The 56,309-nt window shown below is 72.5% G+C and carries 54 protein-coding genes and 1 tRNA gene (2 of these 55 cut by a window edge); 19 read left to right on the forward strand and 36 right to left on the reverse strand.

Translation table 11 applies throughout. From position 1 onward, the window contains the following. From V2J52_RS11600 to V2J52_RS11610, 3 genes are all read right to left on the reverse strand, one after another. Positions 1-282, reverse strand: partial view of a Pvc16 family protein gene (locus V2J52_RS11600; protein ID WP_331227873.1) — the 5' end (the start) only. Its footprint begins 540 nt before the window's first position; 282 of the gene's 822 nt are visible here — the first part of the coding sequence; its start codon is at positions 280-282; the stop codon falls past the left edge of the window. Positions 283-289: 7 nt separating this feature from the next. Next, the gene (locus tag V2J52_RS11605) at positions 290-8,146 is read right to left on the reverse strand and encodes a hypothetical protein (protein ID WP_331227874.1); all 7,857 of its coding nucleotides are present in this window, start codon (positions 8,144-8,146) and stop codon (positions 290-292) included. Between the two features lie 177 nt (positions 8,147-8,323). Beyond that, positions 8,324-8,947: a LuxR C-terminal-related transcriptional regulator gene (locus V2J52_RS11610; RefSeq protein WP_491062123.1), complete on the reverse strand. Its 624-nt coding sequence runs from the start codon at positions 8,945-8,947 to the stop codon at positions 8,324-8,326. Between the two features lie 167 nt (positions 8,948-9,114). On the opposite strand from V2J52_RS11610, the gene V2J52_RS11615 reads away from it, so the two are divergent. The 4 genes from V2J52_RS11615 (at position 9,115) to V2J52_RS11630 (ending at position 13,376) form a co-directional block, all read left to right on the forward strand. Then, positions 9,115-10,437 (forward strand): COG1470 family protein, encoded by a 1,323-nt coding sequence (locus V2J52_RS11615; RefSeq protein ID WP_331227876.1) that lies wholly within the window; start codon positions 9,115-9,117, stop codon positions 10,435-10,437. Next, positions 10,437-10,754, forward strand: coding sequence for a PAAR domain-containing protein (locus V2J52_RS11620; protein ID WP_331227877.1), 318 nt, complete (start codon positions 10,437-10,439; stop codon positions 10,752-10,754). The genes V2J52_RS11615 and V2J52_RS11620 overlap by 1 nt, the downstream gene beginning before the upstream one ends. Before the next feature lie 81 nt (positions 10,755-10,835). Further along, entirely contained in the window at positions 10,836-12,575 is a 1,740-nt protein-coding gene (locus V2J52_RS11625) for a pyruvate dehydrogenase (protein ID WP_331227878.1), read from the forward strand. Between the two features lie 180 nt (positions 12,576-12,755). Beyond that, positions 12,756-13,376: a hypothetical protein gene (locus V2J52_RS11630; protein WP_331227879.1), complete on the forward strand. Its 621-nt coding sequence runs from the start codon at positions 12,756-12,758 to the stop codon at positions 13,374-13,376. Positions 13,377-13,428: 52 nt separating this feature from the next. On the opposite strand, the gene V2J52_RS11635 is transcribed toward V2J52_RS11630, so the two are convergent. The 8 genes from V2J52_RS11635 to V2J52_RS11670 form a co-directional block, all read right to left on the reverse strand. After that, positions 13,429-14,484, reverse strand: a complete 1,056-nt coding sequence (locus V2J52_RS11635) for an alcohol dehydrogenase catalytic domain-containing protein (protein ID WP_331227880.1) — start codon at positions 14,482-14,484, stop codon at positions 13,429-13,431. A 132-nt stretch (positions 14,485-14,616) separates the two neighbouring features. Next, positions 14,617-15,858 carry an MFS transporter gene (locus tag V2J52_RS11640; RefSeq protein ID WP_331227881.1) on the reverse strand — a complete coding sequence of 414 codons (1,242 nt, stop codon included), beginning with the start codon at positions 15,856-15,858 and terminating at the stop codon, positions 14,617-14,619. Between the two features lie 60 nt (positions 15,859-15,918). Then, entirely contained in the window at positions 15,919-16,959 is a 1,041-nt protein-coding gene (locus tag V2J52_RS11645; RefSeq protein WP_331227882.1) for a metal ABC transporter permease, read from the reverse strand. Continuing rightward, a complete protein-coding gene (locus V2J52_RS11650; protein ID WP_331227883.1) occupies positions 16,956-17,822 on the reverse strand; it encodes a metal ABC transporter permease in 867 nt (288 codons plus the stop codon). Before V2J52_RS11650 ends, V2J52_RS11645 begins: the two co-directional genes overlap by 4 nt. Then, positions 17,815-18,534 (reverse strand): metal ABC transporter ATP-binding protein, encoded by a 720-nt coding sequence (locus V2J52_RS11655; RefSeq protein WP_331227884.1) that lies wholly within the window; start codon positions 18,532-18,534, stop codon positions 17,815-17,817. The genes V2J52_RS11650 and V2J52_RS11655 overlap by 8 nt, the downstream gene beginning before the upstream one ends. Positions 18,535-18,725: 191 nt before the next feature. After that, a complete protein-coding gene (locus V2J52_RS11660) occupies positions 18,726-19,682 on the reverse strand; it encodes a metal ABC transporter solute-binding protein, Zn/Mn family (RefSeq protein ID WP_331227885.1) in 957 nt (318 codons plus the stop codon). Positions 19,683-19,753: 71 nt separating this feature from the next. Next, positions 19,754-20,554: a fructosamine kinase family protein gene (locus tag V2J52_RS11665; protein WP_331227886.1), complete on the reverse strand. Its 801-nt coding sequence runs from the start codon at positions 20,552-20,554 to the stop codon at positions 19,754-19,756. A 28-nt stretch (positions 20,555-20,582) separates the two neighbouring features. Next, positions 20,583-21,530 carry a LysR family transcriptional regulator gene (locus tag V2J52_RS11670; RefSeq protein ID WP_331227887.1) on the reverse strand — a complete coding sequence of 316 codons (948 nt, stop codon included), beginning with the start codon at positions 21,528-21,530 and terminating at the stop codon, positions 20,583-20,585. 145 nt (positions 21,531-21,675) lie between these two features. Here V2J52_RS11670 and V2J52_RS11675 point away from each other — a divergent pair, with 145 nt between their 5' ends. Next, positions 21,676-22,995, forward strand: coding sequence for a Glu/Leu/Phe/Val dehydrogenase dimerization domain-containing protein (locus V2J52_RS11675; RefSeq protein WP_331227888.1), 1,320 nt, complete (start codon positions 21,676-21,678; stop codon positions 22,993-22,995). A gap of 74 nt (positions 22,996-23,069) precedes the next feature. Continuing rightward, positions 23,070-23,486, forward strand: coding sequence for a VOC family protein (locus V2J52_RS11680; protein ID WP_331227889.1), 417 nt, complete (start codon positions 23,070-23,072; stop codon positions 23,484-23,486). Positions 23,487-23,499: 13 nt separating this feature from the next. Here the strand turns inward: V2J52_RS11680 and V2J52_RS11685 are convergent, their stop codons facing one another. Further along, positions 23,500-24,192 (reverse strand): NAD-dependent deacylase, encoded by a 693-nt coding sequence (locus tag V2J52_RS11685; protein ID WP_331227890.1) that lies wholly within the window; start codon positions 24,190-24,192, stop codon positions 23,500-23,502. A gap of 69 nt (positions 24,193-24,261) precedes the next feature. Between V2J52_RS11685 and V2J52_RS11690 the strand changes: the two genes are divergently transcribed. Further along, complete coding sequence (locus V2J52_RS11690) at positions 24,262-24,618, forward strand: ArsR/SmtB family transcription factor (RefSeq protein WP_331227891.1); 357 nt, start codon at positions 24,262-24,264, stop codon at positions 24,616-24,618. Next, a complete protein-coding gene (locus V2J52_RS11695; protein WP_331227892.1) occupies positions 24,615-25,271 on the forward strand; it encodes an SRPBCC domain-containing protein in 657 nt (218 codons plus the stop codon). The genes V2J52_RS11690 and V2J52_RS11695 overlap by 4 nt, the downstream gene beginning before the upstream one ends. A 43-nt stretch (positions 25,272-25,314) precedes the next feature. On the opposite strand, the gene V2J52_RS11700 is transcribed toward V2J52_RS11695, so the two are convergent. Next, entirely contained in the window at positions 25,315-26,292 is a 978-nt protein-coding gene (locus V2J52_RS11700; RefSeq protein WP_331227893.1) for an SRPBCC family protein, read from the reverse strand. 17 nt (positions 26,293-26,309) lie between these two features. Beyond that, a complete protein-coding gene (locus tag V2J52_RS11705) occupies positions 26,310-26,657 on the reverse strand; it encodes an ArsR/SmtB family transcription factor (protein WP_331227894.1) in 348 nt (115 codons plus the stop codon). A 66-nt stretch (positions 26,658-26,723) separates the two neighbouring features. On the opposite strand from V2J52_RS11705, the gene V2J52_RS11710 reads away from it, so the two are divergent. Next, positions 26,724-27,404, forward strand: a complete 681-nt coding sequence (locus V2J52_RS11710) for a Crp/Fnr family transcriptional regulator (RefSeq protein WP_331227895.1) — start codon at positions 26,724-26,726, stop codon at positions 27,402-27,404. Between the two features lie 150 nt (positions 27,405-27,554). Next, positions 27,555-29,123: an HNH endonuclease gene (locus V2J52_RS11715; protein WP_331227896.1), complete on the forward strand. Its 1,569-nt coding sequence runs from the start codon at positions 27,555-27,557 to the stop codon at positions 29,121-29,123. Between the two features lie 158 nt (positions 29,124-29,281). On the opposite strand, the gene V2J52_RS11720 is transcribed toward V2J52_RS11715, so the two are convergent. Further along, on the reverse strand, positions 29,282-30,235 hold the full coding sequence (locus tag V2J52_RS11720; protein WP_331227897.1) for an NAD(P)/FAD-dependent oxidoreductase: 954 nt from the start codon (positions 30,233-30,235) through the stop codon (positions 29,282-29,284). 97 nt (positions 30,236-30,332) lie between these two features. Between V2J52_RS11720 and V2J52_RS11725 the strand changes: the two genes are divergently transcribed. Beyond that, positions 30,333-30,977 (forward strand): helix-turn-helix domain-containing protein, encoded by a 645-nt coding sequence (locus V2J52_RS11725; protein ID WP_331227898.1) that lies wholly within the window; start codon positions 30,333-30,335, stop codon positions 30,975-30,977. A 39-nt stretch (positions 30,978-31,016) separates the two neighbouring features. Here the strand turns inward: V2J52_RS11725 and dinB are convergent, their stop codons facing one another. The 8 genes from dinB to V2J52_RS11765 form a co-directional block, all read right to left on the reverse strand. After that, positions 31,017-32,276 carry a DNA polymerase IV gene (gene dinB, locus V2J52_RS11730; protein WP_331227899.1) on the reverse strand — a complete coding sequence of 420 codons (1,260 nt, stop codon included), beginning with the start codon at positions 32,274-32,276 and terminating at the stop codon, positions 31,017-31,019. Positions 32,277-32,360: 84 nt separating this feature from the next. Continuing rightward, on the reverse strand, positions 32,361-32,768 hold the full coding sequence (locus V2J52_RS11735) for a RidA family protein (RefSeq protein WP_331227900.1): 408 nt from the start codon (positions 32,766-32,768) through the stop codon (positions 32,361-32,363). 22 nt (positions 32,769-32,790) lie between these two features. Continuing rightward, positions 32,791-33,594 carry an isocitrate lyase/PEP mutase family protein gene (locus tag V2J52_RS11740; RefSeq protein WP_331227901.1) on the reverse strand — a complete coding sequence of 268 codons (804 nt, stop codon included), beginning with the start codon at positions 33,592-33,594 and terminating at the stop codon, positions 32,791-32,793. A gap of 80 nt (positions 33,595-33,674) precedes the next feature. Then, positions 33,675-34,361 carry a ribonuclease H family protein gene (locus tag V2J52_RS11745; RefSeq protein ID WP_331227902.1) on the reverse strand — a complete coding sequence of 229 codons (687 nt, stop codon included), beginning with the start codon at positions 34,359-34,361 and terminating at the stop codon, positions 33,675-33,677. Between the two features lie 127 nt (positions 34,362-34,488). Next, positions 34,489-35,325 carry an MBL fold metallo-hydrolase gene (locus V2J52_RS11750; RefSeq protein WP_331227903.1) on the reverse strand — a complete coding sequence of 279 codons (837 nt, stop codon included), beginning with the start codon at positions 35,323-35,325 and terminating at the stop codon, positions 34,489-34,491. Between the two features lie 26 nt (positions 35,326-35,351). Continuing rightward, a complete protein-coding gene (locus V2J52_RS11755; protein WP_331227904.1) occupies positions 35,352-35,681 on the reverse strand; it encodes a hypothetical protein in 330 nt (109 codons plus the stop codon). Positions 35,682-35,777: 96 nt separating this feature from the next. After that, positions 35,778-36,197, reverse strand: coding sequence for a nuclear transport factor 2 family protein (locus V2J52_RS11760; RefSeq protein WP_331227905.1), 420 nt, complete (start codon positions 36,195-36,197; stop codon positions 35,778-35,780). Beyond that, the gene (locus V2J52_RS11765; RefSeq protein ID WP_331227906.1) at positions 36,194-37,660 is read right to left on the reverse strand and encodes a glucose-6-phosphate dehydrogenase; all 1,467 of its coding nucleotides are present in this window, start codon (positions 37,658-37,660) and stop codon (positions 36,194-36,196) included. The genes V2J52_RS11760 and V2J52_RS11765 overlap by 4 nt, the downstream gene beginning before the upstream one ends. Here V2J52_RS11765 and V2J52_RS11770 point away from each other — a divergent pair. Genes V2J52_RS11770 through V2J52_RS11780 form a run of 3 tightly spaced genes read left to right on the forward strand, consistent with a single transcriptional unit; the run spans position 37,659 to position 39,944 of the window. After that, positions 37,659-37,799 (forward strand): hypothetical protein, encoded by a 141-nt coding sequence (locus V2J52_RS11770; protein WP_331227907.1) that lies wholly within the window; start codon positions 37,659-37,661, stop codon positions 37,797-37,799. The two genes, V2J52_RS11765 and V2J52_RS11770, sit on opposite strands and share 2 nt — an antisense overlap. Positions 37,800-37,808: 9 nt before the next feature. Next, on the forward strand, positions 37,809-38,378 hold the full coding sequence (gene mug / locus V2J52_RS11775; protein ID WP_331227908.1) for a G/U mismatch-specific DNA glycosylase: 570 nt from the start codon (positions 37,809-37,811) through the stop codon (positions 38,376-38,378). A gap of 51 nt (positions 38,379-38,429) precedes the next feature. Then, positions 38,430-39,944 carry an SIR2 family protein gene (locus V2J52_RS11780; RefSeq protein ID WP_331227909.1) on the forward strand — a complete coding sequence of 505 codons (1,515 nt, stop codon included), beginning with the start codon at positions 38,430-38,432 and terminating at the stop codon, positions 39,942-39,944. Positions 39,945-40,000: 56 nt separating this feature from the next. On the opposite strand, the gene V2J52_RS11785 is transcribed toward V2J52_RS11780, so the two are convergent. Continuing rightward, a complete protein-coding gene (locus V2J52_RS11785; RefSeq protein WP_331227910.1) occupies positions 40,001-40,831 on the reverse strand; it encodes an LLM class flavin-dependent oxidoreductase in 831 nt (276 codons plus the stop codon). Between the two features lie 166 nt (positions 40,832-40,997). Here V2J52_RS11785 and V2J52_RS11790 point away from each other — a divergent pair, with 166 nt between their 5' ends. Further along, positions 40,998-42,095 (forward strand): flavin-containing monooxygenase, encoded by a 1,098-nt coding sequence (locus V2J52_RS11790; protein WP_331227911.1) that lies wholly within the window; start codon positions 40,998-41,000, stop codon positions 42,093-42,095. Positions 42,096-42,128: 33 nt separating this feature from the next. Beyond that, a complete protein-coding gene (locus tag V2J52_RS11795) occupies positions 42,129-43,745 on the forward strand; it encodes a LuxR C-terminal-related transcriptional regulator (RefSeq protein WP_331227912.1) in 1,617 nt (538 codons plus the stop codon). A gap of 33 nt (positions 43,746-43,778) precedes the next feature. Here the strand turns inward: V2J52_RS11795 and V2J52_RS11800 are convergent, their stop codons facing one another. After that, the gene (locus V2J52_RS11800; protein WP_331227913.1) at positions 43,779-44,813 is read right to left on the reverse strand and encodes an NAD(P)-dependent alcohol dehydrogenase; all 1,035 of its coding nucleotides are present in this window, start codon (positions 44,811-44,813) and stop codon (positions 43,779-43,781) included. Positions 44,814-45,021: 208 nt separating this feature from the next. Between V2J52_RS11800 and V2J52_RS11805 the strand changes: the two genes are divergently transcribed. Beyond that, positions 45,022-45,465, forward strand: a complete 444-nt coding sequence (locus V2J52_RS11805) for an RpiB/LacA/LacB family sugar-phosphate isomerase (protein ID WP_331227914.1) — start codon at positions 45,022-45,024, stop codon at positions 45,463-45,465. Positions 45,466-45,542: 77 nt separating this feature from the next. On the opposite strand, the gene focA is transcribed toward V2J52_RS11805, so the two are convergent. The 3 genes from focA to V2J52_RS11820 are packed head-to-tail and all read right to left on the reverse strand — an operon-like array spanning position 45,543 to position 48,241. After that, positions 45,543-46,436 (reverse strand): formate transporter FocA, encoded by an 894-nt coding sequence (gene focA, locus V2J52_RS11810; protein WP_331227915.1) that lies wholly within the window; start codon positions 46,434-46,436, stop codon positions 45,543-45,545. Between the two features lie 46 nt (positions 46,437-46,482). Beyond that, on the reverse strand, positions 46,483-46,713 hold the full coding sequence (locus tag V2J52_RS11815; protein WP_331227916.1) for a hypothetical protein: 231 nt from the start codon (positions 46,711-46,713) through the stop codon (positions 46,483-46,485). Between the two features lie 10 nt (positions 46,714-46,723). Further along, complete coding sequence (locus tag V2J52_RS11820) at positions 46,724-48,241, reverse strand: molybdopterin-dependent oxidoreductase (protein WP_331227917.1); 1,518 nt, start codon at positions 48,239-48,241, stop codon at positions 46,724-46,726. 168 nt (positions 48,242-48,409) lie between these two features. Between V2J52_RS11820 and V2J52_RS11825 the strand changes: the two genes are divergently transcribed. Beyond that, positions 48,410-49,267 carry a TIGR03620 family F420-dependent LLM class oxidoreductase gene (locus V2J52_RS11825; protein WP_331227918.1) on the forward strand — a complete coding sequence of 286 codons (858 nt, stop codon included), beginning with the start codon at positions 48,410-48,412 and terminating at the stop codon, positions 49,265-49,267. A 50-nt stretch (positions 49,268-49,317) separates the two neighbouring features. Next, on the forward strand, positions 49,318-49,860 hold the full coding sequence (locus V2J52_RS11830) for a nitroreductase family protein (protein WP_331228096.1): 543 nt from the start codon (positions 49,318-49,320) through the stop codon (positions 49,858-49,860). A 44-nt stretch (positions 49,861-49,904) separates the two neighbouring features. On the opposite strand, the gene V2J52_RS11835 is transcribed toward V2J52_RS11830, so the two are convergent. The 8 genes from V2J52_RS11835 to V2J52_RS11870 all read right to left on the reverse strand — a co-directional run. Next, positions 49,905-50,816 carry a universal stress protein gene (locus V2J52_RS11835; protein WP_331227919.1) on the reverse strand — a complete coding sequence of 304 codons (912 nt, stop codon included), beginning with the start codon at positions 50,814-50,816 and terminating at the stop codon, positions 49,905-49,907. Positions 50,817-50,887: 71 nt separating this feature from the next. Then, a complete protein-coding gene (locus V2J52_RS11840) occupies positions 50,888-52,279 on the reverse strand; it encodes a DUF4389 domain-containing protein (protein ID WP_331227920.1) in 1,392 nt (463 codons plus the stop codon). 5 nt (positions 52,280-52,284) lie between these two features. Further along, positions 52,285-53,085, reverse strand: a complete 801-nt coding sequence (locus tag V2J52_RS11845; protein WP_331227921.1) for a type 1 glutamine amidotransferase — start codon at positions 53,083-53,085, stop codon at positions 52,285-52,287. A gap of 100 nt (positions 53,086-53,185) precedes the next feature. After that, positions 53,186-54,022: a hypothetical protein gene (locus V2J52_RS11850; RefSeq protein ID WP_331227922.1), complete on the reverse strand. Its 837-nt coding sequence runs from the start codon at positions 54,020-54,022 to the stop codon at positions 53,186-53,188. Positions 54,023-54,161: 139 nt separating this feature from the next. Beyond that, positions 54,162-54,237, reverse strand: a tRNA-Ala gene (locus V2J52_RS11855). An 85-nt stretch (positions 54,238-54,322) separates the two neighbouring features. Further along, entirely contained in the window at positions 54,323-54,937 is a 615-nt protein-coding gene (locus V2J52_RS11860) for a histidine phosphatase family protein (RefSeq protein WP_331227923.1), read from the reverse strand. Beyond that, a complete protein-coding gene (gene rsfS, locus V2J52_RS11865) occupies positions 54,934-55,374 on the reverse strand; it encodes a ribosome silencing factor (protein WP_331227924.1) in 441 nt (146 codons plus the stop codon). Before rsfS ends, V2J52_RS11860 begins: the two co-directional genes overlap by 4 nt. Then, positions 55,364-56,309, reverse strand: partial view of a hypothetical protein gene (locus tag V2J52_RS11870; protein WP_331227925.1) — the 3' portion only. Its footprint extends 386 nt past the window's final position; only the last 946 of its 1,332 coding nucleotides appear in the window; its start codon lies beyond the right edge, outside the window; the stop codon is at positions 55,364-55,366. Before V2J52_RS11870 ends, rsfS begins: the two co-directional genes overlap by 11 nt.

Here is a 56,309-nt window from a genome sequence, read left to right on the forward strand (position 1 = left end):
CGGGCGGGAGGTCCACGCGGTCACCAGGTAGGACAGCTTGAACAGCCGGGGCGCCGGCACCCGCCCGGCGATGATCCCGTCGTCGCCGGCGCGCGGCGCCCAGCCGCGCTCGCGCCACCGGGTGTCCTCGCGGATGTCGTAGAGGAATATGTTGACCGTCGGGGCGTTGCGGCGCGCCGCCCAGTCCGTCGTCGGCGCGTCGAAGACGACGTCGACGTCGGAGTCGGCCAGCGCTTGTGCCCGCACCAGCTCGCGCAGCGCGTCGTCGATCTCCCGGATCATCGTCGGTTCACCCCCTGGTGAGGAAGTTCGGCGGAGAGTAGGTGCGCGGCACGACGAGCATCGGCGGCGCCTCGACGTCACCGAAACCGGGCCCGCCGGCCGCGATCGCGGTGGCGAGCCGTTCGCCGAGCTCGTCGCCGCGCAGGATGAGCAGCGGGGAGCGGACGGTGCCGTCCTCGCGGACCGTCACCGGGCGCACCCACGGGGTGATCCCGCGGCTCCACTCGAGGGTGAGCTCGGCGCCGGGCGGGAAGTCGACGCCGTAGGCGAGGACCGCCTCCCCCGGTGTCGCCACCGACGGCAGCAGCCGGAGCGTGGGCTGGCGGACCTCGAGGTCGGCGGTGGCGGTGTTGTTGCGCGGGTCGACGTCCTGGGTGGCCGTCGTGGCGGCGACGGTCACCGGCCCGTCACCCGCCTCGAGCGGGAGCAGGTCGACCGTGACGGTGCGGCTGGCACCGGCCGCGACGGTGCCGAGCGAGCACGGCGCGGCCTCACTGCAGGTATCCGCGCCGGTGGCGTCGACCGCCGCCGGGTGGCTGAGGGTCACGTTGACGTCGGCGGCGCCCGCCGGACCCTCGGCGGTGACGACGACGGTCGCGGTCACCGGGTCGCCGCCGACCCAGCCGGTCGGCCGGTCCAGCGAGAGGCTCACGACGACGTCGGTGAGCAGCGGCGTCGGCTGCTCCGGCGGCTCGGTCGGTTCGGTCGGGTCCACGACGAAGGCGGCGGTGGCGACGTCGTTGCCCGGTGCCGGGTCGATCATCCGCGAGGTCACCTCGGCGACCGTCTGGTGGTTGCCGGCGGCGCCGGCCTCGACGGTGAAGCTGAACGTCTGCGTGGCGTCGACCGGCATCGCCTCCGGTCCGCGGCAGGTCAGCGCGCCCGCGGCGACGGCGCAGCCTGCCGGCAGCGGGCCGACCCGCTCGACGCCGCCCGGCAGGACGACGTCCACCGCCACCCCCCAGGCGGGCGAGGGCCCGTGGTTCGTCACGGTGACCGTGACGTCGACCGGTTCGCCGACCTCGGCGGTGGGCGCCGAGGTGGTCACCGTAACGCCGACGTCCGCCCACGGCTGGTACACGAGGTCGGCGAACTCGTGCCGGACGCCAGGGCGGACCTCGTCGCGCAGCACCTCAGGGCTGCCGCCGCCGGCAGGGATGGTGGAGATGACGCTCGCGTCCGCCTCACCGCCGCCCTGCCCGACGAACGCCAGGGACGTGCCGTCGAGCGACCACGCGGGACTCCGCAGCGTGGTGAGCTCGTCGAGCGGCTCAGTAGTCGCCGGATCGGGGCCGACGAGCAGCTCGGCGGGACCGGCCTGGTAGGCGCCGGCCTCCGGCGCCGCCGGCAGCGCCACCGTGAACAGGCCGTCCACCCACTCGCCCCCCGCCGTCGGGTACCGGTCGAGGAACGCTACCCGGGCACCGTCCGGCGACCACGACGGCTCGTGGGTCAGGGACGGGCAGTCGCTGACCTCGCACGCCGGCCGGTCGACGACCACCGGGAACACCTCGTCGCCGTCGGGGTCGACGTGCACGACCCACATGCTGCCCTGCCCGTCGGTGGCGTCGACGACGAGACGTTCGCCGTCGGGCGACCATGACGGGTTGTCGATCCAGTACGGGAGCCCCTCGACGTAGCGCACCTCGCCACCGGCGACATCGGCGACCGCGAGCCAGATGTTCTCCCCCGCGCGGCGGACGAAGGCGATCTGCGAGCCGTCGGGAGACCAGACGGGGTCGACGTCGTCGGCGCCCTCGAGCCGCTGGTAGTCGAGCGGCTCGATGTTCACCAGTCCGGTGAGGCCCGGCCGCGTCTCCCCCACCATGAGGGTCGCCTCGCCGAGCCCAGACGCCGTGCCACCGCTGCCACCGTCCTCGACGACGGTCCGTGCCGCGCTGAACACCATCTGTCGCCCGTCGGGCGAGTAGGACGGGTCGGTCTCGGTGACCCAGCGGGTGCGGCCGGTGGGGTCGACGACCCGCTCGTCGGCGATGACCCGGAACTGCTCGCCGTCGGCCCAGAACACGTCGGCGATGTCGGTCGGCACCTCACCCGCGACGTCCGGGCCGTAGCTGAACGCGAGCCGCGGCTCCACGCCCGGGGCCGGCGGCACCGGCGCCACAGCGGTGAAGGCGGCGCTGCCGGTGTCGTTGCCCGGGACCGGGTCGATCATGCTCGACGTGACGCCGGCGGCCGTCGGGTGGCTGCCCGGGGACTCGACGACGACATCCACGGTGAACGTCTCGGCCGCCCCCGCAGGCAGCGCCCCGGCCACGGTGCAGGTCAGCTGCGTGCCGGAGCGCTCGCAGCTGGCCGGCACCGGGCCGGCGAGGCCGGCGCCGGGCGGCAGGTCGATGTCCACGACCACGCCCCACGCGGGCGACGGGCCGTGGTTGGTGACGGTCGCCGTCACCCGGGCCGGTGCCCCCACGACCACCGGGGCCGGCGGCACGCTCACCGTGACACCGAGGTCCGCCCACGGCTGGTAGGCGAGATCGGCGAAGCGGTGGTCGAGCCCCGGCCGGACCGTGTCCCGCAGCACGGCAGGGGTTCCTCCGGTGCGCGGGACGGTGTAGATGACGTCGTCGAACGAGTTCGGGCCGCTGTTGCCGACGAAGGCCACCGAGGTGCTGTCGAGGGACCACGCCGGGTCGGTGATGTCGGTGATGTCGCCGTCGCCGGCCGGTTCGTCGTGGTCCTCGGGCAGCCCGGCGATCAGCTCCGGCGGCGCCGCCGTGCCGACGAGGTCGACGACGTCAGCGGTGAACAGCCCGTCGACGTACTCGTCCGCGGCGTTGAGGTAGCTGGAGACGAAGGCGATGCTGCTACCGTCGGGCGACCACGCCGGCAGCCAGCCGTCGAGCCGGAGCTCGCACTCGGAGTCTCCGCACCCCACCGGCCGCGCGGTGAGTGGGTACGCGAGCAGCTCCGGCCCACCGACGTCGATGAGCCACAGGTCGGACGACTCGCCGCCGGCCTCGACGACGAGGTAGTTCCCGTCCGGCGACCACGACGGGTTTCGCGGCGCGAAGATGCTGACGTCGTTGGCGAAGTCCTCGAGGAAGGTGACGGTGCCGGACGCCGGTTCGACGAGCCCGAGCCGCGATCCTTCGCCCTCGTGGCGGACGAAGGCGATGCTATGCCCGGCCGGTGACCACGCCGGCTCGACGTCGCGCACACCCTCCGGAGGGTCGTAGTCGAGCGGCGCGACGTCCACCAGGCCGGTGGCCCCGGGCCGCGTCTGCCCGACCATGAGGACCGCCTGCCCGTCGAGCTCGTAGACCGGTGCACCGGTGTCGTCCTCGAGCTCGTCGAGCTGCCGCTCGGCGCTGAACACCAGCTGCCGGCCGTCCGGCGAGTAGGACGGATCCTCCTCCCACGCCCGGTGCAGCTGCCCGTTGGGGTCGGTGATCCGCTCGTCGGCGATCACCCGGAAGTCCTCGCCGTCGGCCCAGAACACGTCGGCGACGTCGGAGGGCAGCTCTTGGCGGTTGTCGACGACGTAGCTGAAGGCGAGCCTCGGCTCGGTCCCGGTGGCCGGCGCGAGGGGCTGGACGTCGATCGTCACGACGTCGGAGTTGTCGCCGGTGTCCAGGTCGAACGTCGACGTCGTCACGACGCCGGTGACGTCCTGGGGGCCGGGCCGGCCGAGGGCGACGGTCACCGTGACGTCGACCTCGCCGCCGGGGGGCACGGCGTCGGGCAGGACGCACGTGACGACGTCGCCGTCGTCGGTGCAGCCGGCAGGCAGGTCGACGACGGCGTTCCCGGGCGGCAGCTCGAAGGTCACCGTCACGCCCCACGCGGGGCCCGGGCCGGCGTTGACCACCGTGGCGGTGAGCTCGGTGGGGGCGTCGGTGACGACGACGCCGGGATCGTCGACCGTGATCGCGACGTCGCCCGCCGCGGGATGGTAGGCGGGGTCGGCGTAGTACCCGGGCTGCAGGTCGTTCCACTCCGCGACCCGGACCTCGGGATCGCCCCCGGCAGCCGGGATCACGGAGATGGCGTCGTAGGACTCGCCGGTGGCGCGGCCGACGAAGGAGATCTGTGCGCCGTCGGGCGACCACGCCGGGTGCCAGGCGGCGTACAGCTGGCCGGGCGGGAGGTCGCCGTCCCAGAAGGTCGGGGTGCCCACGAGGATCTCCGAGCCGCCGACGGCGTAGAACCCGTCCGACGGCGCGGCGGGAATGTCGAGGACCTCGATGGCGGAGTAGCCGTCCGGGCCGTTGCCGTACAGCCACCCGTCGCCGGCGGCGAGCTGCCCGCCGTCGGGCGACCACGCCGGCGCGAAGCCCTGCCACGGCGAGAGGCAGTCGAGCGGGCTGCCGGTACAGCTCGGGGCCACGGTGCCGACCGGGTACCAGGTGTCCCCCGCCGGGTCGAGGTGGACGATCCACAGCTCGGTCGACTCGCCGAAGAACCGCATCTCGACGACCAGCCGGTCCCCCTCGGGCGACCAGCTCGGGGTCATCGTCTCCACGCCCTCCATATCGGGCAGGGTGACCTCGCGGACGTCCCCGGACTCGATGTCGAGGACGTGGACGGACTGCCCGTAGTCGAAGCCCGTCACGCGGGTGAACGCGATCCGGCTGCCGTCCGGTGACCAGACGGGCTCCTCGTCGGCCGCGAGCTCATCGACGTCGTACTCGAGGAAGTCGATGTTCGTCAGGGCAGGGTCGCCCCCGGGCACCGGGTCGGGCACGAGGTCACCGACGGCGAGGCGGGTCTGCGGCGACAGGTCCTCCCCGCCGGAGACGGCGACGAGCGGGGCGGCGCTGAAGACCAGCGACCGGCCGTCCGGGGAATAGCTGGGGTGGCTCTCGTCGGGGTAGAGGACCTGACCGTCGACCGTCGTCACCGCCTCGTGCGCGAGCAGCCGCACGACGTCGGCCGGGCCGCCCTGCGCGGGCACATCGGCGACGTCCGCGCTGGTGTCCACCGCGTCTGTGGTCGCCTGCCGGGTGAAGGCGAGGTGCGGCTCGGCCACCGAGTCCGGCAGCGCCGCGACGCCGATGCTCAGCACGTCGGCGTTGTCGGTCTGCGCCGGGTCGGTCGACCGCGTGGTCACGCGGGCCTCGACCGCGTACGTGGCCGGCTCGGTCACCCGTAGGACGACGTCGAGCGTGACCGGCGCGCCGACCGGCAGCGCCTCCGCGTCCAGCGTGCACGTAAGGGTGGCGCCGGTGGGCTCGCAGCTCTCCGGCCACGCCTCGAGGGTGGCGGCGCCCGCGGCCACGGCGGGTACCTCGATGGTGACCGCGGTGCCCCACGCCGGCGACGGGCCCGCGTTCGTCACCGTGGCGCTCACGACGAACGGCCGGTCGACGTACCCCGGCCCCCCGGACAGCTCGACGCCGACGTCTGCCCACGGCTGGTAGACCGGGTCGGTGACGTCGGCCGCCACGCCGGGGAAGGTCTCGCGCAGCACTGTCGGGGCGCCGCCGGTGGCGGGCACGGTGAGCAGGGTGCCGGGCGCCTCCGCGTTGTCGCGCCCGACGAAGGTGATGAAGCCGGAGTCCAGCGACCACGTGGGGTCCTCGACCCGGAGGGGCACGGCACCCGGCTGGGTGACCCGCTGCGGCGCGGGCACGACGTACTCCGCGGCGGCGGCGCCGATCGGCACCGTGTAGACCCCGCCGTCGAGCTCGCCCACCACCTGGGTGAAGGCGATCTGCGTGCCGTCGGGCGACCACGCCGGGTCCTCGCCGGTCAGCGGCACCAGGCACCCGCCGGGCATCGTCCCGCAGTCCGGCTCGTCGACGAGGATGGGGTACGCGACGGCGTCGTCGACGTGCACCACCCAGAGCTCGGAGCCGGTGTCGACGACGAGCCGTTCGCCGTCGGGCGACCACGAGAGCTCGCCGAGGGCGTACTCCTCTCCCCAGGCCTCCGGCGTGATCTCCTGCAGGACCGCGCCGCTGACGTCGACAGCGACGACGGCGAGCACCACCGAGCCGTCGCCGTCGCGGTGCCTGAACGCCACCCGGTCACCGGCCGGCGACCACACCGGGTCGGAGTCGTAGTCGTTCGGCCCGTACGCGTAGTCGAGCGGGCGCACGTTCGTCGCCCGCCCGGGCCCCGGTCCGACGTCCGCCAGCATGAGGGTCCGGCCCGCCTCGAGGCCGCCGCTGCTGCCGTTGGAACCCACGACGTGCGGGTCGCTGTCGAACACGATCCGCCGGCCGTCGGGCGAGTACGACGGCGCGCCCTCCTCCGGGAGGTAGGTCGCGCCGCCGCCGACGACCTCCTCGTCGACGAGGATCCGGAAGTCGGTGGCATCGGCCGCGAGCACGTCGGCGACGTCGTAGCGGCGGTCGGGGGAGGCGCCGTGCTCGTAGCCGAAGGCCAGCCGCGGCTCGATACCGGTCGCGGCCGGGAAGTCCACCTCGAAGAGGACGGTGGCGACGTTGTCCGCGGTGAGCGGGTCCGGCGTGACGGCCGTCGCGCGGGCGTCGGCCGACAACCCGCCGGGCTCGCTGAGCACCACCGAGATCGTCAGCTCCGCGGACTCCCCCGGGGCCAGCGGCTCGGTGAGCTCGCACGTGCGGTAGCCGCCGTCGCCGGCGCACTCCGCGGGCCAGGCGACCGCGAGGTCGAGCCCCTCCGACGCACCGGGCAGCTCGAGCTCGACGCTCGCGCCCCAGGCGGGCGACGGCCCGTTGTTCGTCACGGTCGCGGTGAGGTCGACGACGTCGCCGACCTCGATCTCCGCCGTCGCCGACGCCGTCAGCTCGACCGCGAGGTCGCTCCACGGCTGGTAGTCCGCCGCACCGAGCTCCCCCCACGGCACACCCTGGACCGGCGACGCCACACTGATCGCGCGGAAGTTGCCGGCGGCGACGTCGATCCCGTAGAGCCCGAGCGTGACCTCATTGCCCGCGTAGTTCTCGGCCACGACGGCGATCTCGGTCCCGTCCGGCGACCACGCCGGCTCCTGCATGCCCCACAGCCCGATCCTCGGGTCGTTGGACACCGGTCCATAGACGACGTCGGCATCGATCATCACGGTGCCGGCAGCCGTGTCGGGCTCCCCGAGCGCGCCCGCCACCAGCGGCCCGCCGATGAGACCCTGGTCGAGCAGGGCGAGCCGCGAGCCGTCGGGGGACCACGCCCCACCGTGACCGAGGACGGGCTCACCGTCGGTCCCGACGACGTTGAGGAGCAGCTCCTCCTCGAGATCGAGGATCCACAGCTGGCCGGGTCCTTCGCCGGACACGTCGAAGACGATCCTCGCCCCGTCGGGCGACCATGCCGGCGAGCCGACGGCCAAGGGGCCGAACACCTCGTCGTGCGTGAGGCCCAGCTCGGCGAGCGGGTCGGTGACCTCGCCGGTCACCGCGTCGACCACCCGCAGCTGCACACCGGTTCCCTCGTCGATGATGTCCCGGGTGAAGGCGATCCGGCTGCCGTCGTCGGACCAGGCCGGCTCGTCGTCCGACGTCCCGTCCGTCCACCCCGAGGGCAGCGGCTCGGGCGTCGCCCCGGGATCGCTGAGGTCGACCGTCATGAGCCGCTGCCCGTCCCCGAGCTCGTCGGAGTCGACGACGGTGGCGAACACCGCCCGGCTCCCGTCCGGTGAGTACGAGGGGTCCGTGAAGCCGAACATGCCATCGATAGCGGGGTCCTGGGTATCGACCCGCTTGCGGCTCTCGCCCGACCCGTCCGGCACGGCGTCCCAGATGTCGTCGAGGACGTCCTCGGGCGAGGCGGCCGCCGGCGCGCCGGAGAAGATGACGCGGGGCTCGACCGCGGTCGGTGGGGGCAGCACCGTCGCCACCGTCGGCAGCGGCGTGGCACCCGGCACCACCGCGGGCACGGCGAGGCTGCCCACCACCCCCAGCCCAGCGACCGAGGCCACCCATGCTCTTCTCACGTGTCACCCTCCAGCGCGGAGCGCGGAGCACTCGCGTCACGGTGCCTACGGTGGCAACCGATCGGTGCCGCGTCAGCCGACGCAGGTCAGCAGTTCGGGCAGCCGGTGCCGCACGAACGGGCAAGGCCGGCGCGAGCTACCCGTGCCCCGCGCCGGCCCCTCCTAGATCAGCCCCTCGCGCAGCGCGTAGGCGACGGCGTGGGAGCGGTTGCGCAGGTGCAGCCGGCTCGTGACGTCGTGGAGCACGTTCTTCACGGTGCGCTCGGAGTAGGCGAGCTGCCGGGCGACCTCGCCGGTGTCGTAGCCGTCGGCGATGAGGCGCAGCACCTCGATCTCCCGGGTCGCCAGGCCGGTGAACGTCAGCCCGCGCGGGCCGAGCACCTGCCGCTGCAGCTTGCCGACCTGGTCGAGCAGCTTGCCGAGGAGGTCGGGCGGCACCGTGCCCTCGCCGGCCGCGGCGGCCTGGATGACCGTGATCAGCCGGTCGGGCGTGGCCTCGCCGCGGCGCACCACCCCGACGACGCCCGCCTCGATCGCGGTCACCAGGTCGGCGTCGTCGAGCGCGCCGACGACCAGCACCGTGCGGGTGAAGCCCTTGCGCTGGACCACCCGCAACATCCGCAGCGTGTCCTCGTCGACGGCGTCGGCGATCACCACCGCCACGAGTGCGGAGTCGTGGTCGCTGGGGTCGACGATGCTGATCTCCGGGCGGGGCCGTAGCTGGCTCACCACACCCGCCTCCGATATCGGGTCCCTCGCATTGACCCATACCGACACTCGTTCCATGGCCCCTCCTCCGTCACCGCTGACGGACCGCCCGGTCCGCATGGGGCGGACTCTGGCACGGGGCACTATTCGTGCACTCAACAAGGACTCAACGGGCAGGTCCGCTGCCCCGGAGGACGCCGTTTCGATCGGTCCCCCGGTCGGCGGGCGGCCCTAGCGTCAAGGCCATGAGTACGACTGCCAAGCTCGAGAAGTCCTCTGTCCAGCTCGCTGCGGGCGGTATCGAGACGATCCCGCTGCAGATCCGCAACAACAGCGAGATCGTCGAAGGGTACCGGTTCGAGGTGCTCGGGGTGCCCGGCGCCTGGGCGACCGTCGAGCCGGCGGAGATCACCGGCCTGTTCCCGGGCGCGGAGACCACCGCGACGGTCTCGTTCAACCCGCCGCGGTCGGCGTCGGTGCCGGCCGGGCAGCTGAGCTTCGGCATCCGTGTCATCCCGACCCAGCACCCCGAGCAGGCGGTGGTGCCCGAGGGCATGGTGGAGGTGCTGCCGTTCCTCGAGACCACCGCCGAGCTGGTGCCGCGCACCTCCCGCGGCCGGGGCGGCGCGGTCCACCACGTCGCCGTGGACAACCGGGGCAACGCGCCGATCACGGTCTCCCTCGAGGCCGTCGACGCCGGGGAGATGCTCGAGCTCACCGCCCGGCCGGCCACGCTCACCGTCGAGCCCGGGCACGCCGCGTTCGCCGACCTCAAGGTCAAGCCCCGCAAGCGCATCTGGCGCGGCGAGCCCGTCACCCACCAGTTCACGGTGTCGGTGCTGACCGACCTCACGAGCACCGTCACCCTCGACGGCACGCACCTTCAGGAACGGACGCTGCCCCGATGGCTGCCCAAGGCGCTCCTCGCGCTGCTCGGCCTGCTCGTCCTGCTGGCGCTGGCCTGGTTCCTGCTGTTCAAGCCGACGATCGAGTCCGCCGCGAGGGCCGCGGTCGAGGAACCGGTGGCCGAGGCCGCCCAGCAGGCCGAGGAGGCCGCGGCCCAGGCGCAGCAGGCCGGTGAGCAGGCCGGCCAGGCGTCTAACGCCGCCCAGGCCGCGCAGGGCTCGGCCGCCGCGGCCGGCGACGCCGCCACCCAGGCCACCGACCTCGTCGGCGACCCGTCGCTGACCAACCTCGTGGTGCCGGTGGCCGACCGGCTGGCGGCGACGACGCCGGCCGGCGGGCAGTCCTCCCGGACCTTCATCGTGCCCACCGACGCTACCCTTCGCCTCACCGACTTCGTCATGAGCAACCCGCAGGGCGACTTCGGCCGGGTGGAGGTGACCTTCGGCGACCGCACGCTGTTCGACCTCGCGCTGGAGAACTTCCGCTCGGTCGACTTCCACTTCCAGGAGCCGATCGTCGGCGGTGAGGGGGCCGAGCTGGAGATGACGGTGCGCTGCGACGAGGTCGGCGTCCCGCCGGCGCAGGACCCGGCGCCGACCACCTGCGACACCGCGGTCTTCTACGGCGGCACGCTGCTGCAGCCGCGCGAGGAGTCGGAGTGATGCCGCTCGGACCAGCACTGCGCGCCGGTGACATGGCGCTGTGCCCCCTGTTCGACGGGCCGAAGCCGCACGTGGGTGGCGCCATCACCCCGGCGGCGACCGTACCGACCGTACTCATCGGCAACATGCCGGCGGCCGTGGCCAACGCCATCCCGGGCGGCATCGCGTGCGTCTCGCCGGCGCCCAACGGCATCGCCATGGGAAGCATGACGGTGCTCATCGGCAACTTCCCGGCGGCACGGCTGGGCGACCTGTCGATGCACGGCACACCGATCGCGCCGGGCCCCGGCTGTCCTACCGTGATCATCGGGGGCTGAACCGGCTGCAGTCGTCCGATCTGCGGGGCCGCCCACTCTGGGAGAGGATCGAGGCAGACCGCACCGATCGAAGGAGCAGCCATGGCCGTGACCGTTGCCGAGCACCTCGTCCGTCAGCTCCGGGATGCCGGGGTGAGCCGCATCTACGGGATCGTCGGCGACTCCCTCAACCCGGTGGTCGACGCGGTGCGCCGCACCGACGGCATCGAGTGGGTGCACGTCCGCCACGAGGAGGCCGCCGCGTTCGCCGCCGCCGGGGAGGCCGAGGTCACCGGCCGGCTCGCCGTCTGCGCCGGCTCCTGCGGCCCGGGCAACCTCCACCTCATCAACGGGCTCTACGACGCCAACCGCTCCCGGCTGCCGGTGCTCGCCATCGCCTCGCACATCCCCACCGCCGAGATCGGCACCCAGTTCTTCCAGGAGACCCACCCCGACCGCCTCTTCACCGAGGCCTCGAGCTACTCGGAGATGATCTCCTCCGCCGCGCAGCTGCCGCGGGTCACCCGCACCGCGATCCAGCACGCGCTCGGCACCCCCGGCGTCGCGGTGCTCACCCTGCCCGGCGACGTCGCCGACCTCGAGGTGGACGACGACGCCCCCGCCCTCAACCCCGCCACCCGCCCCGCGGTGCTCACCCCGGCCGTCGAGGACGTCGCCGCGCTGGCCGAGGCCATCAACGATGCCAAGAAGGTCACGCTGTTCGTCGGCGCCGGGGCGGCCGGCGCCCGTGACGAGGTGCTCGGGCTCGCCGAGGTCATCGGCTCGCCGGTGGGCCACTCGCTGCGCGGCAAGGAGATCATCCAGTACGACAACCCGTTCGACGTCGGGATGTCGGGCCTGCTCGGCTACGGCGCGTGCCAGGAGGCGATGGAGTCGGCCGACCTGCTCGTGCTCGTCGGCACCGACTTCCCCTACAACGAGTTCCTGCCCGACGACGTCCGCACCGCCCAGATCGACATCGACGCCCGGCACCTGGGCCGCCGCACCCGCCTCGACGTCCCGGTGCACGGCGACGTCGGCGCCACCGTCCGGATGCTGCTGCCGCAGCTCGCGCCGAAGAAGAGCCGCCGGTTCCTCAAGGACATGGTCAAGAAGCACGACAAGCTCATGACCAAGGTGGTCGGCGCGTACACGACGAAGGTCGACACCATCCGCCCGATCCACCCGGAGTACGCGGCGGTGCTGCTCGACGAGGCAGCCCCAGCGGACACGGTGTTCACCGTCGACACTGGGATGAACAACGTGTGGGCCGCGCGCTACCTCACCCCCAACGGCCGCCGCCGGGTGATCGGCAGCTTCCTGCACGGCTCGATGGCCAACGCGCTGCCGCACGCCATCGGCGCCGCCTTCGCCGACCCGCAACGCCAGGTGGTCGCGCTCGCCGGAGACGGCGGCCTGTCGATGCTCCTCGGGGAGCTCATCACGCTGCATCGCTACGAGCTGCCCGTCGTCGTCGTGGTGTTCAACAACGACTCGCTCGGGATGGTCAAGCTGGAGATGCTCGTCGAGGGCATGCCCCACCACGCCACCGACTCCCCCGCCGTCGACTACCACCAGGTCGCGCTCGCCCTCGGGATCCCGGCGATGCGGGTGGAGGACCCCAAGGAGCTCCCCGACGCGTTCGCCGAGGCCTTCGCCCGGCGCGGGCCGGTGCTCGTCGAGGTGATCACCGACCCGAACGCGCTCTCGCTGCCGCCGTCGATCACTGCCGGCCAGGTGCGCGGCTTCGCGACCGCGATGACCAAGCAGATCTTCGGCGGCGGCTCCGGCGAGGTGATGGCGATGGCCCGGTCGAACCTGCGCAACATCCCCCGGCGCTGAGCCGCTTCGAAGCACCCACCGCCTCGACACGCCGACGCCTGGTCGCTCCCGTTGCGCGCGAACTGTGGTACGGGCCACACTGGGGATCTGCCTACTGTGTGAGGTGAGGTCGTGGAACCCCAGATCCTGCCCCTCCTGTCGCGAGGGAAGCACCGCAGTCCGAGACGAGGCGCCTGCTTCATGGAGCTCGCGTCCTACCTCGCCGGCGAGCGGTGGAGCGACCGGCCGGCGTGCACCCACCCGCTGCTCGCCCACCTGGCGAGGCTGGTGAACGACCTCACCGACGACCAGGACCGCCCCCGGCTCGCGGTGCTCATCCCCTCGGTCATCGGGCTCAGCAGCACCGACCCGCACTGGGACGACGAGCTCACGCTCCTCGCCGCGAGCCGCGCCATCCCGGTGGTGAGCGAGCACCACCAGCGGGCGCTCGCCGTCGGCGTCCTCGCCTGCGAGCGGAGCCGGGCGGCCCGTGCCGGGTCGTCGCAGATCGAGCTGCACCCCGCGAGCCGGCGCGCGTTCGAGCAGGCGCCGCTCGCCGCGGCGTGGGCGCGGGAGTTCGTCGACGCGGTGCACCGGGTGCGGCCCGGCGACGGTGGGCACCCGGGCGACACGATCGTCGAGATCGCCACCGTGGGGCTGGCCCGCGCGTGCATCACCGACCCAGCCGGCGAGCTGCGCCGGCTGCTCACCGACGCGATCACGATCTGCGAGCACCTGGCCCAGCGCGAGGCGGCTGCCACGCCCGCGCTGGCCCCGGAGTCGTGGCAGGAGGTCTGCCGGCCGGCGCCGGTGGCCACCTGACGCTCTGCCGGGACCGGCCTGGGCCGGGCCCGGCAGCGCCTCGTCGCGAGCCTCAGCGGCTGATGGCCAGCTTGAGCGCCTTGGTCTCCGCCGCCCGGGAGAAGGTGTCGTAGGCCGACATGATGTCGTCGAGCTTGAACCGGTGGCTGACGAACTTCTCCGGCGTGAGCTTGCCCTGCGCGACCAGCTTGAGCAGCATCGGCGTCGTCGTGGCCGACACCAGACCGGTGGTGATCGCGATGTCCTTGATCCACAGGTCCTGCAGCTTGAGCTCCACCGACGTGCCGTGCACGCCGGCGTTGGCGACCGTGCCGCCGGGCCGGATGACGCTGACGCACATGTCGAAGGTGGCCGGGATGCCGACCGCCTCGATGGCGGTGTCGACGCCGAGACCGTCGGTCATCGCCATCACCTGCTCGCGCCAGCCGGCGTCGCCGCTGTTGACCGCGTCGGTGGCGCCGAAGGTCTGGGCGACCGCCAGCCGGTTGGCGTCGAGGTCCACCGCGATCACCCGTGAGGCGCCGTAGAGCCCGGCGGTCATGATCACCGACAGCCCGACCGGGCCGGCGCCGACCACCACGACGACGTCGCCGGGCTTCACCCGGCCGTTGCGGACGCCGATCTCGAAGCCCGTCGGCATGATGTCGGAGAGCATGAGGCCGGCCTCGTCGCTCACGCCCTCTGGGAGCTTGTGCAGCGAGTTCTCCGCGAACGGCACGCGCACGTACTCGGCCTGGGTGCCGTCGATGAGGTGGCCGAAGATCCAGCCCACGCCCTCCGCGCCCTCGGCAGCGAGGCAGTGGGAGGGCAGCCGCTGCTGGCAGTACGAGCAGGAGCCGCAGGACGAGACGCAGGAGATGATCACGCGGTCACCGACGGCGAGCCGGCTCACCGCCGAGCCGACCTCGGTGATGGTGCCGACGCCCTCGTGGCCGAGGATGCGGCCGTCGGTCACCGCCGGGACGTCGCCCTTGAGGATGTGAAGATCGGTGCCGCAGATGGTGGTGGTGTCGACCTGCACGATGACGTCGGTGGCGTCGATGATCTGCGGGGCGGGGACCTCCTCCCAGGCCTTGTTGCCTGGGCCGTGGTAGACGAGTGCCTTCATGGTGAGCCTCCTTGGTCGGTACCGCCGTTCGGCGTCCCCCCGGGATCCGGCTCGGGTGCCCCACGCTACTGGCCCCGGCCGGCGCCGTCCTGGGACCAACGGCACAGCTCCGACGACCCTTCGGCCGCCGGGCTACTCCTCCTGCAGCGTGCCCGCCGCCTGCTGGGCCCGTCGCTCCCGGTGCAGCGCGCCCCGCAGCAGCAGCGCGAGCCCGAGCGCGAGGAAGGCGGCGACGATCGTCACCCGGTAGGCGTGGTTGTAGCCGCCGGCGTCGGCGAGCTGGCCGGCGATGCTCGAGCCGAGCGCGTAGCCGAGCGACGTCGCGGCGGCGAGCACCATCATCGCGGCGCCGAGGCGCCGCGGTTCGATGACCCGCTCGCAGGCGGAGAACAGCGTGATCATGTACGGCGCCACCACCACGCCGAGGACGAGGAGGACGACGGCGAGCCCGCCGAGCCCGCCGACCAGCAGCAGCGGCAGGGACAGCAGCGCCAGGCCGCCGGCGAAGACCGGCAGCCGTTCGGCCAGCCGGAAGCGGGACGGCAGCGCGGCCAGCGACAGCCCGGCGACGACGCTGCCGATGCCCAGCAGCCCGTGCATCAGCCCCGCGAGGCCGGGCTCGCCCGCCTCGGTGGCCAGCGCCGTCGTGCCGGTCTGCACCGAGCCGAAGATGACACCGACCATCAGCTGCCCGGCGGCGAGCCCGACGAGCAGCGGGCGCAGCAGCCGGCCCGTGAGCGCGGCCCCCTGGCCGCGGTGGCCCGGGACGGCGTCGGCGCTCGGATGGAGCGCGAACCAGAGGCCGAAGACCGCGAGCATGACGGCGGCGAGCACGATGGCCCCGGCCGGCGAGAGGAGCGCGGCGATGGTCCCGACGATCGCCGGGCCGAGGACGAACGACGCCTCGTCCGCGGAACCCTCGTAGGAGAACGCCGCGGAGACCAGCCGGAAGCGGTCCTTGCCGGAGGTCGCGGCCAGCTCGCGCCACCGCACCCGTGCCAGCGTGCCGACCTGCGGCACGAACATGCCCGCGACACCGCTGACCACGGCGAGCAGCTGCCAGGGCACATCGGCGGCGGAGAGCACGACGAGGGCGCCCAGCGCCAGCGAGCCGACCACGGACTGCACGAGCAGCACCGGCCGCTGGCCGATCCGGTCGGTGAGCGCGCCGGCGATCGGCGAGGCGATCGCGTTGACGACCGCGAACGCGCCGGCGGCCGCGCCACCGGCGCCGAAGCTGCCGGTCACCCCGGCGACGAGCAGCAGGGTGCCCATCTGGCTCATCGCCAGGGGCAGCCGCGCGAGGAACGCGATGACGACATAGGTGGGACCGGTGAGCGAGAACAGGCGCCGGTAGGAGGACAGAGCGGACAATGCATCTCCACGTCGGGGTTGACGAGAAGCGCTCCTCCCACCCCGGAAGCGCTGCCGACCCTAGATTGTCCGCTCATCGTATCGGAGCGGCGGGCCGGTGCCGCCGGAGGTGAGCACCTTCACCACCTCGTGCGTCGGCCAGCACAGCCGGGCTGCGAGAGCTGCGGCGTCGGCGTCCTCGCCGAGCTCGGCGGCCGCGTGCGCGACGAGCGCGAGCCGCAGCCGGTGGTCGCGGCGCCGGCGGCGGACGGCACCGGCGAGCAGCCCGTGGCTGGGCGAGGCGAGCAGCACCAGCAGGAAGATCGCCCCGACGACGGTCGCCATCATCCCGGCGATGGACGCGTTCGTCAGCACCGCGAGCAGGTAGCCGACCACCGCCGCGAGCAGCCCGACGGCCACCGCGATCGCCATCATCCGGCCGAGCCGCTCGGTGAGGAGGTAGGCGGTGGCCGGCGGCCCGGCGAGGAAGGCGACGACGAGGATGGCCCCGACCGAGTCGAACGCGCCGACCACCGTCACCGAGAGCACCGCGGTCAGCAGGTAGTGCACGAGCACCGGTGACAGTCCGATGACCGCGGCGAGCGCCGGGTCGAAGGTCGCCAGCTTGAGCTCCTTGAACAGCAGCAGCACGAAGCCGCCGACGACGACCGTCACCGCGCCCATCGTCCACCAGGACCGGGGGCCGAGAACGGTGTCCCCCACGGCCACCACCTGGAGGGGGGTGAACGCGATCTCGCCGTAGAGGACGTGCTCGAGGTCGAGGTGGACGTTGCCGCCGTACCGCGCGATGAGCAGCACCCCGAGCGCGAACAGCGCGGTGAAGACGATGCCGATCGACGCGTCCGCCCGCACCCGTCCGCTACGCTGCAGCGCCTCGACCGCGGCCACCGTCACCAGCCCGAGCACCGCGGCGCCGGCGATCGCCGACAGCGAGCCGAGCGACCCGGTGAGGAAGAACGCGAGCACGATGCCGGGCAGCGCGGCGTGGGAGATCGCGTCGCCGAGCATGGTCATCTGCCGCAGCACGAGGAAGGACCCGAGCAGCGCGCAGGGCACGACCACGAGCACCGCGGTCACCAGGATCGTCAGGTGCACGCTCATGCCGGGCTCCCGGTGCGGCGCCGGCGGTGGGTGCCCGCGGCCGCCGAGACGAGGAAGATCGCGGTGGCGATGAGCACGATGACCGGGCCGGTCGGGAGGTCGGTCGCGGTGGCGCTCACCAGCGCGCCGCTGACGCCGGCGACGGCGCCGAGGCCGGCGGCGAGCACCATCATCGTCGCCAGCCGCTGGGTCCACTGCCGCGCCGCGGCCGCCGGCGTGATGAGCATCGCCGCCATGAGGACGACACCGACGGTCTGGATCCCGATGACGATCGCCACGACGAGCAGCGCGGTGAGCAGCAGGTCGAGGCGGCGCACCGGGTAGCCGACCGCGCGGGCGAAGCCGGGGTCGAAGGAGACCAGCTTGAGCTCCTTGTAGCAGGCGAGGACGACCGCGAGCGCCGCCGCCGCGACCACCACCATCGCCTGGACATCGGCGGCGACGATGGTGGCGGCCTGGCCGAAGATGAACCGGTCGATGCCCGACTGTCCGGCGGTGCCCGCCGCCGCGAGGTAGGTGAGCAGCACGGTGCCGGCGCCGAAGAACACCGAGAGCGTGATCGCCAGCGCCGCGTCCTGCTTGATACGGGTGCGCCCGACGACCACGAGCACGAGGACGGCGGCGATCGCGGCGGAGACGGCGGCGCCGGCCATGAGCACCGGGGTGCTGCGGGTCTGGGTGAGGAGGAAGGCGAGTGCGACGCCGGGGAGGGTGGCATGGGCGAGCGCGTCGCCGAGCAGGCTCTGGCGGCGCAGCACCGCGAAGCTGCCGAGCGCCCCGCTGAGCACCCCGAGCACCGCGGCGCCCAGCGCCACCGTCCGCAGCGTGTAGTCGCCGAGGAACGACCCGAGCAGCTCAACCATCGTCGTCCGTTGTTTCGTCGGTGGCGCGGCCGTAGGTGCGGGCGGTGTTCTGCGGGGTGAAGGTGGTGGCGGTCGGCCCCGCGGCGACGAGGTGGTGGTTGAGCAGCACGACGCTGTCGAAGTAGTCGGCGACCGAGGCGAGGTCGTGGTGGACGACGACGACGGTCCGGCCCTCGTCGCGCAGCTCGCGCAGCACGTCGATGACGGCGCGCTCGGTGACGTAGTCGACCCCGGCGAACGGCTCGTCGGCGAGGTAGAGCGGGGCGTCCTGGGCCAGCGCGCGGGCGAGGAACACCCGTTGCTGCTGGCCGCCGGAGAGCTGGCCGATCTGCCGGTCGGCGAGGTCCGCGATCCCCACCCGCGCCAGCGCACGCTCGGCGATCCTGCGCTGCTGGGCTCCCGGGCGTCGCAGCCAGCCGAGCCGGCCGTAGGTGCCCATCTCGACGACGTCGCGCGCGTCGGTCGGGAAGTCCCAGTCGACGCTGCTGCGCTGCGGCAGGTAGCCGACCAGGTGGCGGGCTTGGTCGATCGGCCGGCCGAAGACCGTCACCCGGCCGGCGACCGGGGCCAGCTGGCCCATGATCACCTTGAGGAGCGTGGACTTGCCGGCACCGTTGGGTCCGACGATGCCCACGAGCCGGCCACGGGGCACCTCGAGCGAGACGTCCCACAGCGCGGGCGTCTCGCCGTAGGCCGCGGTGACACCGTGCACCAGCAGCGGCTCCCCGTCGTCGGCCGGCGGGGCAGCGGCGTGAGGGCGTCCCCGGAGCCTCCGGCGACGCGTTGACAATCCCGCTGTCGAGGACAATCCCGCTGTCGGCGAAGGGGGTGGGGCGGGGTTGCCCGTGGACAATCCCGCTGTCGGCGAAAGTGATGGCTCTGGAGCGGGGCAGGGGTCGGTGGTCATGGTGCTCCGAGGGCGGTGGCGATGGTGTCGGCGTTGGCGCGGAGCATCCCGGCGTAGGTCTCCGCGGGGGTTCCGGCGGGGCCGAGGGCGTCGGAGTACAGCCCGGCCTCCGGCACGGTCACCTGCCAGCCGCGGTCGGCGGCCGCGGCGCGTACCGCGTCGATGCCGGCCGGCGAGACGCTCGACTCGGTGAACAGCGCCGGGACCTGGCGGCGCACGAGCAGGTCGGCGAGCTCGCGGAGGTCGCCGATGCCCGCCTCGTCCTCGGTCGACAGCCCCTGGACGCCGAGCACCTCGAGGTCGTAGGCACGGCCGAGGTAGCCGAACGCGTCGTGGGAGGTGACGAGCACCCGGGCGTTCGCGGGGACCGGGGAGAGTCGCTCCTCGGCGTACTCGTCGGCGGCGCGCAGGTCCGCGGTGTACCGCGCCGCGCCCTCCTCGAACGCGGTGCGGTGCTCGGGCCGCAGCGCCGCGAGCTCCTCGACGACGGGGTCGACCACCTGCACCCAGAGGTCGGGGTCGAACCACACGTGCGGGTCGGCGTGCTCCCGGCCGTCCTCGGTGGCCGGCTCGCCGGTGGGGTCGAGCAGCTCGGCGGTGGGCAGCACGTCGGTGAGCGCGAGGGTGTGATCCAGCGCCGGCCCCTCGAGGATCTCGGCCATCCGCCCCTCGAGGAACAGCCCGTGGTGCACGACGACGTCCGCCTCCACCAGCGCACGGACGTCCCGCTGCGTGGCGCGGTACAGGTGCGGGTCGATGCCCGGACCCATGAGTGCGGTCACCTCGACGTGCTCACCGCCCACCGACCGTACAAGGTCGGCAGCCTGCGTGGTGGTCACCGTCACGCGCAGCTGGCCCGGCGCGCCGGCCGTTCCGCCGCCGCCGGCACACGCTGCCAGCGCGGCCAGCAGCGCGGCGCTCAGCGCGATGCCCTCGAGTGATGACCGCCGCACCAGACCTCCGGAGTTCGTACGCCCTAACTTTCAGTCGAAGCGTAGCCGAACTCCGCGTCGAGCAGTACCGGTCAGCTGTATTGCTCGGCGACGGCGACCGCCTCCTCGACGTAATGGCCGCCGAAGATGACCACGTGGATCATCAGCAGGGTGAGCTGGTGCAGGCCGACGCGCTCGCGCCAGCCGTCGGCCAACGGGGACACCTCCTGGTAGCCGGCGAGGATGTCGGCCAGCCGCGGCACGCCGAACAGCGCCAGGGCGGCGAGGTCGGTCTCCGCGTGCCCGCCGTGCGCGGCCGGGTCGATGAGCACCCCTCGGGCCCCTTCCGCCCCAGGCGTCCACATGACGTTGCCGCCCCAGAGGTCGCCGTGAAGCCGGGCGGCGCCGTCACCGACGAGCGCCGGCTGCGGGTGGTCGAGGTCGCCCGCGGCCAACCGGTCGGCGACCCGCTCGAGGACGGCAGCACCCTCGGCCGGCAGGACGCCGGAGCGTCGGGCGCGCCGCACGTACGGCCGCAGCTGGTAGCTCGCGTAGAACTCGCCCCACCGGTCGGTGGGCGGCTGCGCGTCGTACGGGTGGTGCGCCATCGGCCCCGAGCTGCGGACCACCTCGCCGCGCCAGCCCGGCGGCGCGCACCCGAGCGACGGCGCCCCGGCAGCGTGGGTGCGGGCCAGCGCCCGGCCGAACGCCGCGGCCGCCGGCGTCGTCGGGGTCGCGGAGGGCAGGTGGGCGAGGTCGAACCAGCCCTCCCCCTCGGCGAGGATCTCGACGACGGCGGCCCCGCCGTCGTCCTGCGCCGCGGCGAGCCAGCGCAGCCCGGCGGCCTCGTGCCGCAGCACAACGGGGTCATCGGTCTTGTGGAAGGTCCTCATCGACCCATGGTCGCAGCGCCGCGGCGCCTCAGCGCGGCGCGGCGTCGTCGGGACCGGGCAGCTCGCCGGCCACCCCGAGGCCCCGGTCCACCGCGGCGGCGCGCACCGCGTCGATGACCAGCTGCACCGCGGGCCGCGGCGGCGTCGTCATCCGGTGGGCGATCGAGACGGTGCGCATCACCGGCTCGGTCAGCGCCACGATGTCCACGCCGGCCGGCGCCGTCGCCGCGCCGAGGTCGGAGACCAGCGTGACCCCGAGGCCGCCGGCGACCATCGCCAACGCGGTGAACTGCTCCCCCACCTCGTGGGCGATACGTGGCTCGAAGCCGCTGCGCTGGGTAGCGATCCGGACCGCACGACCGAAGTGCGAGCGCCGCCCCGCGAGGATCCACGGGTGGTCGGCCAGGTCGTGGAGGGACACGCTGGAGTCCGGCACGACGCCCGCAGGCACCGCCGCGTGGATCCGTTCCACCGCCACCACCGACCGGTCCAGCGCCGGGTCCCACGGCATCGCGTAGTCCGAGTAGTCGATGACGAATGACAGGTCGAGAGCACCGTCACGCACCGCGCCGGCGGTGTCCTCCGGGGCGAGCTCCCTCGTCTGCACCTCGATGCCCGGGTAGTCGACCGCGAGCGCCGCCAGCGCCGACGGCACCAGGGTGGCGGCCACCGAGGCCCACACGCCGGCGGTCAGCCGTGCGGTGACACCCTCCTGGGCCCGCTCGAGGGCGACCGAGGCGCGCTCGACGGAGTCGAGGATCTCCTCGGCGTGCTCGGTGAGGACGAGGCCGAGCTCGGTGAGCTGGACCCGCCGGCCGTGCCGCTCGACCAGCGTCACCCCGACCTCCCGCTCGAGCTGGGCCAGCTGCTGGGACACTGCCGACGCGGTGTAGTGCAGCGCGCTCGCAGCGGCGGTGATCGTGCCGCGCCGGTGCAGCTCGCGCAGCATGCGCAGCCGACGCAACGAGAGCTCCATCTCCACACCTTAGGCAGCGGCGGCCCTCGATGTGCAGGAACTCTGCACGTGACCGTGCAGGAACCCTGTCGAGCCAACGGTGGACCCCCGCTCGGAACTGTCGCACGCTGAGGGAACGACCCCCAGCTCGCCGGAGGTGAGTGCGATGACCACGATTCACGAGTCACGACGCAGCGCGGGTGACGTGCCGGTGCGGCACCAGGCGGCAGCCGCCCCGGAGGTCGATCGGTGGCCGGCCGACGACTGGCCGGCAGAGGTGCGACCGGCCGATGACCAGCCCGCCATCGCCGACATCCGTGGCGGCGAGCCGGCGCTGCGGCTCAGCTGGACCGACCCGGTCACCGGGGCCACCGGCCACCTCGTCGTCCACACCCTGGTGTCCGGCCTGGCGACCGGTGGCACCCGGATGCGCGCCGGCTGCACGCAGCACGAGGTCGAGGACCTCGCCCGGGCGATGTCGGCGAAGATGGCCGCCTTCGAGATCCCGGTCGGCGGCGCCAAGGGCGGCATCGACCTCGATCCGCGCGACCCGCGGGCTACCGGCGTGCTCGAACGGTTCTACGCCGCCATGGCGCCGTGGCCAGACCAGCACTGGGTGACCGCGGAGGACCTCGGTGTCACCCAGGAGATCATCGACGACGTCTTCCTGCGGCTGGGCCTCGACCAGTCCTACCACGCGGCGATCAGCCGGGCACCGGACCCGGCGGCCGCGCTGCGCCGGGTCCGTGCCGGGCTGGCAGCCACCGTGCCCGGTGGCGCGCTGCTCGCCGAGGTGATCGGCGGCTACGGCGTCGCCCAGGCCTGCCTCGGCGTCGCCGACACGTGGTCCTGGGACGTGCCGGCGACCACCGTCGCGGTCCAGGGCGTCGGCACGATGGGTGGTGGCGCGTCCTGGTACCTCCACGAGGCCGGCATGCGCGTCGTCGCGCTCGCCGACGTCGCCGGCACGCTGTACCGCCCCGAGGGCCTCGACGTCCCGTCGCTGCTGGCGCTGCGCGACGACTACGGCGAGATCGACCGCTCGCGGGTGCCCGACGGCGTCCGGCAGCTGCCCCGCGACGCCGTCATGTCACTGCCCGCCGACATCCTGGTGCCTGCCGCGGTCTCCTACGCGATCAACGAGCGCAACGTCGCGGACATCGCCGCGAGCGTCGTCGTCGAGGCGGCCAACGCAGCGACGACGCCAGAGGCGGAGGCAGCGCTGCTCGCACGCGGTGTCCCGGTGGTACCGGACTTCGTCGTCAACGCGGGAGGCGCCGCCTGGGCGTGGTGGCTGCTCCAAGGCCAGGTCGCCACCGACCCGGAGGACACCTTCGGGCGGCTGCGCACCGAGATGCGGCCGAAGATCGTGCACCTCCTCGCCGCGTGGGACACGGCGGGCACCGCCCCGCGGCAGAGCGCCTGGGAGCTGTGCGGCGCCAACCTGCACGCCCTCGCCGGGGCGCCGCGGATCGATATCCCGTAGCACCCGGCCCTTTCCCACGTCGCGCTCGAGGGCCATACTCAGCTGGTCGGAGTCGGTCGCAGAGAGGCGAGATCATGGCGGTGACGCTCAACCCGTACCTGTCCTTCCGGGAGGACGCGCGGCAGGCGCTGGAGTTCTACCACTCGGTGTTCGGCGGGTCGTTGACGATCAGCACCTTCGGTGACGCGATGCCCGGCGGCCCCGCCGCGGAGGCCGGCAAGGTCATGCACGGCCAGCTCGACGGCGAGAGCGGCATCGTCCTCATGGCGTCCGACACGCCCGAGGCGGTGCCGTACCAGACCGGGTCGGACATCTCGATCTCGCTCAGCGGCGACGACGGCGACACGCTGCGCGGCTACTGGGAGGCGCTGATCGACGGCGGCACCGTCGTCGAGCCGCTCGTCGTCGCCCCGTGGGGCGACCACTTCGGGATGTGCACCGACCGGTTCGGCACGCACTGGATGGTGAGCATCGCCGCCGAGGCCGCCTGAGCCGCCGCCGCTGTCACGCCCGGCCGAGCACCTCGTCCACCCACTGCGGCACCAGCACGGACGCCGGGCCGTCACGGACGTCCTCGAACCGGGAGGTCATCTCGCTGGCCGCCAGGTTGAGCTCGACGGTGTGGGCGCCGGCGTTCGTCGCCATCATGACGAAGCCGGCGGCCGGGTAGACCGCTCCGGAGGTGCCGACCGCGACGAAGGTCGTGCACTGCGCCAGCGCGGTGAAGATCTCGTCGAGGTCGTACGGCACCTCGCCGAACCAGACGACGTCCGGGCGCAGCGCCGGTTCGCCGCAGGCCGGGCAGGGCGGCCCCGGCAGCAGGTCCTCGTGCCAGGGGCTGCGCGTGCCGCACGCGACGCACCGGGCGCGCCGGAGCTCGCCGTGCATGTGGAGCACCCGGCGAGACCCGGCGCGCTCGTGGAGGTCGTCAACGTTCTGGGTGACGAGGAGGACGTCGTCGTCGTGCTCCTGCTCGAGCCTCGCGAGCGCGCGGTGGGCAGCGTTGGGCTCGACCGCGGCGAGCGCACGGCGCCGGGCGTCGTAGAACCGCTGCACGAGCTCCGGGTCGGCGGCGAACCCCTCCGGGGTCGCGACGGCGTCGACCGCGTGGCCCTCCCACAGGCCGCCGCTGTCGCGGAAGGTAGCGACCCCGGACTCGGCCGATATCCCGGCTCCGGTGAGGACGACGATGCTCATGGCACCCATTGTGAGCCAGGACAGCATAAGCGTTGACTTATACAAGTGGCGGTTGACACGATGGGTCGCGTGCACGCACTCGACGTCCTCGGCGACCCGGTCCGCCGCCGGCTGCTGGAGCTGCTCGCCACCGGCGAGCGACCGGCGGGCGCGCTCGCCGAGCGGATCGGCGAGGAGTTCGGCATCAGCCAACCGGCGGTCTCGCAGCACCTCAAGGTGCTGCGACGGCACGGCTTCACCACCGTCCGCGCGGACGGACGCCGCCGGCTCTACGCCATCGACGCCGAGCCGCTGCGCGAGTTGGACGACTGGCTCGCCGACTTCCGCAGCTTCTGGGAGCCGCGGCTGGCCGCCCTCGACACCGAGATCGCTCGCGGCAAGCGCGAGCGGCGCACCCGACACACCGAGGAAGAGGAACCACGATGACCGACGACATCACGACCATCGCCAGCGGCCAGGTCGACGCCGTCGAACGCGGCCTGACCATCGACGAGAAGGACGGCGCCGCCACCGTGGTGTCCACCATCAGCCAGGTGTACGCCACGACCGTCGAGGACCTCTGGGGCGCCTGCACCTCCGCCGAGCGCCTCCCCCGGTGGTTCGCGCCGGTCAGCGGCAACCTCGAGCTCGGCGGGCGCTACCAGGTCGAGGGCAACGCCGGCGGCACCATCGAGAGCTGCGAGCCGCCGGCGAGCTTCCGCGCCACCTGGGAGTTCCAGGGCGCGGTGTCGTGGATCGCGGTGCGGGTCGAGCCTGCCGGCGACGACGGCGCCCGCCTCACCCTCGAGCACACCGCGACCGAGGAGTTCCCGAACGACTTCTGGACCACCTACGGACCGGGCGCCACCGGCGTCGGCTGGGACCTGTCTCTCCTCGGTCTCGCGCTGCACCTGGCCACCGGGGCGGACAAGCCGCCGGAGGGCTCGGAGTGGGAGCGGAGCGACTCGGCCCGCGAGTTCATCACCGGCAGCAGCCGGCGCTGGGCGGACGCGTCGGTCTCCGCGGGCACCGACGAGGCCGCTGCCCGCGAGGCCGAGAAGCGCACGACCGCGTTCTACACCGGCCAGCCCGCCGAGTAGTAGGCCAGCCGGCCGAGTAGGCCAGCCGGCCGAGCAGGGCGCCTCAGGCCGGGGTGAGCACCTCCGCCTCGAGCCGGGCGTAGCTGGTCTCCATGCCGTCGGTCATCCCGGTGGCCAGCACGGCGTCGCGGACCTCGGCGTCGGGGTAGGTGATGACGGTCGACAGCAGCGTGCCGTCCTCGACCGGCGTCAGCGTGAGCTCGTTGACCGTCCCGGGGCCGTCCATACCGATCATCTGCTCGGTGGTCACCTCCCGGTGGGGCGGCGCCGACTCGAGGACCTCGCCGGTGAAGCCGAACCGGCCACCGCCGCCGTCCTGCTCCCACTCGAAGCGGTAGCTCTCCCCGACGGCGGTCGCCACCTCGCACACCGGCATCGTCCAGCCGTCGGGCCCGAGCATCCAGCGGCGCACGAGGTCGGGGTCGTGGTGGGCGTCCCACACCCGCTGCACCGAGCCGCGGATGACCCGGCTGATCCGTACCTGGGTGTCGCCCAGGATCTGGCTCTCGACCTCGCGGCCGGCGGCGTAAGAGGTGAGGTCGGCCACGACGTCGTCGATCTGGCTCATCGCCGACCGCGTCCCGTCCTCCATGCCCATCTCGATGAGCTTCTGCAGCTCGTCGAGCGAGTCGAAATACGTGGTGGCGACCAGGCGCGCGCCGTCGCCGGTCTCCTCGAAGGAGTAGACCATCCGCATCGACGGCATCGCGGGGTCCGGGCTGCCATCGGCACCGGCGAAGCCGTCACGCACCTCGAAGGAGCGGCCCGGCTCGACGGCGAGGAACTCCCAGTAGCCGCTCGACCGCTCGCCGTCCGGGCCGGTCATGTAGTAGACGGAGCGGCCGCCCGGGGCCATGTCGTGCCGGGTGAAGGTCGCCGGCCACTCCACCGGCCCCCAGAACTTCTCGATCTGGCGGGGGTCGGCGTAGGCGTCCCACAGCCGGCGGACCGGCACCGAGAAGTCGGCGACGATGGTCATGGTGAGGGCGTCGAGGTCCTTCTCGACGGTGGTGACGGGCATGGCGGGTACCTTTCTGGTCAGTCCTCGGTGAGGAGTGCGTCGAGCCGGTCGATCCGACCGCGCCACATCTGTTCGTACTGCTCCAGCAGCTGTTGCGCCTGCCGGAGCGTCTCGGGGTTCCCACGCACGAGGCGCTCGCGACCGTTCGGTTCTTTCGTCACCAGGCCGGCCCCCTCCAGCACGGCGACGTGCTTCTGCACCGCAGCGAAGGACATGTCGTACGACGCGGCCAGCGCCGAGACCGTCGCCACTCCGGTGAGGGTGCGACGGACGATGTCGCGCCGGGTGGCGTCGGCGAGAGCCCGGAAGATCCGGTCGATCTCGTCGTCACTGAGGGCGGACCGCTGACCAATTCGTGCAACCATTTGGTTGTACGTTATTCCTGACGGCTGCTGGTGTCAAGGGGTTCGTCGAGTGCCTAGGATCGGGCCATGCCCACCCCGCCGCTGTGCGTCTCGCGCGTCCCGATCTTCGCCGGAATCTCACCGTCGGAGCAGGTCGAGGTGCACGCGCTGGCCCGGCCGCGCCGGGTCGCCCGCGGCGAGATCGTCTACCTCGAGGGCGAGCCGGCCGCCAGCCTGATCGTCGTCAACACCGGCCGGCTGCGGCTGACCAAGGCCAACGCCGACGGCGACGAGCAGCTGCTGCGGGTGCTGGAGCCCGGCGACTTCATCGGCGTCGAGTCCTTCCTCACCGGCTCGCACCCGGGCCACACCGCTACCGCGATGGCCGACGCCGTGCTGTGCGAGTTCCGCCACGCCGACCTCGCCGGGCTGCTGGGGACGTACCCGGAGGTCGGCGCCGCGATGCTCGGCTCGCTCGCCGCGCAGCTCTCCCGGACCGAGCAGCGCCTCGCCGCGCAGACCCTCGAGCCGGTCGAGCGGCGGGTGGTGGACTACCTCCTCGATCAGCCCACCCGCCCGCACGACCACGGCCTTCTCGTCGAGCTGCCGCTGACCAAGAAGGACATCGCGTCCTACCTCGGGACCACGCCCGAGTCGCTGTCCCGGTCGCTGCGTGCGCTGACCGACGCTGGCATCATCGAGACGGCGGGCGTCGCCGGGATCGTCGTACGGGACTCCGTCGCGCTGGAGGAGCTGCTGAGCCGATAGTCGGCAGCCGCCAGCGCTCACCAGCCAGGCCGGGTCGCAGCACACCAGGCGGCCAGCGCAAACCGCGTGATTGCAACGGTTCTCGGTCGGTGTCAGTGGGCGCGGCTACGGTGAGAACAGGCCCGAAGGAGGGTCGGCACAGCGCGGGAGGTGATCCAGGCGACCGTCATCGAGGACCGTCGCGCGGACACGCTGGTCACGGCCCAGGACGAGGCAGAGATGGCGTGGCTGGAGGCCATGGGCGACCTCGAGGAGCTGTTCGCCGGTCCCTGCCCCACCCCCGAGGAGCTCGCCGAGCTGCGAGAGCTGGAGATGGCTGCCCTGGGCCCCCAGCGGGTGGACCTGGTGAGCGTCGCCGCCTCGCTGCAGCAGACGCTCGCCGGGGTCGCGCTGGACCCGACCGGCGTCGTGACCGGTCTGACCGAGGCCCAGCACCTCGACGCGGTTCGTGCCCTGGAGGACCTCAAGGCCGCCACCGCCGCCGCCCAAGCGGTGCTCGTCACCAGCTTCGAGCGGGCCCGACGTGACCGAGAGAAGGACGAGGGCGTGCGCGCCGCGCGCCGGGGCAAGGGCGTCAGCGCCGAGATCGCACTCGCCCGGCGCCTGTCCCCCCACAAAGCCGGCCGCGAGCTCGCCCTGGCCAGGAAGATCGTCGCGGGCATGCCCCACACCCTGGCAGCGATGCGCACCGGCGCACTCAGCGAACGACGCGCCGGACTCCTCGCGGCCGAGACCGAGGCAATGGACGCCACCGAGCGGACCACCCTCGACGAGAACGTGTGCACCGACCCGGCACGGTTCGCCACCTGGGGCGACAACCGACTGACCGCCGAGGCCCGGCGCGCGGCCTACGAGCTCTCCCCCGACGCCGCAGCCGAGCGCACCACCAAGGCCGCCAAGGACCGCCGGGTAACACTGCGCCCAGCAGCCCACGGCATGGCCTACCTCAACGCACTACTGCCCGCCGCCCAAGCACTGACCTGCCACTCCACCCTCACCAGGGCCGCCGACTCCGCCATCGCCACCGGCGACCCCCGCGGCCGGGGCCAGCTCATGGCCGACACCCTGATCGGGCACGTCACCGGCCAGCTCGACAGCCCCGCCGTACCAGTCCAGGTCCAGCTCGTGATGACCGACCACGCCCTGCTCAACGCCAGCAACGACCCCGCCGTGCTACCGGGCTACGGCACCGTCCCCGCCCCATGGGCCCGCGACCTCATCGCCCGCGCACTGGCCACCGACCAACCCACCGGCGTCTGGCTCCGACAGCTCTTCACCCACCCCACCACCGGCCAGCTCGTCGCGATGACCTCGCGCGCACGCACCGCACCCGCCGGCCTAGCCACCTTCATCACCCTGCGCGACGGCGCCACCTGCCGCACCGCCTGGTGCGACGCCCCCGTCCGCCACATCGACCACGTCGTACCCCACGCCCGCGGCGGCCCCACCACCGCCCCCAACCTGCAAGGACTCTGCGAACGCTGCAACTACATCAAAGAACTCCCCGGCTGGCAGGCCAGACTCGAAGGCGCCCTCGGCCGCCTCCCCGGCACCGCCCCACCAACACCCAGCCCCATCGGAGCCATCGGAGCCACCGGAGCCACCGGAGCCACCGGAGCCATCGGCACCGGATCCTCAGGCACCTGGCCCGCAGTGATCACCACCACCCCCACCGCCACCAGCTACACCACCCGACCACCACCAACCACCGGCCAGTAAGGCGCCAGGCGCCGCAGGACGACCTGCGGCGCCCCGCTCCCCACCACACATTGGCAGCCCGGTGGCGAAGCCGTCGTGGGGTTGACCCCGCCTGCTGGGCTCGGGCGGGGCCGTCGTCCCACACCAGAACCGACCTGTGACATCCGGCCGCGAGGCCGTCAGTTCGCCGCGCCGACCATCCGCGCCACGGCCCGATCGGCGTCGGCAAAGATGAGGTCGGCGTTGACCTGCGCCGCCACCCGGGCGCCGTCGGCCGCGGCGGCGCCGACCTGCGCGGAGAGGTCCGTGGCGTTGCCGGCGACCCACACGCCGGGCACGGTGGTGCGACCCGTCGGATCGGCGGTGACGTAGGAGCCCATGGGGTGCTCCGTCGGCTCGATCCCGAGGCCCGCGAACGGCTCGATGCGCGCGACCATCCGCGACGCCACCACGACGGCTTCCACCGGGACGACCCGGCCGTCCTCCAGCCGGACACCCCTGAGCTCGTCGCTCTCGACCTCGAGCCGCACGACGTCGCCCTCGATCACCGCGATGCCCAGCGCGTCGAGCTTCAACCGCTCATCCGCACTGATCGCCAGGTCACGGGCGAACAGCCGGACGTCGTCGCTCCACTGCCGGAACAGCAGTGCCTGGTGCACCGACATCGGGCCCGTACCGAGGACGCCGATCGCACGGTCACGCACCTCCCAGCCGTGGCAGTACGGGCAGTGGATCACCTGCTTGCCCCACAGCTCGGCGACGCCGGGGATCTCCGGCAGCTCGTCGAGGAGCCCCGTCGCGATCACCAGGCGCCGCGCACGGATGGTCACGCCGTCGGCGAGGGTGACCGCGAAGCCATCCGCGACGGCGACGGCGTCGACCACCTGGCCCGCGACGATCTCGCCGCCGTAACCGGTGACCTCGTCGCGACCGCGCCGGAGCAGCTCCGCCGGACTGACGCCGTCGAGCCCCAGGAGGGCGTGCACCCCGTCGGCGGGCGCGTTCCGCGGCTGACCGCCGTCGACAACGGTCACCCGGCGCCGCGCCCGTGCCAACGTCAGCGCCGCGCCAAGTCCCGCCGCGCCACCTCCCACGACCACCACGTCCTGCATCGTTCCTGCCGATTCAGTCATCTTGAGCTCCTCCGCGTGCCAGATCATGTACGTCGTCGATGGTGCACGCGGATGCGGCTGATGTGCAAGCACTCTTGCCGAATGGCAAACTAGCTGCATGGACAACGCGATGGACAACGAGAGCAACCGCCTGGACCGCACCCTCGACGCCGTCGGGCCACGACTGAAGCGCCTGCGACAGCGCCGCGAGATCACGCTGACGGACCTCGCGGCACGCACCGGCATCTCCGCGAGCACCCTCTCCCGGCTCGAGGCCGGCCTGCGACGCCCCACCCTCGAGCAGCTGCTGCCGCTCGCCCGGGTCTACGGAGCGACCCTCGACGAGCTGGTCGACGCACCACCCACCGGCGACCCCCGGATCAACCTCCGGCCGGTCACCCTCAAGGGCGGCATGGTGGCACTGCCCCTCACCCGCCGGCCGGGCGGCATCCAGGCGTACAAGTTCATCGTGCCGGCCGGGCGGGACGACCAGGTCCCCGAGCCGCGCACCCACGAGGGGCACGACTGGGTGTACGTCCTCAACGGCACGCTGCGCCTCGTCCTCGGCGAGCACGACCTGCGCCTCGAGCCCGGCGAGGCCGCCGAGTTCGACACCCGCACCCCGCACTGGTTCGGCGCCACCAGCGCCGGACCGGTGGAGTACCTCAGCCTCATCGGCAAGCAGGGCGAGCGAGCACACCTACGAGCCGCGCCGACGGCGGAGGCTTCCCCGGCGGCAGCGGCGGCGACGCCGGAAGACTAGAGACCCTCCGACCACGCGCCGCCGCGAACCCCACCACCGTCACAGCTCCCGCTCGGCGAGCTCCCGGAAGTCGTCCGGCACACCGGCCGCACGGCCGAGCGTCGCCGGCAGGTATCCGACGGCGGAGCGCCCGAACCGGTCACGGATCGCGTCCATCGAGTGGTCCAGCGCCCACCGCGCGGCGCCGGTCTGCGAGCCCGGCCGCCACGGGTCGGGCGGTGGCAGCGGCAGCTCGAGCTGAATCGCCTCCTGGGCCGTCAAGTTGGACACCGAGATGCCCAGCAGGGTCACCTCGACCGGGCCGTCCGGCTCATCGTCGAGCGCCTGCCACACCAGCCGCTCGGAAACCTCGGTGAGCGTGAGAGTCGAGGAGATCGGCGCCGCCAGCGTGTGGGAACGGGTGACGGCGCGCATGGCGAGGAACCGCACCCGAACGGTGACGGTGCGCCCCGCCCGCTCCTTGGCCCGCAGCCGGCCCGCCACCCGCTCGGCGAGATGGCTGAGAACCTCGCGCACCAGCTCGGGCGTCGCCACCCGGCGGCCGGTCGCCGACTGCGCGCCGACCGAGCTGGCCCGGGCCGACGCCGTCACTCGACGTGCGTCCTCGTTGTTCGCGCGGCTGTGGAGCGTGCCGCCAGTGGCCCGGCCCAGCATCCGCTCCACCGTCGACCTGTCAGTCTCCGCGAGGTCGCCGATGGTGTGGATGCCGCGGTCGGCAAGACGCTGCTTGGTCACCGGCCCCACGCCCCAGATGAGACCGACCGACAACGGTGCGAGGAAGCTCCGCTCGTCGGCCGGCTCGACGACGACCAGACCGTCCGGCTTGGCGACCTGCGAGGCGATCTTGGCCAGGTGCTTGGTACGCGCCGCGCCCACCGAGATGGGCAGCCCGACCTCGTCGCGCACCCGGCTGCGGATGAGTGCGGCGATGGTCGCCGGCGGGCCGAACAGGTGCGTGGAGCCGGCGACGTCGAGGAACGCCTCGTCGATGGAGACCCGCTGCACCAGCGGCGTCATGTCGCCCAGGATCGCCATGACGTCGTCGGCGAGCGGCTGGTAGCGCGCGAAGTTCCCGGGGACGAACGTCAGGCCGGGGCACAGCTGCGCCGCACGCCACCCCGCCATGCCCCCGGCAACGCCGTGCGCCTTGGCCTCGTAGGAGGCGGCGAGGACCACTCCCCCACGAGCGCTGCCGCCGACAGCGATCGGCCGCCCACGAAGGGCAGGCTCGAGGAGCTGCTCGACCGAGGCGTAGAACGCGTCGAGGTCGGCGTGGAGGATGGTCGGTCCGGTGGACACAGCCGAAGCATACTCGAACGCGCGTTCGACAGCATCGCTGGCAGGCCAAGGCAATCCCGAGGCCTTCGCCCCGACGTCAGCCGGTCACTCCTCGACGGCGGCGACCGCCTCGATCTCGACGAGCTGATCGTCGTAGCCGAGCACGGTCACCCCCATGAGGGTGCTCGGCACATCGTGCTCGCCAAAAGCATCACGTACGACCTCCCACGCGGCCACCAGGTCCGCTTGCTGCGAGGACGCGACGAGCACGCGGGTGCTGATCACGTCCGTGATCGAGGCGCCGGCATCGTCGAGAGCCGCGCGCAGGTTGGCCACCGCCTGGGCTGCTTGGCCGGCGTAGTCGCCAACGGCGACCGTCCGCCCGTCGGCGTCCAGCGGGCACGAGCCGGCCAGGAAGACGAACCGAGTACCTGCTGGCGCGGTGGCGGCGTACGCGTACTCCGCGACGTCGGAGAGGGTGCGGGACCGGATGAGCTCGACAAGAGATGGCATGGGCCCGGCTCAGTTGAGCGCGTCAGTTGAGCGCGCGCGTCGACGACGGGATCACGCCGTCGGCGTACAGGCTCTGCGCCACGTCCTGGAGTGCGGTGAGAGCGACGCGCTGGGTGGTCGGCCCGTAGGAGATGCGGGCGACACCGAGCGCTTCGTACTCCTCGGCGGTGAGCGCGCCGGGCAGCCCGATCACGCTGACCTTGCGCTCCCCGATACCCTCCACCAGCTGCCGGGTGACGTCGGCGTCGAGCACCCCGGGCACAAAGACGATGTCGGCACCCGCCGCGAGGTACGCCCGGCCGCGCTCGATCGCGTCGGCGATCGAGTCCGCAACCGGCCGGTCGCCCGCGCGGACGAACGCGTCGGTCCGCGCGTTCAGAGCGAACGGCACTCCCTCGGCCGCACCCGCGGCAACGATCGCCTCGACCCGCGCCGCCGCCTCGGCGACCGGACGCAGCCGGTCCTCGACGTTCGCGCCGACGATACCCACGCCGATCGCCCGGCGGGTGGTCTCGCCGGCATCCTCGTAGCCGTCGTCGAGGTCGGCGGACACCGGCACCTCGCCGGCGGCGTCGACGATGCGCCCGACCATGTCGAGCGTGAGGTCGAACGGGATGGTGCCGTCCGGGTACCCGAAGGTGGCGGCGATCGAGTGCCCCGCCGTGGCCAGGGCCCTGGTCTCGGGCAGCGCGAGGATCGCCTTCGCAGACACCACGTCCCACACGTTCACCACCCGGAGGATCTCGGGCTCCGCGTGCAGCGCGGAGAGGGTGCGCGCCCGACCGGCCCGCGACGTCGTGTGCTCGTTCGTTACCTGGGATGTCATGACGTCAGGCTACGGGGTGGTGGGGGACGGGGACAGTGCCCTCAAGCCTGATCGATCCATCCGCCGACGGCGCGATCCGCTCAGGCCACCCCGCGCGCCTGCGCGTTGGCGAGCGCGTCGACGATGTCGTTGAACTCGTCCCCGGAGTGGCCGCGGACCCACTCGAACTCGGTGCGGCCGCGGCGCGACTGCAGGGCGGCGTCGAGGCGCTTGACCAGCTCGAGGTTCTCCGGCGGGTTCCCGTCGCCCTTCTTCCAGCCGCGACGCTTCCAGCCGGGCAGCCACTTGGTGGCCATGTCGATGACGTACTTGGCGTCGGCGCGGATGAGGATGTCGCCGTCCGGACCGGCGTAGTCGAGGGCCTCGATGACGGCGCTCATCTCGCCGATGTTGTTGGTGCCGTGGTCGAAGCGCCCCGCGCCGGTCTGCCGGGTGCGCTGGTCGACCCACGCCCAGCCGGTGGGGCCAGGGTTGCGGATGGCCGACCCGTCGGTGGCGATGATCTTGTCGAACGCCGAGTAGTCGCGGGCGGGCGGGGCGGGCGGCAGCTGCGCGCCGCCGAGCAGCGCGAGCACCTCGGTGGTGCGCCACGTGTAGAACGTCTCCCCGGTGCGCATCTTCGCGGGCTTCGCCAGATCCCGCTCGAGCGCCTGCGCGGTAGCGGCGGCGCCGTCCTTGAGACCGAGCCTGGTCAGCTCGGTGCCGACCTGCCGGGCGGTCATGCCGAGCTGCTTGCCCAGGACGGTCTGGGTCGACCATGCGGCCACGGGGTGCTCCTTGCGTCGTGAGTCGTGTCTGCCACCGTCCTACGCCGAAGACGGCCCCGCGAGCAGGCACCACGCCGGGGCGGCGGCGGGAAGTGGCCGAGGCCACCCCGGGCTCGGCCGGGCAGGGCTATCGCGGCGCTGCGGTAGCCGTTCCGGTCTGGTCGTCGTGGTCGCCCCGCACCCACGCGATGTGCCGTTGCGCGGAGCGCGCGACGGCGTCGCGGGCGCCGGTCTCAATGGTGTTGGCGAAGTTGCCGACGATCCGGTCGAACTCGAGCTCGGCCAGCCGGTCGGCGATGCGGCGGACGACCGCTGCGGAGAGCGGGATCTTGTTCGGGTAGCTGCGCATGAACCCCACCGAGGTGCGGTCCGGGTTCGGGAAGACGGTGTCACCGCTGAGGACGACGCCGCGTCCGCCGGCCCCGTCGCGCCAGTGCGCGATCGCGCTGCCGGCGAAGTGGCCACCGATCCGATGGATGCTCAGCCCGGGAGCGACCGTCCGGGAGTCGCCGAACAGCTCGATGCGCTCCGACCGGCGCCCGAGCCACTGCTCGTCCGCCTGGCAGACGAGCACCGGCGCGTCGAGCGCCTCACCCCATGACAGCTGGGCGCCGAACATGTGCGGATGGCTGGCCGCCACCCCGAGCACCGGGCCACGGGCGCGGACCCGCGCGACCGTCTCGTCGTCGAGGTAGCCCGGCGGGTCCCACAGCAGCGAGCCGGTCGGGGTGGTGACCAGCTGGGCGGTCTGACCGATCCCGACGGACGGCTCGGTGCTGATCGCGGCACGTCCCGGCTCCGGGTCGGACCACCGCAGCCGCTGGCCGGCGGCGCGCAGCGTGGCGAGGTCGGTCCACCGCTGCCCCTCGGCGGGCACCCACTGCCGCTCGTCGGCGCAGATCGGACACACCTCGGGGGTGGGCTCGTCGTACTCGACGGCGCACGTGGCACAGCTGACGGACATCGGTCCACCGGCCAATCCTGCGGGTCTCAGTAGCTCGCGCCGCCGATCGCGAGCAGTCCACCGATGACGACGAAGAACAGGATGATCTGGCCGATACCGAACACGAGGGCGATCCAGCCGAGCACCTTGCCCGCCGTCGCAGGCTTGTTCATCTTCTCTGCCTTGCTGGCCTGCCAGATCGCTAGCGGGCCAAAAACCAGCCCGAAGAAGAACAGCCCGATGATGCCGAAGATGAGGCTCAGCTGCGCGGTCTTCTCGGCGACCATCGACTCGGTGGAGTACGTCGTGTGCGCCGGCGGGCCGTGGTAGACCGGCGGGCCGCTGTACTGCGGCTGATCCTGGGGGAACTGGGACATGGAGGGGTAGTCGCCTTCGTCGTCGGGGCCGATCCATTCCGATCAGCACGACCTTATCGGTCGAGCCGCACTACCGTGATGGAACCGGCGATGCCCTCAGCCGCCGGGAACGGTGTCGGCGGCGGCGTAGTTGGGCGTCAGTGCCGTGAGTCGGCAGCGCCAGCGGCCGTCGCGCCGGACGAAGACGTCCGTGGTCCACTCGTCGACGCTGAACGGCTCGCCCCGCCACTGCCCTCGGTTGGTGCCGTGCGAGACGACGACGGCGAGCGTCCCCTCGCGCCGCACCGAGAGCACCTCGAAGGCCATCTGCGAGTGGGTGAGGCTGCCGTCGCGTACGACGGCGAGGAAGCCGTCGCTCGGCGCGGGGCCGCTGTCGGGACCGATGATCTCCCAGTCCGGCTCGGCGAACTGCTCGATGCGGTCGGCGTCGTCCGCCACGATGGCGTCCGCCCAGTCGTCGAGCAGTGCCTGGAACTCGCGGCGGTCGGGGTCGTCGGTCGGGTGCCTGGCTGTCATGGCTGCCTCGCCGTCGTCAACGTGGTGTGGTGGGTCAGCGGCGTTGGCGTCCCGTCCGAGCCTGCCTCGTACTCCTCCAGCGGCACGCGCCCGTCGCTCCAGGCGTCGAGCACCGGCTCGACGATCCGCCAGCACTCCTCCGCGACGTCGCCGCGTACCGACAGCAACGGGTCCGCCTCGAGGACGCCGGCCAGCACTTCCCCGTAGGCGGGCAGCTCGCCGGCGCCGAAGCCGGTCGAGAGCGTCACCCGGTCGAGCGCCCACGGGTCGTCGGAACCGTTGATGTCGATATCGAGGTCGAGGCACTCGGGACCCAGGCCGATCCGCAGCCGTGTCGGCTGCGACGTGCCGGTGAGCCCGACCGGCAGGTGGGGCACCGGCTTGAAGGTGATGAGCGCCTCCTTCCGGGTGGGCGTGATGCCCTTGGCCGACCGGAGGGTGAAGGGCACGCCCTTCCACCGCCAGTTGTCGATGAAGAACGTCACCTCGGCCAGCGTCTCGGTCTGCCGCGCCGGGTCCACCCCGGGCTCCTCGACGTACGCCGGCAGCTGGCGCCCCTCGACCGCGCCCGCCCCGTAGCGGGCGCGCCGGCTGTACCTCTCCGGTTCACCCGCCCGGGTGGCACGCAGCACCTGGGCGATCCGGTCGCGGACGTCGCGCTCTCCCAGGGTGCTCGGCGGGCCCATGGTGATCAGTGCCAGCACCTGCAGCAGGTGGCTCTGGATCATGTCCCGCAGCGCGCCGGAGCTGTCGTAGTACCGGGCGCGCCCTTCGAGCGCACGGCTCTCGTCGTAGACGATGTCCACCCGCTCGACGTGCGCGGCGTTCCACACCGGTTCGAAGATCCGGTTCGCGAAGCGGAACCCGAGGATGTTCAGCACCGTGCTCTTGCCCAGGAAATGGTCCACCCGGTGAACGTGGTCCTCCGGGACCAGCCGCCCGACGACGTCGTTCAGCCGGCGCGCCGACTCCTGGTCGGTCCCGAACGGCTTCTCGATGATCAGGCGGGTGCCGGCGGGCACGCCGATCTCCTCGAGCGCGTGGCAGGCGCGCTCGGTGACCGCCGGCGGCAGCGCGAAATAGATCCCCAGCGGAGCCTCGCACTCGCGCAGGACGCGACGAAGATCCTCGGCGCGGGTGACATCGGCCTGCCGGTAGACGGACTCGCGCTCGAGGCGCCGCAGCGTGGCCGCACCGGGTTCCTGCTCGAGCGGCGTGAACCGTTCCCACGGTGGCATCTCGATGCTCGGCTCGACCGCGAAGACCTCGCGCAACCTCGCGCGCCACCGCTCGTCGTCCCAGTCCTCCACACCGGCGCCCACCAGGCGCAGGTCCGGGCTCCGCCCGGTGGCCAGCAGCCGCCCCAGACCAGGCAGCAGCAACCGACCAGCAAGATCGCCGCTGCCGCCCAGGACGAGCAGCGTGCGGGTCTCCTCACCGGACCTCTGGGGCACCTCGGTCATGATCTTCCTTCCGACGACGGGTCGCTGGGGCAGCGGTCCCACGCGCACCATCATCCACGGCGACGTCAACTCCTACCCGTCCGGCGTGAGCCGCCCCGCCCGGCGCCGGTTCGTCCGGTGCCTCGACGTCGTGTCGTAGTGTCGCGGCATGGCTCGTGCTGCTGAGCGCCGTCCGACCCGGGCCGAGCTCCAGGCCGCGGCCGACCGCACGCTGCCCGACGTCGTGGGGCCGGGCATGCGGGTGCTGTTCTGCGGCATCAACCCGGGTCTCTACTCCGCGTGGACCGGCTACCACTTCGCCCGACCGGGCAACCGGTTCTGGCCCGCGCTGCACCGGTCCGGGTTCACCCCCCGCCAGCTGGCACCGGCGGAGCAGGAGGAGCTGCTCGGATTCGGGCTGGGCGTGACGAACGTCGTCGCGCGGGCGTCGGCGACGGCGGCCGAGCTGTCCACCGACGAGCTGCGCGCCGGTGGGCAGCGGCTGGCCGCCACCGTGGACCAGTGGCGGCCACCGTGGTTGGCGGTGCTCGGGGTGACCGCGTTCCGCACGGCGTTCGACCGTCCCGGGGCGACGTACGGCGAGCAGGACCTCCGGCTCGGTGCGACGCGGGTGTGGGTGCTGCCCAACCCGAGCGGCCTCAACGCCCACTTCACCCCGGAGAAGCTGGCAGCGGTCTTCGCCCAGCTGCGGCGCCAGGTCGACGAGCGCGCCGGCTGACGCGAGCCCTCGGCGCAGGCGGCCGCGCACCTCAGTCGCTAACGTCAAGCCATGAGCCGCGGCCACGTCTTCGTCGTCCACGCGAGGATCGGACACCTGGACTGCGACGCCATCGTCGTCCCGACGGATCGCTACTTCACGGTCGAGCCGCCGTGGCACGCCGCCCTGGGCAGCGAGCAGCTGTCCAGCTCGGCGATCGACGAGCTCACGCCGCGCAACTGGCCCACGCAGCGGTACGGCCGGGCGAGCGGGCAGACCACGCAGCCCACCTGGTTCGTCGATGTCGCTCGCTACGGCGGCGAGCCGGCCGACGAGCTGAGCGACGTCATGGCACGCCTCCGCGCCACGCTGACCGACATCGCGTCCGCCGGCGTGGCCAACGCCTCGGGGCGGGTCAAGCCGCTCGTGGCGATCCCGACCCTCGGCACCGGGCTGGGCGGCTTCGACGCCGTTCGCGGCGCGGTCATCGAGACCCAGCTCGAGACCTGCCAGCAGGCGGTCGACCGGCTCGATGTCGACGTCGTCATCGTCGCCGCCCAACCGGCCGACTACACCGCCTTCCAGCGAGCCCGGCGAGCCGGGAAGCAGCACTTCGACCTCTCGCCGGACCTGGTGAGCCGCGCCGAAGAGCTCGCGACACGTGCCGTCAGCGGCGAGCTCGCGCTGTTCGTCGGCGCCGGAGTGAGCATGGGGGCCGGACTCCCGTCGTGGACCGAGCTGCTCGAGCAGCTCGCGTCGCAGGCCGGGGTGGAGCTGGCGGGACTGGAGACCAGCCTCGACAAGGCCGAGCTTCTCCGCAGGAAGCTCGGGGACGAGTTCGGCCAGGCGGTGGTGCAGGCCGTCACCGGCTCGGACCGCTACGCGATCGCCCACTCGATGTTGGCCACGCTCGGCTGCACCGAGGTCATCACCACCAACTACGACACGCTCTACGAGAAGGCCTCGGCAGACGTCGCCAACGAGACGCTGCCCGTCCTGCCGTACGGCGAGACCCTCCCGGGGCAGCCCTGGCTGCTGAAGATGCACGGCGACGTCAGCCGTCAGGACGCCATCGTGCTCACCCGCAGCGACTACGTCCGGTACGACTCCCGGTCACGCCCGCTTGGCTCGGTCGTCCAGGCCCTGATGATGACCAAGCACCTGCTCGTGGTCGGTGCCTCGCTGACCGATGACAACTTCCTGCGGCTGGCCCATGAAGTCATGGAGTTCTACCGGAGCTCGCAGGACGCCGGCGCCGTCCGTCGACCGCTGGGAACCGTGATCGACATGTCGCTCAACCGGGCGAAGGAACTGCTGTGGGAAGGCACCTTCGACTACGTCGCGACCTCCACCCAGCCCGACACCGCCAACCAGGCTCGCGATCTCGCGATCTTCCTGGACCTGCTGGCGGCACTCGCCGCGCCGAACGCCCACCTGCTCGACGAACGGTACGCCTATCTCCTCGACAGCCAGCGCGAGCACGACGCGGTCGACGCCGCTCGTCGCCTCCGAGCCCAGATCAGCGAGCTGGGCAGCGAGTGGGGAACGCTGATCCACGCGCTCGACCGCCTCGGCCCTCCTTCGTAACCGGGCCGATCGAGGGCCACGGCTCGCTGCTCGGGACGCAGCTCGGCAGGTGGTGCTCACAGCCGCGGCGGACCCTGCTGGATCCGGGCGAGCAGGTTCTCCGGCCGGGACGCGGCGCCCTCCCACCGCGACTCGATCCACCAGGTCGCCCCGGCCGAAGCGAGCTCGCGGACGTGGGCGGTGCCGTCGTCGTCGTCGGGCAGCACACCCTCGACGACGATGTCGAAACCGGCGCCGCCGTCCGGCCGGCGCTCGGCCGCCCAGCCGCGGATCTCGGCGACCATCTCCGGCGTCACCCGGTGCTCCCGGCCCGCGAGCGGGACGGGCAGCACGCCGTCCCACCGCACCGCGCGGTTCATCGACCGAGGCGCCGGCCACGCACCCACCACCCAGATCGGGACGCGTGGCCGTTGCACGGGCCGGGGTCGGAAAACCAGGTCCGAGACCCGGTGGTGGGTGCCGGTATAGCTGAACGGCTCACCCCGCCAGGCGAGGTCGAGGATCGCCAGCGAGTCGTCCAGCAGCTCGGCGCGGGTGCGGCGGTCGGTGGTGGCGCCCGAGACGCGGCTGAACCCGCCGTCGTCCACCGCGCCGAGCCCCACCGGAATCACCAGCCGCCCGCCAGAGAGGTGGTCCACCGTGATCGCCTCCCGGGCGACCTGCCACGGCTGCCGGCGCGGCAGGGCGAAGACCATCGCGCCCAGCCTGATCCGGGAGGTTCGGACGGCGATCGCGCCGAGCAGCGCCCACGGGTCGAAGGTGTCGGTCGGCCCGATGCTGATGCCGTCCCAGGTGAAGAAGCCGTCCCAGCCGGCGTCCTCGGCGGCAACCGCCATCGCCACGACCTGCTCGGCGGACGCGAAGGTCCCGACGACTCCGAACTTCATCCACCGACGCTACCGCCGCAGCGCGATGGCGAACAGGCCTGGCGCCGAACCGGTGGAGCACCGAGGCGCCGGGGGCTGGTGGGTATTTCCACCCACACGGGCGCCGGGGAAACATGGGCAGCACGCCCGACGCGGCGCTCCCCCGCGCGAACCTAACGTCGTCGACATGGACATCACCGAGATCGAGACGGTCATCATCGGCGCCGGCCAGGCGGGCCTGGCGACCGGTTACCACCTGCAGCGCAGGGGCCAGCCGTTCGTCATCCTCGACGCCAGCTCCCGGGTCGGCGACAACTGGCGCCGGCAGTGGGACCCCCTCGCGCTCTACTCGCCCGCCCAGTACGACAGCCTGCCGGGCCTGCCGCTGCCCGCCGAGAAGTGGACGTACCCGGGCAAGGACCAGGTCGGTGACTACCTGGAGAGCTACGCCCGTCACTTTCAGCTACCGGTGGCACTCGAGGCCCGGGTCCGGACGCTCGAGCGGCACGGGGAGAAGTACGTCGTCACCACCGACCAGGGGCGCTACCGCTGCGACAACGTCGTGGTCGCCACCGGCACCTTCGGCCGCACGCCGCACGTGCCGGCGGTCGCGGAGAAGCTCGACCCGTCGATCCTGCAGCTGCACTCCAGCGAGTACCGCCGACCCGGCCAGCTGCAGGACGGCCCGGTGCTCGTGGTCGGGGCCAGCCACTCCGGGACCGACATCGCGTTCGAGGTCGCCCAGACCCACCCGACGATCCTCGCCGGTCGCGACTGCGGGCAGATCCCGCCGCGGCTCGACTCCCGCGCGATGCACGTGATCTTCCCGGTGCTGATCTTCGCGTGGCGCCACGTCCTCACCCGTCGCACCCCCATCGGGCGGCGCATGATGCCGCACATCCGCTTCCACGGCGGCCCGGCGCTGCGGGTCAAGCGGGCCGACCTTGCATCCCGCGGGGTCGAGCGCGTCACCTCTCGGATCGAAAAGGTCCGCGGCGGGCTCCCGGTGGTCGACGGGAAACCCCGCGACGTGGCGAACGTAATCTGGGCGACCGGCTTCCGGCAGGACTTCGACTGGATCGGGCTGCCGATCCGCGACGAGGACGGCTATCCCCGGGAGCTGCGCGGCGTGGTCGACGGCGCCCCCGGGCTGTACTTCTGCGGGCTCAGCTTCCAGTACGCGTTCAGCTCGATGCTCGTCACCGGGGCCGGTCGCGACGGCGACTACGTCGCCGGCCGGATCGTCGCCCGACAGCACCGCGCGAGAACCGCCGTGGCTGCCTGACGCGCCGTAAACTCGCTGGTGGAGGTTCCCGCGATGAGCGTCAGCGAGCTCGGGCAGGCACGTACCGCCTTCGGACGCGGTGACTGGCAGGTCGCGTTCGACGGTTGGGCCGCAGCGGACCCGGGCGCGCTCGCCGCCGTCGATCTGGCGGACCTCGCCACCGCAGCCGAGCTGCTCGGCCACCACGACGACGCCGTGGTGGCGCTGCAGCAGGCCTTCGGCCGGTGGCAGGAGGAGGACCGGGAGCGGGCGGTGAGATGCGCCTTCCGGCTGGCGATGACGACGGCCACCCACGGCGAGCCGGCGATGGCCGCCGGTTGGACCGCCCGCGCGGAGCAGCTGGTCGCCGGCAGCGACGGCGCCGCCCGCGGCTGGGTCGCCTTCCTGCGGATGTTCCGCGCCCTGGGCGCCGGCGCGTACGACGTCGCCGCGGCCGCCGCGGACGAGGCCGTCGCCGTCGGACGCCGTCACCACGACACCGACCTCATCACCATGGGGGTGTGCTCCCAGGGGCGGTTGGCGATCTACGCCGGCCGGATCAGCGCCGGGCTGGCGCTGCTCGACGAGGCGATGGTCCGGGTCATCGCCGGCGAGGCGTCACCGATCATCGCCGGCCACGTCTACTGCACCGCGATCGAGGGCTGCCAGGAGATCAGCGACTTCGGCCGGGTGGCGGAGTGGACCTCGGCCCTCGAGCGCTGGTGCGCAGCGCAGCCGGGACTGCTCATCTTCACCGGCCAGTGCGCCGTCCACCGCGGCCAGCTGATGCGGATCCGCGGCGAGTGGTCGGCCGCGCTGGACGAGTTCGCGCGGGCCGCCGAGCGCTACCGGCAGGTCGGCGCGCCCGACGCCATCGGGCAGGCCGCCTACGAGGCCGGCGACGTCCACCGGCTGCGCGGCGACTGGCAGCAGGCCGACGCCGCCTACCAGGTCGCCGCCGACCACGGCTACGACCCGCAGCCCGGCCTCGCACTGCTGTGGCTGGCGCGCGGCCAGACCGACGCGGCACGGCAGGCGCTGGACCGGTTGCTGGCCGAGGGCGGCGGCCCGGTCCAGCGCTGCCGGCTGCTGCCGGCCGACGTCGAGGTCCTTCTCGCCACCGGTGACGTCGAGCGGGCACGGCAAGCGGCCGATGAGCTGACCGCGCTGGCCGCGACGTTCGGCTGCCTCTCCGTCGACGCGATGGCCGCCCACGCGTCCGGCGCCGTCGAGCTGGCCGCCGGCGACGCCCTGGGCGCGCTCCCCTACCTGCGCAAGGCGCACCAGCTGTGGACGAGGGCCGAGTCCCCCTACGAGTGCGCCCGGGTGCAGGTGCTCCTCGGGCTCGCGATGGCCACCGTGGGCGACGTCGGCTCCTCCCGGCGCGAGCTCGAGGCGGCCCAGGGCACCTTCCGGCGGCTCGGCGCGCGTCCCGCCGCGGACACCGCGGCCCAGCACCTGGCACCACCGGCGCTGCCGGCCGGGCTCACCGCCCGGGAGGTCGAGGTGCTCCGGCTGGTCGCCGCCGGGCGCAGCAACGCGCAGATCGCGACCAGCCTGGTGCTCAGCGAGAAGACCGTTGCCAGGCACCTGTCCAACATCTTCGGCAAGCTCGACGTCGGCTCCCGGACCGCCGCCACGGCGTTCGCCTTCACCCACGGACTGGTGTGACTTGCCGGCAAGACGGACCAGCACGATGCCCCGCTACGGCACGATGACCGCGCGACCGCGCAACGTGCCCGCGTGGAGCTTCTCGTAGGCCCGCGGCGCGTCGTCGAGGGAGAAGACCTCGGTCTCCACCGACACCGCACCCGTGCGAGCCAGCTCGAGCACCTCGAACAGCTCGTGGCGGTAGCCCCAGTACGGTGCGCTGACCGCGGACTCGAAGGGCCGGTCGAGGAAGCCGACCGGCAGCGTCCCGCTCCCGACGCCGACCATCACCTGGCGGCCGCCGACGGCGATCATCTTGCTGCCGAGCTCCATCGTCGGCTGGACGCCGACGAAGTCGAACACCGCCTGGGCGCCACGGCCGCCGGTGAGTCGCTTGACCTCCTCGACCGCGTCGTCGTTCGACAGGAACGCGTGGTGGGCGCCGACCTCCCGTGCCAGCGCCAACTTGTCCTCGTTGACGTCCAGCGCCACCACGGTGGCCGACGTCATCGCCCGCAGGATCTGGATCCCGACGTGCCCGAGGCCGCCGGCACCGATCGCGACCGCGGTGGATCCGGGCACCAGCGCCGGCAGCGCGGTCATGATGGCGTGGTAGGGCGTGAGGCCGGCGTCGGTCAGTGAGACGCTGGCGACCGGGTCGAGGTCGCCCAGCGGCACCAGGTGGCGGGCGCTGTCGACGATCATGTACTCCGCCATCGCGCCCGGCGAGCCGAGCCCGGGCGGGGCGATACCGAGCTCGCCGGCCCGGGGGCAGTAGTTCTCCTTGCCCTGGGCGCACAGGTAGCAGTGGCCGCAGCCCCACGGTCCGTAGACCGCCACCGACTCACCGAGGCTCACGCCGGTGACTCCGGCGCCGAGCTTGTCGACGACGCCGGCTCCCTCGTGGCCCAGGGTGAGCGGAAGCCCGTAGATGTACTGCTCCTGCGGCAGGCTCATGACGAACTCGTCGGAGTGGCAGACACCGGCCGCGCTGACCTTGAGCCGCACCTGCCCCGGTCCCGGATCGGGCGTCTCGATCTCGACGACCTCGGGTCCTGCGCCGATAGTGCGGTATTGCAGTGCTTTCATGGTTCGGTCCTCTCTGGGCGGTGCGTTCGGGCAGCTCGAGCATGTCAGCCCCGTCGGCCGGTTGCCTGGGCACGACGTCCCGCGTGGTCTCGACCATCGTCGTCCCCGCGGAGAAGATCGGCGCCGGCACAGTGGCGATCTCAGTCGCCGCCATGGACGATGATCGGCAGGTGGAGTGTTCAGGCATCGGCAGAGAGGGATCAGACCTATGAGGATCGTGATCGGGGCGCCGGCCAACGGTGCGACGTTGAAGGATGAGCTGAAGGCGCAGCTCGCGGCCGACGACCGCGTGAGTACGGTCGTCGACCTTTCGCGTGTGGACATCACCTACCCGCAGGTGTCCTTCCTGGCGGCGCAGGCCGTCCTCGATGGGAGGGCCGATCGCGCCATCCTGGTGTGCGGGACCGGCATCGGCACCGCGATCGCGGCGAGCAAGGTCAAGGGCGTGCGAGCGGCGACGGCTCATGATCTCCTGACCGTCCGCGGTTCGGTGGAGAACTACGACGCACAGGTCCTGTGCATGGGGCAGAACATCATCGCCCCGGTAGCGGCCAAGGCCCTGGTCGATGTGTGGCTGGACCTACGCCACGATCCGGAAAGCAGCTACGGGCCGAAGCTCGAGGAGATCGTCGCTTTCGAGGCGACTGACTGAGCGGATCTTGTCTCGGCCCGCCGCCACGCGGGGATTCCGCTTGCAGGTCTAGACAGGGGCATCGCGCCGGGTTCAGTTCAGTGGCCCGCCGCCGAGGCCGTGCCCTTCCCGCCCTGCTCCGGCTGCGGCTTGGGACCGTCGAAGTGGTGGAAGATCGTCCAGTACAGGACTCCGATCATCACCCCGCCGCCGACGATGTTGCCCAGGGTGACGGGCAGCAGGTTGTCGACGAGGAACGCATCCCAGGTGAGCGCGGCGAAGTCGCTCTGCACCAGGCCTGCGTCGATCCAGAAGTCGCCGCCGGCGGTGTAGTTGATGAGCAGTCCGAGGGGGATCATGAACATGTTGGCCACTGAGTGCTCGAAACCGGCGGCGACGAACAGCGCGATCGGCATGGTGACCGCGAGGATCTTGTCCGTCGTCGTGCGTCCGGAGTAGGCGGCCCAGATCGCCAGGCACACCATGAGGTTGCACAGGATCCCGAGCACGAAGGCCTCGAGGAACGGGTGGCTCACCTTGCCGAGCGAGCTGTTGAGGACGACGGCGCCCCAGCCGCCGTCGGCGCCACGCCAGGTCCCGCCGAAGAAGACCAGGGCCACGATCGTCAGCGCGCCGATGAAGTTGGCGACGTAGACCACGCCCCAGTTCTTCAACAGCTGGCCCCAGCTGATCCGGCCGCTCGCCCGGGCCGTGAGGGTCAGGGTCGAGGAGGTGAACAGCTCCGCCCCGGTGAGCACCACAAGGACGAGCCCGGTGGCGAAGACGACGCCACCGAGCACCCGGGCCACGCCCCACGGCATGTCCGCCGCACCGACCTGGCTGGTGACGAAGAAGACGAAGCCCAGCGCGATGTACCCGCCGGCGGTCAGGCCGAGCAGGAACGACTTCAGCGGCCGGCCGGTGGCCTTGGCGTATGCGCCGTCCTCCGCCGCCTGGGCCATCTGGGCAGGAGTGAGAATCGAGTCCGGCATGGGTCTCCTGTCGTGCTCAGGTCGTGTCGTGCGCGAGCGGGTCCACTCAGCGGAGCCGGTAGTCGCCGGCGGCCCGCAGCACTTCCTCGATCAGTGCCCGGTCGAGGGTGATCTCGTCCTTGTGCTTGATGTGGATGCGCGACTGTCCACCGGGAACGATCTCGGTAGCCACGCCTCCGAGCCCGCCCATGTGGTAGAGCCGGTCCTTGACGATGCGTGCGTCGTCGGCGGTGTCCATGCCGATGATCACGAAGGTGGTGTTCTGTATGTTCGGCATCGCGAGCTCCTCAGATCCGGCCGTTGAAGGCCTGCATGGCACTGTCCTCGCGGGTGCCGCCTCGTCCGTCGCCGTACTCGGCGTAGTCCTCGATCCACTCGATCGACTTCACCCACTTGACCATCTTGTACCCGTGGTTGGACTCCACGCGCAGCCGGGCCGGCGCTCCGAGGTGGATGTCGAGCGGCTTGCCGTTGCGCTCGTAGGCCAGGATCGTGTCCTCCTCCTCGATCATCTGCATGTCCAGCACGGCGTAGAAGGGCTCGCGGGGACGGTGGTCGACCATCTCCTGGGCGAGGCCGTGGGAGGTGACCATGACGTAGTTCGCGCCCTCCGGTCGCGGACCGAGGACCTCCAGGAGGTCCCGCAACCGGACGCCGGCCCACTTCGAGGTGGCCGACCAGCCCTGCATGCAGGTGTGGACGGCGATGTACTCGGCCTTGGGAAGCTTGCGCAGGTCGTCCAGGCCGAGCTCCACCGAGCGCCCGCTGAGCTTGTCGCCTATCGCGAGGCTCCAGCCGTCCCAGTTGTTGTCGCGATGCTCGAGCCACTCGGGCGACTCGTCCTCGGTGGGCGGCAGGCCGTTGGTCCAGTGGAACTCCGAGATGTCCTTCTCGGTGTAGGCGTTCTGCCGGCTCATGCGCGGCTTCATCCAGCCGAAGGCGATCTTGCGGACCGGTTCGGTGGCGCCCACGAGGAAGCGGTGGGCCCGCGGGCGGTTGGCCAGTGAGAGGTAGCTGAGCGCGATCCAGAACGCGAAGACGACGGCGATCGTGAGGATTGCGACGGCGAACGCCTGGGCGTAGCGGGAGGTGTCGTCGACGCCGAAGACCATGTGCGGCAGGTTGTACTCGGGGTGGACGAGGAACACCAGACCCACGTGCATGAAGATGAACAGCGTCATGAACACCATGGCGATGAAGTGCAGCGACCGCGCTCCCTGGTGGCCGCCGAAGAACTTGACGTAGCGCGGGAAACGAGAGCGCACGGCCGGCGCCATCGCGATGCCGGTGAACATCATGAACGGCGCGAGGATGAAGATGACGAACGTGTAGCCGAGCATCTGCAGCGCGTCGTAGGGCTGGAAGTGCTCGATCCCGGGCGCCTCGAAACTGAGGTAGACATTGAGCGACTCCCATGCCTCAGGGAACACGTCCCACGACGTCGGGATGATGCGTCGCCACAGCCCGGTACCGAACAGCAGCGCGATGTACACCGCGCCGTTGAGGAGCCAGAGGCTCGCGCTCAGCCCGTGCCAGTGACGCCCCAGGCCGATGTTCTTCTTGCCCGGGAGGGTCAAGAGGGGGCTGGCGGACCGCTCGTCCATGAGCGAGGTGTAGACACCCTCCTCCTTGGGCAGCTCACGCCGGGTGAACTTCAGCCACTCCTTGCCCGGGGCACTGTCGTTGCTCCACCACAGCCGCGGCAGCGACGCCAGGATCTCCCAGCCACTGCGCAGCAGCATGCCGATGAGGACGAAGTTCAGCAAGTGTGTGGCGCGAAGCCACAGCGGAAAATCAGAATCCATCGGGGTGGGTGCCTCCGGTCGGCGTCAACTGTCGAAGTCAGTGCTCTGGCTCACCCTAGCGGGTGGAACCTCGATCGGAAGCAGCATCTCTGGCCCGTCGACCGTGATCGTGACCCCGGTACGGTGGAGGGAGCCATGTGATCCGCGTTTCCTCCCGATCGGAGCCTTATGCCTACGTCGTCACCGTCAGCCACGCCCGCGTTCGGCCGCCTCGGACTCTGGCGCGGCGGCGCGCTGCTCACCCCCGAGTCGGCCGCTGCCGTGGAGCGGCTCGGGTACGGCACGGTCTGGATCGGCGGCTCCCCGGACGCCGATCTCGCCATCGCCGAGCAGCTCCTCGAAGCGACCGAGACGATCACCGTCGCCACCGGCATCGTGAACATCTGGAGCTCGCCGGCGACCGAGGTCGCGGCCTCGTTCCACCGGTTGGAGAAGACGCACCCGGGCCGGTTCGTGCTCGGCGTCGGCATCGGGCACCCTGAGGCGCTCGGTGACCGGTACCAGAAGCCTTACTCGGCGCTCGTGTCCTACCTGGACACCCTCGACGCCGAGGGCGTGCCTGCGCACCGCCGGGTGATCTCCGCCCTCGGCCCGCGCACCCTGCGACTCTCGGCCGAGCGCGCTGCCGGTACCCACCCGTACATGACGACGCCCGCGCACACCCGCTTCGCCCGTGACATCCTCGGCCCCGGCCCGCTCGTGGCACCCGAGCAGCGACTGGTGCCGACCACCGACGCCGCCGCTGCCCGCGACGCCGCCCGTGACTTCCTCACCCGCTACCTGTCGCTGTCGAACTACCGCCGCACGCTGGAGTCCCACGGGTTCACCGCCGCCGAGCTCGATGGCGGCGCCACCGACGCCGCGGTCGACGCGCTCGCTCCCAACGGCACACCGGCCGAGCTGGCAGCAGTCGTCCAGGGACAGCTCGAGGCGGGGGCCGACCACGTCTGCGTCCAGCTCCTCCCGGCGGCGCAGGACCCGTTGCCCGCGCTGGCGGCGCTGGCCGCCGAGCTCGTCGAGCGCTGATGTCCCCCGTGGATCAGACGGCATTCTCCGACGATCCGGTGCTCCGATCCATGGCGGCCCGGCGGTCGGTCTCCAAGGTCGGCCCCGAGACGCCGACGGACGCCGAGCTCGCCGGCCTGCTGGCCGCCGTCACCCCCGTCGCCGACCACAAGGCGCTGCGACCGTGGCGGCTCATCACGCTTCGCGGCGACGACCGGCTGCGGCTCGGTGAGGCGCTCGATGCCGCGGCCGGCGAGCAGCGCGACCCCGGTGAGCACAATCCGAAACCGCTCCGTGCCGAGCTGCTCATCGCCGTCGTCGCCAGCCCGCGGCCGCACCCGAAGGTGCCCGAGTGGGAGCAGCACGCCACCGCCGCCGGTGCCGCACACCTTCTCGAGCTCGCACTGTGGCAAGCGGGCTGGGGAGTGATGTGGCGCAGCGGAGTGCTCGCCAACGCACCAGAAGTGCGCGCGGCCCACGGCCTCCTCGACACCGAGCTGCTCATGGGTTGGCTGTACGTCGGGAACATCGACGAGCGGTTCCGCGCGAGGATGCGGGAGTCGAGCCGCCCCGCGCTCGACCCGCACCAGTTCCTCGGCCCGATGCCGGGGTAGTTGGCTTCCGCCGGCGCGGCCGGCAGGTGCGAGCGACGGGGGGACTACTGGGCGACCGGGCCCTGCTCCGCCTCGCCGGGCGCCGCGTCGGAGCGGGGCACGATCGCGACCGGCACGGTGGCCCGGGAGAGCACGCCCTGGCTCACCGAGCCCAGCAGCAGCCCGGCGAACCCGCCCAGCCCTCGGCTGGCGACGACGAGCAGGCTGGCATCGGTCGACTCGTCGACCAGCGCCGCGACCGGGTGGTAGTGGACCACCCGGAGCTCGACGTCGACGTCCGGCAGCTCGTCGGCGATGTCGTCGACGGTGGCCCGGACCTCCTCCGTTCTCGTCCTGGCCTCCTCGACCAGCTCGCCGTACCAGCTGCCGGGAGGCACCCCGGGCGGCATCTCCACGTACTCGGCGCGGACGGCGCGCACCGGCCTGCCGAGCGACTGCGCCTGGCGCTGCGCGAAGCGCAGCGCCTGCTCCGACTCGGTCGAGCCGTCCACCCCGACGACCACCGGACCGGCGTCTGGCCGGCCGCTGCCCCGCACGACCACCACCGGGCAGGTCGCGTGCATCGCCACCTGCTGGGACACCGAGCCGAGGAGCAGGCCGGCGAACCGGCCGTGCCCGCGCGCGCCGAGCACCACCATGGCGGCCCGCCTCGACGCCTCGATGAGCGCGGGTGCAGCCCGACCGGGACGCGCCTCGCTGGTGACCGCCAGGCCGGGGTGTGCCGCGTGGACCTTGCTCAGCGCGTCCTCGGTGACGTGACCGGCGAGCTGCTGGGGATCGCCGAAGTCGATGACGCCGGGGGCGGGGACCGCGGGCATCATCGGCACCAGGTACCTGATCTGCAGCTCGGCGCCGTCGCGGTCGGCCTGCGCGGCCGCCCACAGCAGTGCGGCGTCGGACATCGGCGAGCCGTCGACACCGACGACGATCGTACCTGCGTTCCGGGTGGTTCCCATCTCTGCCTCCTGGCTCGGTGGTGCGGGTGGTGCCTGCACGGGTCGTCGGTTCGATCGACCCGGCCGGCTGGCTAGGGTCGACTCGCGGCGCGGACGGCCAGCGCGACCATCACACCGCCGACGGCGAGCACGGCCACCGCGCCGACGAGCAGGACCGCGGCTGCGGTGTCGACCCACGGCAGGGTCGCTCCGACGTCGACGGTGGCACGGACACCCGCGTCGCCGTCGTCGTCCATGACGACGGCGACGTAGGTGCCCGGCTCGGGCAGGAGGGTGACCTCCTGCACGCCGGGGCCAGACGCCGAGCCGAGCCAGATGTCTGCGTCCTGGGGCAGCACGGCCGGCGGCTCGCCACTGAGGTCACGGGCCGACCGCGGGAACCCCAGGATGGTCCGTGACACGCCGTCGAGGTAGTCGGTGGCGTCCTGGGCGCGTGCGACGCCGAGGAAGACCTTGCCGTCGAGCCCCTCGGCCCGCAGCCGCAGCTCGCCCAGCCCCTCGTCCAGGCCGCTGCCGGCGAGCACGAGGTCCTCGGTCACCACGGCGTAGCCGGCGCTCTCCAGCTGCCAGTCGGGGCTGGTGAGGAAGCCGTCGTCGCGCAGCACCGAGGGCCACGCGAGCAGTGCGACCCCGGCGACGATCCCTCCGGTGGCGAGGAGTACTGCCAGCGCGCCGGCCACCACGGCGACAATGCGGCCGGGCGTCCACGACGACGCCGGGTCTACCGGCTCTGGCGGGGGTGCGTGGTGCGGCGGACGGGGGCTCGTGTCCGTGGTGAGGGCGAGCACCTCGGGGCCGCCCTGGTCGAGCCGGAACGGCGGGTAGGCATCGGTCATCAGGCCGGCGTAGGCAGCGACCCGCAGCACCCAGCGGTTGAGGCCGAGCAGCAAGTCGTACACCCCGCGCGGATACAGTCCGGTGAACAGCAGTGCGATCCCGGCGATGAGGCCGAGCAGCGCGATGAGTCCGCCCTCCCACACCCACTCCATTCCGGCGAGCTCGCGGACGGCGCTCGCCCCCGCCCCGACGAACACCGCGACCAGCAGGTAGTGCGGCAGGACCAGCAACCACCACTTGACCAGCACGAGGCCACGGGAGAGCCGCTCGGGGCAGTCCACGGTCAGGTGCGCGGGGAAGTCCGGGTCCTCGGCCAGGCTGAACGGGGGGTAGCGGTCGGTACCGAGGGCCCCGTAGGAGTAGTAGGCCACCCGCCAGTTCCAGCGCATCACGCCCACGTTGAAGTCGAAGATCGCGCGCGGGTAGCGGCCGGTGATGAGGATCGCGACGAAGGCGACCACGCCGAGCACCGCGAACGTTGCCCACAACAACAGCAGCACGAAGGCGTGCGGGATGATCAGGACCCACTTGACGAGCCACAGCCACCGCGACGGATGATCCGGCGCCCTCCCTGCGTCGACGTGGACGGGATAGGTGGGAACGCTGGGCATGACCGCGGTGGCCATCACGATCACCTTCTCTGGTGTTCCTCCAGCCTCCGGCTCGAACCCTCCCCGCACCAGGGACGATGGTCCCCAGCCGCCTGCCTGGCGAAGGCCCGGGCAATGCGGTGGGCGACCCTGGCGACCTCGTCGTCGTGCCGGCCGGAGGTGGCGGCCTCGACCGCCGGGCCGGTGGCGCCGTGGCGCTCGGCCCACCGCGTGATCCGCTCCGGCGAGGCCTCGGGATGGAACTGCACGCCGAGCGCCGAGCCGACCCGCATCGCCTGCACCGGGTACAGCGCCGAGGTCGCGAGGCGGACGGCGCCGGCCGGGAGCTGGGACACCCCGTCGTGGTGCATCGCGTACTGGTAGCTGCGGACCGCGGCATCACGGCCGCCGGGCGAGCCGGCACCGGCGTCGTCCGCGACGACGGCGGCCAGCAGCGGATCGTCCGCCGCCCCCGGCTCCCAGCCGACCTCGACCAGCCCGGCCTCCAGACCTTGCGGCGCCGCCACGGCAACCTGACCGCCGGTGGCGGCGGCCAGCAGCTGATGGCCCAGGCAGATTCCTAGCACCGGCAGCTCGGCGTCGACGGCGTCCGCGAGGAGACGCCGGGTGGCGGGCAGCCACGGCGCGCGCTCGTCGTCGTAGGCGTTCATCTCGCCACCGAGGACGAGGAGCGCGTCCCCGACGTCCGCGATCGCCGGGACCGGCTCGCCTTCCCAGCCGCGCACGATCCGTAGATCGACGTCCGTCAGCCAGCCGGCGAACCGGCCGAGCGGCACGACGGCGCTGTGCTGGACGACAGTGACGTTCGGGCGCAGGGACATCGCGTCAGTCTGCCTCGCCGCCGCCGAGAGTCGCGAACTGTTCCTTGTCGAGGGTGACGTCGCGAGCCGCCATCACCTCGCGGTCTCGGCCCGTCACGGCCTACCGCCGTAGCAGCCTGCCTTCTACCCAGCAGCGCTCCTGGCCACGCTCGAGCACACCGAGCTGCCGGTTCACCCCGGTCACCGGTCCGGCACGGAACTTCCAGGTGCCCCGCAGCTTGCGGACCGTGCTGAGCTTCGGCTGCTGACCGGCGGCGCCGTAGAGGATCGGGATGGCCGAGATCGGCAGGGCCGCACCGGCGGCCTGCGGCGCCGGGATGAGCCGGAAGCCCAACGTCTTCTGGTCGTAGGGCTCGACGACCACCGGCACCGCCGGCAGCAGCAGGGTGTCTCCAGCGGCAAGGAGCCGACGACGCCGCTGCCGGGCCGGGATCAGCATCGCGGCACCCAGACCGAGGGCAAAGATGCTGAGGCCGAGGCCGATCCCACCCGCGGCCAGCCGGACCGAGGTGGGCGAAGCGAGCTGTACGTAGCCATCGGCGTCCACCCACGCCGGGACACTCTCTCCCACCGCCAGCGCTCTATCGCAGGCCAGGAAGGCGCTGTGTCCGGGCGGCGGACCCGTGGTCCAGCTCAGCTCGATGCGGAACTGATCCCTGGACTCCGACGCTCGGCCGCAGTGGCCCACCTCTTGCACCGAGTCCACCTGGGCGGTGACCTGTGCGGTGCGGCCGAGCAGGTGGTCAAGGCGATCGCCGCCGAGCTGGTGCGAACCCTCGGCAACCACGTAGACCACCGTAGGCAGCGCCAGCAGCAGTACAGCCACGACGGCAAGGAGCACCATCCCGCGCGACGGGCGGGCCTGTGCCCGCCTCAGTACCGCAACCCCGGCGGGGTCGAGCAGGTGGTCGGGCGAACCGGAGGTGGCAGGAGGCATCAAGCGCTGAGCCTACCGGCGCAGCAACGGGAGCTCTCCCGTCACGGCCGCGCGGCGAGGGCAACGCTGCCGCGGCCTGCACCGGAAACGACTGACGGCCGTCCCGCTCGGGACGGCCGTCAGCCTCATAATGTTCATCTGGTGGAGCTAAGGGGATTCGAACCCCTGACCTCTTCCATGCCATGGAAGCGCGCTACCAACTGCGCCATAGCCCCGTGAACCGATGATCAGTCTAGATGACCGCGTGCCCTGCTGACCAATCCCGCGGCGGTGGCACGCACCACACTGTGCCCGCCGCTCTCACGCTTGCAGGTTGTGACCGGTGAGCCGCCAGCCGGGCCGCCGGCCGGGGTTGGGCCCAACCAGCGCCCAGGCGCAGTTGTCCAGGCCGCCGAGGCCGAACCAGGCCTCCGAGTCCAGGTCCAGAAGGTGGGTGAGGCCGAGGGTGATCGCCGCACCGTGCGCAACGGCCACGAGCACGCCGTCGTCGTCCATCTCGCCGGCCGACTCGAGGATCGACGCCGCCACCCGCCGGCCGACCTCGACGCGGCGGTCCGCGTCGATGCCCTCGGGCTCCTCCCCCTGCCGCCAGGCGCGGAAGGCCTCGGGCCAGCCCGCCTTGATCTCCGGCTGGGTCATCCCCTCCCACAGCCCGAAGGACCGCTCGCGCAACCGCACGTCGGTCTCGACAGCCACCCCGGTGACCTCACCGAGCGCCTCGGCGGTCCGGAAGGCTCGCTGCAGGTCCGAGCTGACGATCCGGGTGGGGCCGAGCTCGGCGATCCGCGGCGCCGCAGCAGCAGCCTGCGCCACGCCGGTCTCGTTGAGCTCGATGTCCGACTGCCCCTGCAGCCGCATGGTGGCGTTCCAGTCGGTCTGGCCGTGGCGCCACAGGACGATGGTGGGCCCCGTCATGCCGGCGTGGCCGCGACGGGCTCCGCTCCCCTGGCGTCGTCGGCGGCCCCCGGTGCGACGGCGTCCGGCCCGTCGTACAGGTCGCTCGGCAGCTCGACCACCGGGCAGTCCTTCCACAGCCGCTCGAGCGCGTAGAACTCCCGGTCCTCGGCGTGCTGGACGTGGACGATGATGTCGCCGTAGTCCATGAGCACCCAGCGTCCCTCGCGCACCCCCTCCTTGCGGGACGGGCGGGCGCCCTCCTTGTGCAGCGCCTCATCGACGGCGTCGACGATCGAGCGCACCTGGCGCTCGTTCGCGCCGGATGCGACGACGAACACGTCGGTGAGCACGAGGTGCTCACTGACGTCGAGCGCGATCAGCTCCTCGGCCTTCTTCTCGGCAGCGGCGCGTGCCGCCACCTGGGCAAGGTGTCGTGATCTCTCGTCAGCTGGCACTGGTCTCCTCGGGGTGGTCGGTGGTGCTGATGGTCAATGCCGTGGCGTTCGGGGTGTCGTCGAAGGCCTCGGTGGCGAGCAGCCAGATGAGCGCGCCGATGATCGCCGCGACGAGCGCGAGCACGACGATCTTGATGACGGTCACCATCGGGTGCCGGCCGGCGCTCTCGTCCTCGTGCTCCTCGGCCGCCTCGGGCGCGGACGACGTCGACGCCGCGGATGCCGCCGACGCCGCACGCAGTGACCGCCGTGACACAGTGCTTTGGCCGGCCTCGTCGGCGCTGGCGCCGGACACGCTGCTGATCGCCACCCACTGGGGTCGCGGCAGCGGCGCGGCGTCGTACTCGTCGTCGAGATCCTCGTCGTCGTCCGGGGTGTCGTCCGGGGCGTCGGCCGTCGGAACGCCGCCGGCGGCGGCCTCCGGGGCGCTCACGGCGCTCGGACGGGCGGCGCTGAGGTCGATCTGCGCGGACTGCGGGGAGACCGCGATGATCTCGCCGACTCCGGTGACGGCGTCGTCCCACTCGACCGGGTCGGACGTACCGGTGCTCGCGCTGGTGGGGCGCCCCACCGGCGTCGCCGGCGTCGGGCGCGGGGCGGCCGGCGGGGACGGACGCGTGCCGACCGCTGGGATGCCACCGGTGAGCGGGTGCTCGGGGACGTCGTCAGGCCGGACCGCGGGCTGCACACCGGTCAGCTGGCCGGTCGCGTCCAGCCGCCGGACGCCGTGCGCCGACGACGGTGTCCTGACCACCGGACGCAGCCCGGTGGCGGTGCGCTCCTGCGGCGTGGTCTCACGATCGTCAGCGGTCTCGCGCTTGTCGCGGATCGACCGCCGCGACGGCGGGCGGCCGGTGGCGATCGCACCGGTCGCGGCAGACGGCGCGCTGGCCGGAGACGTGCTCGGCGCCGCACCGGTCGCGGTCGCACCGGTC

Source organism: Georgenia sunbinii (genome assembly GCF_036421875.1).
GTDB lineage: Bacteria > Actinomycetota > Actinomycetes > Actinomycetales > Actinomycetaceae > Georgenia_B > Georgenia_B sunbinii.

Bases quoted from the DNA above. Each gene is read 5' to 3' on its own strand.
- V2J52_RS11695 (WP_331227892.1), top strand. From the start codon at position 24,615: ATGACCGACGACATCACGACCATCGCCAGCGGCCAGGTCGACGCCGTC.
- V2J52_RS11615 (WP_331227876.1), top strand. From the start codon at position 9,115: ATGAGTACGACTGCCAAGCTCGAGAAGTCCTCTGTCCAGCTCGCTGCG.
- V2J52_RS11680 (WP_331227889.1), top strand. From the start codon at position 23,070: ATGGCGGTGACGCTCAACCCGTACCTGTCCTTCCGGGAGGACGCGCGG.
- V2J52_RS11835 (WP_331227919.1), bottom strand. From the start codon at position 50,816: ATGGGAACCACCCGGAACGCAGGTACGATCGTCGTCGGTGTCGACGGC.
- V2J52_RS11645 (WP_331227882.1), bottom strand. From the start codon at position 16,959: ATGAGCGTGCACCTGACGATCCTGGTGACCGCGGTGCTCGTGGTCGTG.
- V2J52_RS11795 (WP_331227912.1), top strand. From the start codon at position 42,129: ATGAGCGTCAGCGAGCTCGGGCAGGCACGTACCGCCTTCGGACGCGGT.
- V2J52_RS11725 (WP_331227898.1), top strand. From the start codon at position 30,333: ATGGACAACGCGATGGACAACGAGAGCAACCGCCTGGACCGCACCCTC.
- focA (WP_331227915.1), bottom strand. From the start codon at position 46,436: ATGCCGGACTCGATTCTCACTCCTGCCCAGATGGCCCAGGCGGCGGAG.
- V2J52_RS11800 (WP_331227913.1), bottom strand. From the start codon at position 44,813: ATGAAAGCACTGCAATACCGCACTATCGGCGCAGGACCCGAGGTCGTC.
- V2J52_RS11755 (WP_331227904.1), bottom strand. From the start codon at position 35,681: ATGTCCCAGTTCCCCCAGGATCAGCCGCAGTACAGCGGCCCGCCGGTC.
- V2J52_RS11735 (WP_331227900.1), bottom strand. From the start codon at position 32,768: ATGCCATCTCTTGTCGAGCTCATCCGGTCCCGCACCCTCTCCGACGTC.
- V2J52_RS11765 (WP_331227906.1), bottom strand. From the start codon at position 37,660: ATGACCGAGGTGCCCCAGAGGTCCGGTGAGGAGACCCGCACGCTGCTC.
- V2J52_RS11805 (WP_331227914.1), top strand. From the start codon at position 45,022: ATGAGGATCGTGATCGGGGCGCCGGCCAACGGTGCGACGTTGAAGGAT.
- V2J52_RS11720 (WP_331227897.1), bottom strand. From the start codon at position 30,235: ATGACTGAATCGGCAGGAACGATGCAGGACGTGGTGGTCGTGGGAGGT.
- V2J52_RS11710 (WP_331227895.1), top strand. From the start codon at position 26,724: ATGCCCACCCCGCCGCTGTGCGTCTCGCGCGTCCCGATCTTCGCCGGA.
- V2J52_RS11825 (WP_331227918.1), top strand. From the start codon at position 48,410: ATGCCTACGTCGTCACCGTCAGCCACGCCCGCGTTCGGCCGCCTCGGA.
- V2J52_RS11610 (WP_491062123.1), bottom strand. From the start codon at position 8,947: ATGGAACGAGTGTCGGTATGGGTCAATGCGAGGGACCCGATATCGGAG.
- V2J52_RS11830 (WP_331228096.1), top strand. From the start codon at position 49,318: ATGGCGGCCCGGCGGTCGGTCTCCAAGGTCGGCCCCGAGACGCCGACG.
- V2J52_RS11625 (WP_331227878.1), top strand. From the start codon at position 10,836: ATGGCCGTGACCGTTGCCGAGCACCTCGTCCGTCAGCTCCGGGATGCC.
- V2J52_RS11850 (WP_331227922.1), bottom strand. From the start codon at position 54,022: ATGCCTCCTGCCACCTCCGGTTCGCCCGACCACCTGCTCGACCCCGCC.
- V2J52_RS11670 (WP_331227887.1), bottom strand. From the start codon at position 21,530: ATGGAGCTCTCGTTGCGTCGGCTGCGCATGCTGCGCGAGCTGCACCGG.
- V2J52_RS11820 (WP_331227917.1), bottom strand. From the start codon at position 48,241: ATGGATTCTGATTTTCCGCTGTGGCTTCGCGCCACACACTTGCTGAAC.
- V2J52_RS11635 (WP_331227880.1), bottom strand. From the start codon at position 14,484: ATGAAGGCACTCGTCTACCACGGCCCAGGCAACAAGGCCTGGGAGGAG.
- V2J52_RS11705 (WP_331227894.1), bottom strand. From the start codon at position 26,657: ATGGTTGCACGAATTGGTCAGCGGTCCGCCCTCAGTGACGACGAGATC.
- V2J52_RS11845 (WP_331227921.1), bottom strand. From the start codon at position 53,085: ATGTCCCTGCGCCCGAACGTCACTGTCGTCCAGCACAGCGCCGTCGTG.
- V2J52_RS11665 (WP_331227886.1), bottom strand. From the start codon at position 20,554: ATGAGGACCTTCCACAAGACCGATGACCCCGTTGTGCTGCGGCACGAG.
- V2J52_RS11650 (WP_331227883.1), bottom strand. From the start codon at position 17,822: ATGGTTGAGCTGCTCGGGTCGTTCCTCGGCGACTACACGCTGCGGACG.
- mug (WP_331227908.1), top strand. From the start codon at position 37,809: ATGGCTCGTGCTGCTGAGCGCCGTCCGACCCGGGCCGAGCTCCAGGCC.
- V2J52_RS11840 (WP_331227920.1), bottom strand. From the start codon at position 52,279: ATGGCCACCGCGGTCATGCCCAGCGTTCCCACCTATCCCGTCCACGTC.
- V2J52_RS11630 (WP_331227879.1), top strand. From the start codon at position 12,756: ATGGAGCTCGCGTCCTACCTCGCCGGCGAGCGGTGGAGCGACCGGCCG.
- V2J52_RS11860 (WP_331227923.1), bottom strand. From the start codon at position 54,937: ATGACGGGGCCCACCATCGTCCTGTGGCGCCACGGCCAGACCGACTGG.
- V2J52_RS11675 (WP_331227888.1), top strand. From the start codon at position 21,676: ATGACCACGATTCACGAGTCACGACGCAGCGCGGGTGACGTGCCGGTG.
- V2J52_RS11785 (WP_331227910.1), bottom strand. From the start codon at position 40,831: ATGAAGTTCGGAGTCGTCGGGACCTTCGCGTCCGCCGAGCAGGTCGTG.
- V2J52_RS11685 (WP_331227890.1), bottom strand. From the start codon at position 24,192: ATGAGCATCGTCGTCCTCACCGGAGCCGGGATATCGGCCGAGTCCGGG.
- V2J52_RS11770 (WP_331227907.1), top strand. From the start codon at position 37,659: ATGATCTTCCTTCCGACGACGGGTCGCTGGGGCAGCGGTCCCACGCGC.
- V2J52_RS11750 (WP_331227903.1), bottom strand. From the start codon at position 35,325: ATGTCCGTCAGCTGTGCCACGTGCGCCGTCGAGTACGACGAGCCCACC.
- V2J52_RS11700 (WP_331227893.1), bottom strand. From the start codon at position 26,292: ATGCCCGTCACCACCGTCGAGAAGGACCTCGACGCCCTCACCATGACC.
- V2J52_RS11740 (WP_331227901.1), bottom strand. From the start codon at position 33,594: ATGACATCCCAGGTAACGAACGAGCACACGACGTCGCGGGCCGGTCGG.
- V2J52_RS11790 (WP_331227911.1), top strand. From the start codon at position 40,998: ATGGACATCACCGAGATCGAGACGGTCATCATCGGCGCCGGCCAGGCG.
- V2J52_RS11620 (WP_331227877.1), top strand. From the start codon at position 10,437: ATGCCGCTCGGACCAGCACTGCGCGCCGGTGACATGGCGCTGTGCCCC.
- V2J52_RS11780 (WP_331227909.1), top strand. From the start codon at position 38,430: ATGAGCCGCGGCCACGTCTTCGTCGTCCACGCGAGGATCGGACACCTG.
- V2J52_RS11760 (WP_331227905.1), bottom strand. From the start codon at position 36,197: ATGACAGCCAGGCACCCGACCGACGACCCCGACCGCCGCGAGTTCCAG.
- V2J52_RS11815 (WP_331227916.1), bottom strand. From the start codon at position 46,713: ATGCCGAACATACAGAACACCACCTTCGTGATCATCGGCATGGACACC.